Source organism: Vibrio sp. 10N.261.45.E2 (genome assembly GCF_002875705.1).
GTDB lineage: Bacteria > Pseudomonadota > Gammaproteobacteria > Enterobacterales > Vibrionaceae > Vibrio.
In genome coordinates, this window is sequence record NZ_MCZZ01000048.1 from 1 (window position 1) to 57,671 (window position 57,671).

At 43.0% G+C, this 57,671-nt stretch carries 49 protein-coding genes, 3 pseudogenes and 1 riboswitch (1 of these 53 running past the window's edge); of the genes and pseudogenes, 17 read left to right on the forward strand and 35 right to left on the reverse strand.

Annotated elements, in window-relative coordinates:
* Positions 1-120 precede the first annotated feature (120 nt).
* Positions 121-1,296 carry an MFS transporter gene (locus BCT34_RS02635; RefSeq protein ID WP_076655281.1) on the reverse strand — a complete coding sequence of 392 codons (1,176 nt, stop codon included), beginning with the start codon at positions 1,294-1,296 and terminating at the stop codon, positions 121-123.
* Positions 1,297-1,525: 229 nt separating this feature from the next.
* On the opposite strand from BCT34_RS02635, the gene BCT34_RS02640 reads away from it, so the two are divergent.
* Positions 1,526-2,416: a LysR family transcriptional regulator gene (locus BCT34_RS02640; protein ID WP_076655284.1), complete on the forward strand. Its 891-nt coding sequence runs from the start codon at positions 1,526-1,528 to the stop codon at positions 2,414-2,416.
* Positions 2,417-2,563: 147 nt separating this feature from the next.
* Here BCT34_RS02640 and BCT34_RS02645 read toward each other — a convergent pair whose 3' ends face one another.
* The 6 genes from BCT34_RS02645 to BCT34_RS02670 all read right to left on the reverse strand — a co-directional run bounded on the left by BCT34_RS02645 (position 2,564) and on the right by BCT34_RS02670 (position 12,518).
* On the reverse strand, positions 2,564-7,510 hold the full coding sequence (locus BCT34_RS02645) for a transporter substrate-binding domain-containing protein (protein ID WP_076655287.1): 4,947 nt from the start codon (positions 7,508-7,510) through the stop codon (positions 2,564-2,566).
* The gene (locus BCT34_RS02650) at positions 7,503-8,528 is read right to left on the reverse strand and encodes a two-component system response regulator (protein WP_076655290.1); all 1,026 of its coding nucleotides are present in this window, start codon (positions 8,526-8,528) and stop codon (positions 7,503-7,505) included. The genes BCT34_RS02645 and BCT34_RS02650 overlap by 8 nt, the downstream gene beginning before the upstream one ends.
* 284 nt (positions 8,529-8,812) lie before the next feature.
* A complete protein-coding gene (locus BCT34_RS02655) occupies positions 8,813-9,577 on the reverse strand; it encodes an ATP-binding cassette domain-containing protein (protein WP_076655293.1) in 765 nt (254 codons plus the stop codon).
* A gap of 12 nt (positions 9,578-9,589) precedes the next feature.
* Positions 9,590-10,540: an iron chelate uptake ABC transporter family permease subunit gene (locus tag BCT34_RS02660; protein WP_076655296.1), complete on the reverse strand. Its 951-nt coding sequence runs from the start codon at positions 10,538-10,540 to the stop codon at positions 9,590-9,592.
* The gene (locus BCT34_RS02665; protein WP_076655299.1) at positions 10,533-11,486 is read right to left on the reverse strand and encodes an iron chelate uptake ABC transporter family permease subunit; all 954 of its coding nucleotides are present in this window, start codon (positions 11,484-11,486) and stop codon (positions 10,533-10,535) included. Before BCT34_RS02665 ends, BCT34_RS02660 begins: the two co-directional genes overlap by 8 nt.
* 99 nt (positions 11,487-11,585) lie before the next feature.
* Positions 11,586-12,518, reverse strand: coding sequence for an ABC transporter substrate-binding protein (locus BCT34_RS02670; RefSeq protein WP_076655301.1), 933 nt, complete (start codon positions 12,516-12,518; stop codon positions 11,586-11,588).
* A gap of 946 nt (positions 12,519-13,464) precedes the next feature.
* Between BCT34_RS02670 and BCT34_RS02675 the strand changes: the two genes are divergently transcribed.
* The gene (locus tag BCT34_RS02675) at positions 13,465-13,674 is read left to right on the forward strand and encodes a hypothetical protein (RefSeq protein WP_004731601.1); all 210 of its coding nucleotides are present in this window, start codon (positions 13,465-13,467) and stop codon (positions 13,672-13,674) included.
* Between the two features lie 231 nt (positions 13,675-13,905).
* Here BCT34_RS02675 and BCT34_RS02680 read toward each other — a convergent pair whose 3' ends face one another.
* Positions 13,906-14,499, reverse strand: coding sequence for a hypothetical protein (locus BCT34_RS02680; protein ID WP_076655304.1), 594 nt, complete (start codon positions 14,497-14,499; stop codon positions 13,906-13,908).
* 641 nt (positions 14,500-15,140) lie between these two features.
* On the opposite strand from BCT34_RS02680, the gene BCT34_RS02685 reads away from it, so the two are divergent.
* Positions 15,141-15,680, forward strand: a complete 540-nt coding sequence (locus BCT34_RS02685) for a DUF3332 domain-containing protein (protein ID WP_076655307.1) — start codon at positions 15,141-15,143, stop codon at positions 15,678-15,680.
* 112 nt (positions 15,681-15,792) lie between these two features.
* Here the strand turns inward: BCT34_RS02685 and BCT34_RS02690 are convergent, their stop codons facing one another.
* From BCT34_RS02690 to BCT34_RS02705, 4 genes are read right to left on the reverse strand one after another with little or no spacing between them, the layout of a single operon-like run.
* Complete coding sequence (locus BCT34_RS02690; RefSeq protein WP_076655310.1) at positions 15,793-16,452, reverse strand: potassium channel family protein; 660 nt, start codon at positions 16,450-16,452, stop codon at positions 15,793-15,795.
* Positions 16,453-17,553 (reverse strand): AI-2E family transporter, encoded by a 1,101-nt coding sequence (locus tag BCT34_RS02695; protein ID WP_076655313.1) that lies wholly within the window; start codon positions 17,551-17,553, stop codon positions 16,453-16,455.
* Between the two features lie 22 nt (positions 17,554-17,575).
* Positions 17,576-18,595 (reverse strand): DUF2955 domain-containing protein, encoded by a 1,020-nt coding sequence (locus BCT34_RS02700; RefSeq protein ID WP_076655316.1) that lies wholly within the window; start codon positions 18,593-18,595, stop codon positions 17,576-17,578.
* Positions 18,585-19,706 (reverse strand): HlyD family secretion protein, encoded by a 1,122-nt coding sequence (locus BCT34_RS02705; RefSeq protein ID WP_076655319.1) that lies wholly within the window; start codon positions 19,704-19,706, stop codon positions 18,585-18,587. Before BCT34_RS02705 ends, BCT34_RS02700 begins: the two co-directional genes overlap by 11 nt.
* Before the next feature lie 158 nt (positions 19,707-19,864).
* On the opposite strand from BCT34_RS02705, the gene BCT34_RS02710 reads away from it, so the two are divergent.
* Positions 19,865-20,860, forward strand: a complete 996-nt coding sequence (locus tag BCT34_RS02710; RefSeq protein WP_076655322.1) for a helix-turn-helix domain-containing protein — start codon at positions 19,865-19,867, stop codon at positions 20,858-20,860.
* Positions 20,861-20,909: 49 nt separating this feature from the next.
* Here the strand turns inward: BCT34_RS02710 and BCT34_RS02715 are convergent, their stop codons facing one another.
* The 5 genes and pseudogenes from BCT34_RS02715 to BCT34_RS02735 form a co-directional block, all read right to left on the reverse strand.
* On the reverse strand, positions 20,910-21,995 hold the full coding sequence (locus tag BCT34_RS02715) for a sensor domain-containing diguanylate cyclase (RefSeq protein ID WP_076655408.1): 1,086 nt from the start codon (positions 21,993-21,995) through the stop codon (positions 20,910-20,912).
* 106 nt (positions 21,996-22,101) lie between these two features.
* Positions 22,102-23,106, reverse strand: coding sequence for a Solitary outer membrane autotransporter beta-barrel domain (locus tag BCT34_RS02720; protein ID WP_076655325.1), 1,005 nt, complete (start codon positions 23,104-23,106; stop codon positions 22,102-22,104).
* Between the two features lie 428 nt (positions 23,107-23,534).
* Positions 23,535-23,720, reverse strand: a pseudogene (locus BCT34_RS02725) (carbohydrate porin); the annotation flags it as partial.
* A gap of 70 nt (positions 23,721-23,790) precedes the next feature.
* Positions 23,791-24,771 (reverse strand): annotated as a pseudogene (locus BCT34_RS02730) (helix-turn-helix transcriptional regulator).
* A 185-nt stretch (positions 24,772-24,956) separates the two neighbouring features.
* Entirely contained in the window at positions 24,957-25,385 is a 429-nt protein-coding gene (locus BCT34_RS02735; RefSeq protein ID WP_076655328.1) for a PACE efflux transporter, read from the reverse strand.
* A 136-nt stretch (positions 25,386-25,521) separates the two neighbouring features.
* Between BCT34_RS02735 and BCT34_RS02740 the strand changes: the two genes are divergently transcribed.
* From BCT34_RS02740 to BCT34_RS02745, 3 genes are all read left to right on the forward strand, one after another.
* Positions 25,522-26,424 (forward strand): LysR family transcriptional regulator, encoded by a 903-nt coding sequence (locus BCT34_RS02740; protein ID WP_076655331.1) that lies wholly within the window; start codon positions 25,522-25,524, stop codon positions 26,422-26,424.
* Entirely contained in the window at positions 26,409-26,585 is a 177-nt protein-coding gene (locus BCT34_RS24545; protein ID WP_157934842.1) for a hypothetical protein, read from the forward strand. Before BCT34_RS02740 ends, BCT34_RS24545 begins: the two co-directional genes overlap by 16 nt.
* Before the next feature lie 281 nt (positions 26,586-26,866).
* Positions 26,867-27,211 carry a thiamine-phosphate diphosphorylase gene (locus BCT34_RS02745; protein ID WP_076655334.1) on the forward strand — a complete coding sequence of 115 codons (345 nt, stop codon included), beginning with the start codon at positions 26,867-26,869 and terminating at the stop codon, positions 27,209-27,211.
* Positions 27,212-27,340: 129 nt separating this feature from the next.
* Here BCT34_RS02745 and thiE read toward each other — a convergent pair whose 3' ends face one another.
* Positions 27,341-27,958, reverse strand: a complete 618-nt coding sequence (gene thiE, locus BCT34_RS02750) for a thiamine phosphate synthase (RefSeq protein ID WP_076655337.1) — start codon at positions 27,956-27,958, stop codon at positions 27,341-27,343.
* Between the two features lie 261 nt (positions 27,959-28,219).
* Here thiE and BCT34_RS02755 point away from each other — a divergent pair, with 261 nt between their 5' ends.
* Complete coding sequence (locus BCT34_RS02755; protein WP_076655339.1) at positions 28,220-30,163, forward strand: methyl-accepting chemotaxis protein; 1,944 nt, start codon at positions 28,220-28,222, stop codon at positions 30,161-30,163.
* A gap of 137 nt (positions 30,164-30,300) precedes the next feature.
* Here BCT34_RS02755 and thiM read toward each other — a convergent pair whose 3' ends face one another.
* The 10 genes from thiM to BCT34_RS02805 all read right to left on the reverse strand — a co-directional run bounded on the left by thiM (position 30,301) and on the right by BCT34_RS02805 (position 39,048).
* Positions 30,301-31,086 carry a hydroxyethylthiazole kinase gene (gene thiM, locus BCT34_RS02760; protein ID WP_076655342.1) on the reverse strand — a complete coding sequence of 262 codons (786 nt, stop codon included), beginning with the start codon at positions 31,084-31,086 and terminating at the stop codon, positions 30,301-30,303.
* Positions 31,087-31,114: 28 nt separating this feature from the next.
* Positions 31,115-31,795 carry a thiaminase II gene (gene tenA / locus BCT34_RS02765; protein WP_076655344.1) on the reverse strand — a complete coding sequence of 227 codons (681 nt, stop codon included), beginning with the start codon at positions 31,793-31,795 and terminating at the stop codon, positions 31,115-31,117.
* Positions 31,796-31,803: 8 nt separating this feature from the next.
* Positions 31,804-32,760 (reverse strand): ABC transporter substrate-binding protein, encoded by a 957-nt coding sequence (locus tag BCT34_RS02770; RefSeq protein WP_076655347.1) that lies wholly within the window; start codon positions 32,758-32,760, stop codon positions 31,804-31,806.
* Between the two features lie 119 nt (positions 32,761-32,879).
* Entirely contained in the window at positions 32,880-33,695 is an 816-nt protein-coding gene (locus BCT34_RS02775) for an ABC transporter permease (RefSeq protein WP_076655349.1), read from the reverse strand.
* Positions 33,688-34,446 (reverse strand): ABC transporter ATP-binding protein, encoded by a 759-nt coding sequence (locus BCT34_RS02780; RefSeq protein ID WP_076655352.1) that lies wholly within the window; start codon positions 34,444-34,446, stop codon positions 33,688-33,690. Before BCT34_RS02780 ends, BCT34_RS02775 begins: the two co-directional genes overlap by 8 nt.
* Positions 34,436-35,329 (reverse strand): bifunctional hydroxymethylpyrimidine kinase/phosphomethylpyrimidine kinase, encoded by an 894-nt coding sequence (gene thiD, locus BCT34_RS02785; RefSeq protein ID WP_076655355.1) that lies wholly within the window; start codon positions 35,327-35,329, stop codon positions 34,436-34,438. Before thiD ends, BCT34_RS02780 begins: the two co-directional genes overlap by 11 nt.
* Positions 35,330-35,426: 97 nt before the next feature.
* Positions 35,427-35,538: riboswitch (TPP riboswitch) on the reverse strand.
* 98 nt (positions 35,539-35,636) lie between these two features.
* A complete protein-coding gene (locus tag BCT34_RS02790; protein WP_076655357.1) occupies positions 35,637-36,554 on the reverse strand; it encodes an EamA family transporter in 918 nt (305 codons plus the stop codon).
* 85 nt (positions 36,555-36,639) lie between these two features.
* Entirely contained in the window at positions 36,640-37,368 is a 729-nt protein-coding gene (locus BCT34_RS02795; protein ID WP_076655360.1) for an AraC family transcriptional regulator, read from the reverse strand.
* Between the two features lie 244 nt (positions 37,369-37,612).
* Positions 37,613-37,864 (reverse strand): DUF2999 family protein, encoded by a 252-nt coding sequence (locus BCT34_RS02800; RefSeq protein WP_076655362.1) that lies wholly within the window; start codon positions 37,862-37,864, stop codon positions 37,613-37,615.
* 86 nt (positions 37,865-37,950) lie between these two features.
* Positions 37,951-39,048 (reverse strand): YdcF family protein, encoded by a 1,098-nt coding sequence (locus BCT34_RS02805; protein WP_076655365.1) that lies wholly within the window; start codon positions 39,046-39,048, stop codon positions 37,951-37,953.
* Between the two features lie 475 nt (positions 39,049-39,523).
* Between BCT34_RS02805 and BCT34_RS02810 the strand changes: the two genes are divergently transcribed.
* Positions 39,524-40,198: a glutathione S-transferase family protein gene (locus BCT34_RS02810; RefSeq protein ID WP_076655367.1), complete on the forward strand. Its 675-nt coding sequence runs from the start codon at positions 39,524-39,526 to the stop codon at positions 40,196-40,198.
* Between the two features lie 639 nt (positions 40,199-40,837).
* On the opposite strand, the pseudogene BCT34_RS02815 reads toward BCT34_RS02810, so the two are convergent.
* Positions 40,838-41,056, reverse strand: a pseudogene (locus BCT34_RS02815) (integrase); the annotation flags it as partial.
* Positions 41,057-41,632: 576 nt separating this feature from the next.
* Between BCT34_RS02815 and BCT34_RS02820 the strand changes: the two are divergent.
* The 7 genes from BCT34_RS02820 (at position 41,633) to BCT34_RS02850 (ending at position 49,165) form a co-directional block, all read left to right on the forward strand.
* Positions 41,633-42,325 carry a YafY family protein gene (locus BCT34_RS02820; RefSeq protein ID WP_076655370.1) on the forward strand — a complete coding sequence of 231 codons (693 nt, stop codon included), beginning with the start codon at positions 41,633-41,635 and terminating at the stop codon, positions 42,323-42,325.
* Between the two features lie 282 nt (positions 42,326-42,607).
* The gene (locus BCT34_RS02825; protein WP_076655372.1) at positions 42,608-43,114 is read left to right on the forward strand and encodes a dihydrofolate reductase; all 507 of its coding nucleotides are present in this window, start codon (positions 42,608-42,610) and stop codon (positions 43,112-43,114) included.
* 696 nt (positions 43,115-43,810) lie between these two features.
* Complete coding sequence (locus tag BCT34_RS02830) at positions 43,811-44,740, forward strand: LysR family transcriptional regulator (protein ID WP_076655375.1); 930 nt, start codon at positions 43,811-43,813, stop codon at positions 44,738-44,740.
* Between the two features lie 506 nt (positions 44,741-45,246).
* Positions 45,247-46,338: a calcium:proton antiporter gene (locus BCT34_RS02835; protein ID WP_076655411.1), complete on the forward strand. Its 1,092-nt coding sequence runs from the start codon at positions 45,247-45,249 to the stop codon at positions 46,336-46,338.
* Between the two features lie 67 nt (positions 46,339-46,405).
* Positions 46,406-47,056 carry a DedA family protein gene (locus tag BCT34_RS02840; protein ID WP_076655378.1) on the forward strand — a complete coding sequence of 217 codons (651 nt, stop codon included), beginning with the start codon at positions 46,406-46,408 and terminating at the stop codon, positions 47,054-47,056.
* A 9-nt stretch (positions 47,057-47,065) separates the two neighbouring features.
* Positions 47,066-48,457: a magnesium transporter gene (locus tag BCT34_RS02845; protein ID WP_076655380.1), complete on the forward strand. Its 1,392-nt coding sequence runs from the start codon at positions 47,066-47,068 to the stop codon at positions 48,455-48,457.
* A 57-nt stretch (positions 48,458-48,514) separates the two neighbouring features.
* A complete protein-coding gene (locus BCT34_RS02850; RefSeq protein WP_076655382.1) occupies positions 48,515-49,165 on the forward strand; it encodes a MarC family NAAT transporter in 651 nt (216 codons plus the stop codon).
* A 289-nt stretch (positions 49,166-49,454) separates the two neighbouring features.
* Here BCT34_RS02850 and BCT34_RS02855 read toward each other — a convergent pair whose 3' ends face one another.
* The 6 genes from BCT34_RS02855 to BCT34_RS02880 all read right to left on the reverse strand — a co-directional run bounded on the left by BCT34_RS02855 (position 49,455) and on the right by BCT34_RS02880 (position 57,067).
* Complete coding sequence (locus BCT34_RS02855) at positions 49,455-50,375, reverse strand: IS5 family transposase (protein WP_076655385.1); 921 nt, start codon at positions 50,373-50,375, stop codon at positions 49,455-49,457.
* Positions 50,376-50,458: 83 nt separating this feature from the next.
* Positions 50,459-52,258, reverse strand: a complete 1,800-nt coding sequence (locus tag BCT34_RS02860) for a mechanosensitive ion channel domain-containing protein (protein WP_076655387.1) — start codon at positions 52,256-52,258, stop codon at positions 50,459-50,461.
* Between the two features lie 691 nt (positions 52,259-52,949).
* Positions 52,950-53,633, reverse strand: a complete 684-nt coding sequence (locus BCT34_RS02865) for a hypothetical protein (protein WP_076655389.1) — start codon at positions 53,631-53,633, stop codon at positions 52,950-52,952.
* 297 nt (positions 53,634-53,930) lie between these two features.
* The gene (gene secF / locus BCT34_RS02870; protein ID WP_076655391.1) at positions 53,931-54,872 is read right to left on the reverse strand and encodes a protein translocase subunit SecF; all 942 of its coding nucleotides are present in this window, start codon (positions 54,870-54,872) and stop codon (positions 53,931-53,933) included.
* Positions 54,859-56,619 carry a protein translocase subunit SecD gene (secD, locus tag BCT34_RS02875; protein WP_076655394.1) on the reverse strand — a complete coding sequence of 587 codons (1,761 nt, stop codon included), beginning with the start codon at positions 56,617-56,619 and terminating at the stop codon, positions 54,859-54,861. The genes secF and secD overlap by 14 nt, the downstream gene beginning before the upstream one ends.
* 10 nt (positions 56,620-56,629) lie before the next feature.
* A complete protein-coding gene (locus BCT34_RS02880) occupies positions 56,630-57,067 on the reverse strand; it encodes a DUF1214 domain-containing protein (protein ID WP_076655396.1) in 438 nt (145 codons plus the stop codon).
* Positions 57,068-57,375: 308 nt separating this feature from the next.
* Here BCT34_RS02880 and BCT34_RS02885 point away from each other — a divergent pair, with 308 nt between their 5' ends.
* Positions 57,376-57,671, forward strand: the 5' portion of a protein-coding gene (locus tag BCT34_RS02885; protein ID WP_076655399.1) for a hypothetical protein. Its footprint extends 67 nt past the window's final position; only the first 296 of its 363 coding nucleotides appear in the window; its start codon is at positions 57,376-57,378; the stop codon falls past the right edge of the window.

The window sequence follows — 57,671 nt, forward strand, 5'->3', positions numbered from 1 at the left end:
TTCTTAAACGATCGGCATTATACCTTATTGGTAGGGCTTTTTATTTGTCTGTACTTGTATAGCATCGTTAGCACTATAAACTGGTTAGCGTAGCATTATGTTCAACCGTTTAACTTGTCTTTATATCGGCTGTTTTTGAATACGCGATTTACGAGCACTGAATGCGAACAACAAGATAACGGCTAACACGAATGGTAATACGTAGACATTGAGGTTCTGCCACCCAGCTGTTGATTCTAGCCAACCAGAGAGCATGGCGGTAATAGTCACACACCCAAAGACAACAAATTCATTAAACGCTTGTGCCTTGGCCTTGTTCTGTGACTGATAAGACTGACTAAACAAGCCCGTTGCCGCGATAAACATGAAGTTCCAACCCACTCCCAACAAAACCAAAGCCGCTCTAAAGTGCCAAATAGATTCACCATGAATGTTAATCGCAATACAGGCAACGAATAGTAGCCCACCCGCCAAGATCATCATTCTTGATCCAAACTTTTCAATAAGTGATCCAGTAAAGAACGCAGGAACAAACATCCCCAACACGTGCCATTCGATCACACCCGCCGCTTTAGTAAAGTCAAAGCCGCAGCCAATCATTGCCAATGGTGTTGCTGTCATCAGGATATTCATCACGGCATAAGCGACCATGGCAGCAAACACAGCGCCAATAAAGTTGGGCGCTTTTACTATCACGCTAAGAGGATCGGCTTTAGGAGCCTGACTATTAAAAGAGACTTTTGGAAATTGAATGGTTTGTAAAATGAGTAACGCAAGAATGTTCAAGCCAATCAAAGAAGCAAAAGCACCAATGTACAAGCCATCTTGCGACCACTGTTGCGACATAATTGCTAAGTTAGGCCCTAATACGGCTGCTAAAACGCCACCAGCCATAGAGATAGAAATCGCTCGATGCCTAGCGTTTTCATCACACACTTCAATTGCAGCAAAGCGATAAAGCGTGCCAAAACCAATACCGATCCCAAGCAAAAATGTGGCGAAGCAAAACAAGTAGAAATGTTGCTGAGATAGCGCGTAGGTAGCAAGGCTAGCCCCTGTAATGCCAACCACATTACCAATGCTAAACCCTCGCTTTCGCCCTAACTTCCCTGAAATCAAAGACGCAGGAATAGTGGCAGCCATCAAGCCCAAAAATTGCAGTGCAACCGGCAAAGTGATCATGCTGACATTCGGTGCAATCTGCTTACCGATCAATCCAATCACAGAGATCAGCAATATGTTTCCCGTCATCAACAAGGCCTGACACAGTGAGAGCAGCCAAACATTTCTATTCATCTTCGTTCCTAAATATGAGCACAGTTGGTCAATAGACCAAAAATTCAACAAAGTCGCAACACTTTGTTACTCATAACAACTCTACAAAGCGGCTGATAGTCCATCACGTTAAGTTTGATTAGCCTTACTTTAGGCACTAGAGTTGAAATTATCATTACTTAAGATAATAATAATTTTCTGTTATTCATTGGCTTTATTACTCAATAAGCCAACGCATTTGAAGGTGAGTATGATTAATCCACTTTGGCTCAATACGTTTAAGACTCTGGTTGAAGTTGGCCATTTCACCCAAACGGCTGAAAAGTTGTATATGACACAACCAGGGGTCAGTCAGCACATCAAGAAGCTTGAACAAGCTTGTAACTGTGATCTGCTCTCTCGTGAAAATAAGAGTTTCGAGTTGACCGAACAGGGTCGGATTATGTATCGCTATGCGCTCAAACTAGAGAAAGACCAAGAAGATCTTTTTGAGTCTCTGAGTTTTGATAACCCTTATGCTGGGCAATGTCACCTTTCCTGCTCTGGTTCACTCTCTTTGCGCCTCTACCCAAAACTTCTTGAATTACAGCAACAATACCAAGAACTCAGTATTAACTTAGAAGCGGCGCCAAACAAAAAGATATTGAACGACCTAATCGAAGGCACCACCGATATCGGCATTGTTAGGCACTCACCGAACGACAGCTACTACCAAAGCCAAGTCATCGGTAAAGAAGCGCTTTGCCTTATCGTCCATCACAGCCTTGCTGATCTAGAGATAACACCGCAAATATTGAACGACATTGGGTTGATTGCACATCCAGACTCTGCACACTACCTGTCTTTGTACTTTGACCTGTGTGGAGATAAAGATTTAGCGAACATCAACGTAAATGAAATACCAAGGTCTGGCTACATCAACCAGCTTCATCAGATATTGTTACCAGTATCTAAAGGGTTAGGCTTTACAGTGTTACCGGCTGGTGCAGTTGAACACTTCCCTGATAGAGATAAGTTGCACGTTGTGCCACCAAAGGTAGAAGTTGAGGAGACGCTGTATTTGGTTCAAAAGAGAAACCGAAAATTGCCGCACCGATACGATACAGTTGTTGAACTCATCAAACAGAACGTGAGTGGTTAGAAACATTAATGAATTGATGAAAGCCTTTAACTACAGAGGTTAAAGGCTTTCATACTGAAGTGCTTATTGTTAAGACAGCGATAACAATAAAGAGAGCAATTATTACATGTCAACGAAGCAAAATGGCTTAGTTGTAGTCTAAGGTGCTTATTCCAACGAGCTTAGAACCTCACCAGCTCGCTCGAAATCGTAGCTATCTAATGCACTTTTAATATCTTTAAGCACAACAGCGTGTGGATACTGCACGAGTAACTCAGCCACGTATTGCGTCGCATCGTTATCGTAAGCCTCGAGTAGAGACAACAACTTTGTCTTTTGCTCAAGTGCAATCCTAGGAGGCTCCGTCACATTCGCTAGACTCACCTCAACTTCAGCTGCACATGGCTTACCCAAAACGCGCCCAACCTCTTCAATCAACTCATTTAATCCAAGTTCACTCTGCTTAAGATCCGTCTTAGTACACGTTTTGTTGTGAGCGTTGTGTTCAATTACACCAAGTAACTCAGCCAATCGAACTCCCCCAATCGATGCCGCCATGCTTTTTAATGTATGCAAGTTCCGCTCTAACGTACCCCAATCGTCTTGTAGCAGGTTATCAAAGGTTTGCGACATAATGCTTGGCGCGCCCTGACAGAACCTATCAAGCACCTTAGCTTGCAACTCTGCATCATGATAAGTCAGCTGCTCAAATCTCGATTGCGAGAAAATAGGCAGTTCATTTGGAATATCAGAATTTAGTGTTGCACGCTCATCATAGCCGTCGGTCTGCATTGTACTTTTAGACTCTTCTGATGACACTTTTCCTTCAACCAACACCTCTGGGACCATGTACCTAGTAACCAAAGACATCGCTTTATCGATAACAATGGGCTTATCCAAGAAGTCCGTGACACCTGCTTCTCTCGCTCGTTGTTTCGCGTCAGCAAACACATTGGCCGACATTGCAATAATAGGTACGTCTTTATCGAATTCACGAATCAAACGCGTCGCTTCAAAGCCATCCATAATTGGCATTTGAAGATCCATAAAGATTATCTCGTAATCATTATTTTTAGCTAACTCCAACGCTTCCTTACCGTTTTCAGCCAGATCGGCATTCAATTTAGAGCGACTGAAAAATGCCAAGGCTAAATCTTGGTTCAACTCATTGTCTTCAACCAATAATACTCTTTGGCCTTTGAATTCTATCTGATAATCCAACTGCAACTCTTGAGCTTTAAACTCTATTAATTCATCAGCACTTGATCTTGGTAATGTCAGAACAAATGAGAACTCGCTTCCTTTTCCGTAAACACTCTCAACTGTGATCTGACCGCCCATCGCATGAACTAATTTTTGACTAATATTGAGCCCAAGCCCGGTTCCGCCAAATCTGCGTGTCGTGGTGGAATCCGCTTGGCTAAATGCTTCAAACAACTTATGTAAATTCTCATCAGAGATGCCTATTCCGGTATCTGTCACACTGACCTTCATTGTTAAGCTGTTGTCATTCGACTCGATCAGAGCAACGTTTAACGCCACACTGCCTTTTTCCGTAAATTTAATCGCATTACCAACAAGATTGAGTATGACTTGGAACAACCTCAATGGATCACCTTGCAAGGGCGTATGTAATTCCGAGTCAACTGACATCGTCAAATTCAGTTGCTTCTCAGCCGCTTTCGATTCCATCAGCTCAATGACATCTTGAAACGTCGTCATCGGGTCAAATGGAATGCTATCAATAACAAGCTGCCCTGCTTCTATCTTTGAGAAATCCAAAATATCGTTGATGATAGCTAATAATGAATGACCCGAACGATGCACTTTCTCAATATAATTTCGAGCAACCGGATTAGATATTTCTCCAATCGCTAGATAAGACAAGCCAATAATCGCATTCATTGGCGTTCTTATTTCATGGCTCATATTGGCTAAGAATTCAGATTTGGCTTGGCTTGCCAAATCTGCTCTCTTTTTCTCTTCTTCTAGTTGTTCATTTAGGCGTTTCATTTCAGAAATATCAAAAGCCCAAAATAGAGTCGCAACTTCCCCATCAAGTTCAAATAGGTAGTAACTAACAAGGGCGACAAAACGGCTGCCATCAAATTTCCTAAGCACTAACTCCCTATTCACAACCTTACCGTAAAGGTTCAGTTCTTTATACAATCCATCACGGTCCGATAAAGAGTTATAAACGACTTCAACATCAATAGAGGAAAGTTCTCTCCGTTCTACTCCAAAGAGACGTTTTGCCGTATCGTTCGCATAACGAACTTGTTCGTCGACAATAACACTCGCAGCTATAGGGGACGTATTCAAAATGTTGTAAAGCTGACTTTGTGCTTTACGAAGTGCTTCAGTAGCGTTATTAGCAATAGTGATTTGCTTGGATAGTTTTCTATTCCAAAATACAATCAACAACACTATCACGACGGAAAATACCGAGATGGTATAAACAAGTTGGTAATCAACTTTTTCAATCGCTTTAGGTGCAGCCCATTTCGCGGATATTTTTTGGTGGTCTTCCGCAGAGATACTTCCTATTGCTTTGTTAACAATAGACAGTAACAACGGCTCTGATTTGATGACATGTAAGGTCGGCGACAAAAAGAAATCCAATCGGCCAATAATTCCGATACCTCGATAACCAAATGAATTGATCAAATAATTTAGGACATCAACAGTATCAATCATCGCATCAAGCTCACCTGAGTCGACACGTTCTAATCCGTCATTAGTCGAAGACACCATCGACCAATTAATATCAGGATAACTATCTACTATAGCTTCTGTGTTGGCTCCCGCCTCTAATATACCGATTTTCCAACCGGCAGCTTCTTCTAAAACAAGGCTATTCACATCCCGCCTTGAAGCAATGGCTAAGCGACTAGAAAATAACTTCTTACCCGCCTTCACGTTTTCACGAAGTGAACGGTTTTCTACAGCAGCCGAGACAAGGTGCACTTTCCTATGGTCAACGAGTCGTCGAGTCTCTTTCCAACTGCCGACATCAACATGTTCCAAGCGTAAACCTGTTTTCTGTTCGATCAGCTTTAGGTAATCATCGATCATACCGATGTATTCCCCTTTGCTCGATACGGCCTCATAAGGCAAAGAGTTAGGGTCAATACCGATTTTTAATACTGGATGAGACTTTATCCACTGACGTTCATTTTGGCTGAGATTAAGAAGTTCGCCAGCTAAGCTGTTTGATTGATAAATATCAGAAATATAACGTTTTGCGCCATCTCCGAATGATTCAAATTGCTCAATGGCAGGAAAATAAACATGACTCCCTTCCACGGAACCCACATCGAAATAGAACGTCATAAACCCAGCATTGGTACTGCCCGTCTGTGTTTTATAGCCAGCGCCTTTCGTCACGGATGACAGTTTAGAGGTATTTTTCTTGTCCAATAATGACGTTGATACATCTCCTAGGAACCAAGATTCTAGCGGTCGCTTATTATTGTCAGCCAGTGCAGAAATAACCATGAAGGTATTATCTGCATCAAATATGTCAAAAATCTTAGGCAGTTCATCAAAGCGATCATTGACGATAAAATACGCTGAAATTTGAGCAATAATATCAGCCTTCTTCAGAACCGGAGTCAGGTCGTTCTTAATTTGTCTTCTAAGGATTGGCTCAAACTCTCCGTCTTCCCTTTTCAGGTTTGCCAATGCGACATTGAAGCGGTCTCTTAGCTCAGCCCCCCTGAAATCGACGTAGATGGGATAGCTGACTTTATAATCTTCATGGATCTGAATCTCGCGCATTTCAATAAAACGAGTATTGGTGACAAACCAGGTTAACACCCGCCTTTCTACCATGAGGAAATCAACATTTTGAGCTCTCAGCTGGGAAAACGCCGACTCTAAGCTGTCGAGATCTTCTATCCGATCAATGCTCAATTGGCTATCCAACACTTCTACGGAGTTTTTAATCGGCGATGTTTCATCGAACAGCAAAGCACCCAATGACAAGTTTTTTGCCGATTTCAAATCCAGCTTACGCCTCTTTAATGACACTGGTACGAAATCAACATCCATCACCTTATCACTGACAAAGTGCAATGAGGAATCATCAAGTTGAACGCCAGAAACAAATGATATTGAGCTATTGTTATCGATAGCTTGACGAGCTGCACTACGAGGCAAAGTGACAACGTCACCCAGTCGATATCCCATATCATTCAAAGCCCTTTGCATAATGTCATGCTCTAAGCCGACAGAAGTACTGTCTGGATACATGTAAGGCGGGTTACCGAAACCAAATACGCCTTTAATGGGAGAGCGATAAGGCGAGCTATCTAACCATTTAGACAAAATGCGGTTCTTTTTACTGATATCAAACGTTTCAATTTGTTTATTCAATAAGTTAAGTAACTCATTGTCATTGGAACGAATGACCATGGCTGCCTTGATGTTTTTCCAGCGTTCAAGCACATAGTTTACCGCTAAATTGTCAACTCCACTTTTATGGGCAAGATCCATGGTGGTCACAGGTTCAGCCAGTAAGCCATCAACCGACCCGTCTTCTAATGCGCGAATAGCATCAATGGCCGTATCGAACTCAACTAGCTCAATCGAACTAAGCTGCACGCCAGATCGCTCTAGGTCGATGCCTTCTCGAACCATGCCAATTCGCCTCTTGCCCTCTTGCTCAATTTTATTGTTGAGGTGATCATCGGTAGGAAGAATGACGGCAATTTGGTACGAGATATAAGGATCAGTTTGAAGGAAACGACCTCCTTCGCTGGGATCAAACTGTTGAAACGGAAACACATCGCCTTTCCCGTCTAACAAAGCTTGCTTTGCTTCAGCGTGAGAATCTACGCTGATGAAGTTGGTTTTTACGTTGAAACGCTCTTCAAGATCGTAAGCCCAATCTCGAATAATCCCGTCGACTTGTCCGTCATCACCAATAAATGAGTAAGGATAGTGACTGGATAGCGTAACAAACGTGATTTCACGATCAGGATCTTGCCATAGGTTTGGTTGTTGCTCTGGAGCCGCCTCAGCGTTAACGCTAGCGGCACGAACAGCGAAGACAACAAACAAAATTATGGCGATGAAATAACACTTACCCGACATCTTCCAGAGGTCACTCATCTTTGAACTTCTCTTTAATCTCTAGAATCTCAGGCAATTTAGTGAAAAACAGATCAACGATAGTCGGGTCAAAATGCTTACCTTTCTGCTCAGTGATTAAGGCCAAAGCATCTTCGACACTCCAAGCTTTTTTATAAGGACGCTCTACCGTCAGAGCATCAAACACATCAGCCACAGCAGCGATTCTGCCAACCAATGGGATGTCTTCCCCTGCCACTTGACTCGGATACCCGGAACCATCCCATTTCTCATGGTGATACTGCGCCACTTGAATCGCCATGCGCATCAGTTTGGAATCGCTCTGCCTACCAAGGATCTCAACACCGTACTCGACGTGTTTTTGCATGGTAGTCCACTCATCGGCATCCAACTTACCCGGCTTCAGTAACACGCTATCAGGAATGCCAATCTTACCAATATCGTGCATTGGCGCCGCGTCACGGAGCGTTTCGGCATCTTCATCAGTCATGCCCAACGCCTTGCCCAACACCTCACAGTAGTGACTCATGCGCTTAACGTGCATGCCAGTTTCATTGTCCTTAAATTCAGCTGCCCTACCCAATATGTTCAGCGTCTCTAGCTTACCCAGATTGATCTCTTGAGTTTTCTCTTTCACTTGATGGAACAGCGCTCGTTGTTGGTCATACAAAGCGATGTGGGTTTTGACACGCTGGAGCGCGATTTCAGGCGTGATAGGTTTGGTTAGGTAATCAACAGCACCTAGAGATAACCCTTTCACTTCGGCTTCGGGACCAATTTTGGCGGTCACGAAAATGATAGGAATGTGAGCCGTATTCGGCTGATCTTTAAGTTGGCGGCACACCTCGTAACCATCGATGTCAGGCATCATGATATCGAGGAGGATAAGGTCTGGTTGCGGCACCATCTTCGCAATCTTGATACCAATTGTACCGTTAATCGCTACTTTCACTTGATAGGTATCTTTGAGTATTGCCGTTAACACATCCAAGTTACTTGGGGTGTCATCCACGACTAACACTATTGGTTTACGAATCATTGATACCTCGTATAAAAATCAAACAGTTATAGCCCTAGTGTAGATCGTTTTTGGAAGGCGGGGCACAAAAAATAGCAAATGATTTTAAAAAATGGATAGTAAATCTATGAGTGACATCAAACTATCATTTTAGTTAAAGCTACCTGTCAAGATTACGTCGATTACACCCTTATGATTGAACAATAAACCATCAGCAACATGTTAAATCTCAGGCTGTTTATTAACAAAAAAAGAGCTCCTGGTTAGGGAGCTCTTAAGTATTGTTCATTGGAGAGTGGAATAGACTAGCGACCTGAGTAATACATACAGATTCGAACACCATCGAACTCGCGAATCTCAAATGGGATCTCGTAGATTGATTCCATCACTGATTGTTCCACCACTTCACAGACCTTGCCCGATTTAACCACTTTGCCTTTCTTCATCGCGACAATATTATCTGAATAGCAAGAAGCGAAGTTGATGTCGTGAATCACGATCACCACAGCTTTGTTGAACTCATGCGCTAAACGACGCAGTGTCTGCATGATTTCAACTGAGTGTTTAATATCAAGGTTATTCAGAGGTTCATCTAAGAACACATAATCCGTATCTTGCGCCACAACCATCGCGATAAACGCCATTTGACGCTGACCACCACTTAACTCATCAAGGTATTTGTTTTGAATATCTGTGATACCAAGGTGCTCTAGCGCGGTGTCGACGATCTTATGATCTTCGTCTTTCAAGCGGCCTTGAGAGTGTGGGAAACGACCAAAGCAGACCAACTCACGAATCGTAAATCGCATATTGATGTTGTTCGATTGTCTTAACACAGCAAGGTGCTTCGCGAGTTCTTTGGTATCCCATTCAGCCAGTAGTTTATCGCCAATGACCACTTCACCCGCGTCACTGTCTGTTAAGCGGCTCGCCATTGAAAGCAGTGTACTTTTACCCGCACCATTTGGGCCAATGATAGAAGTCACTTCTCCTTTTGGGAACATAGCACTGGCATCGTCAACCACGAGTGCTTTGCCATACTTCTTACTTAAACCTGTTAATTTAATCACTACTTACTACCTTTACTGAATTCTGGTGCGTAACAACAAGAACATAAAATACAAACCGCCGACCAAGTTAATGATCACACTCACTGTGGTTTCAAACGCCATCACTTTTTCGATAAACCATTGGCCAGAAACCAATAGCACGATCGCTAACAAGCTGCTTGCGATGATAAGCACACGATGCTGATAAGATCGGAATATCTGACGAGCTAAGCTCACTGTGATTAAACCAAAGAACAGCACAGGGCCGACCAAAGCCGTAGACACCGCAACCATCACTGACACAATCACCAAGGTAATCTGAGTCAGTCGCTTAGTGTTCACGCCCAAACTTGTCGCGTTATCAACTCCAAGCCAGAGTACATCAAGCTTAGGCGCCAACAACCACAGGCCAAGCAAGCTCAAGCCCAATGGAATCAGGCTGAGGTAAACCAGTTCGCCTTTCACGTTATTGAAGCTTGCGAACATCACATTCTGCAGCACTGCAAATTCGTTTGGATCAATCAACATCGCAAGGAAATTAGCGAGGCTTGAGAATACGCTGCCGCATACGATACCTATCAAAAGCAGTGTGAATACGTTGTTTCGTTTGCTCTTAAAGTAGAAATGGAACAGAGCAAATGAGAACAAGATCATCACAGCTACGGACATCGAAAAGTTTGCGATTGAATCGGTCACCCAGAAGCTAGCACTGCCGAACACAAACAGAAGTACCGTTTGAACCAACATATATAGGCTATCAAAGCCCAAAATTGATGGAGTTAGAATTCGATTATTGGTGATGGTTTGAAAAACCAGTGACGATGCAGAAATCGCCACCGCAGCCAGCACTATCGACAACAGTTTCGGTAGTCGTAGAGACAAGAAGAACTCGTAGTTATCCCACGTAAGTCCCTGCCCGATAAACACTGCTGTCATACCCAAAGACGCGATAGCCAGAATCGCAATTTTTACTGAATCACGCATTCGACTTGTCTCTCATAATTAGGTAGATAAAAATCAAGCCACCAAAGATGCTGATTACCATCGAGATTGGAATCTCGTAAGGGAAGATGACGATTCGAGCAAGCAGGTCACAAGCCAATACCAAGATCACGCCCCAGTAAGCAGTCCAAGGCAAAATCTTCTTCATGTTATCGCCCATCATCAGTGACACGATATTCGGCACGATAAGGCCAAGGAATGGGATGACACCAACGATCATCACCACTGAAGAGGCGCAGATAGCGACCAATGCAACACCAATGAAGACGATCTTCTGGTAATTCAAACCGATGTTTTTCGCGAAACTCTCACCGATACTCGCTGCGCTGAACTGGCTCGCGAAGTAGTAAGCCAACACACAAGCAGGTACTGCGAGGTAAAGGATCTCATAACTACCCTGCAAGACACTTGCAAAGTTCGCCATTGTCCATGCTGACATGGTTTGTACTAAGTCGTGTTTGTAGGCGATAAACGTCGTTAACGCGGAAACCACATTACCATACATGATGCCAATCAAAGGTACCAATACCGCGTTCTTGAACTTAAGGTGCTGTAGAAAGCGAACCAATAACATGGTGCCAAACACGGCAAACGCGAAGATAAAGCCTAAGTAACTCCACTGCGCAGCATTACCTAACACTAGAATGCCGACGATGTAGCCCAACATCGCACAGTCAATGGTGCCCATCGTCGAAGGCGCAGCAAACTTGTTCTGTACGATTTGCTGCATGATCAAACCAGAGATACTCAATCCCGCTCCGGCAAGCACGATAGCGAGTAGCCGAGGTATCCGACTAACAATATAAATAGAGTTGGCGTGTTGGTTGCCATTGAAGAAGTCACTAAAACTGATTTCAGCGACTCCGGTCATCAATGACGCAACGCATAACACAACAAGAAAGACAGCAGCTGCAATGGGTTTCAACATAGAAATAATACTAAAGGTAGGTCTCGGATAGCCCGTATGAAAAAGTGAAAAGGGCTTATAAGAACACTCTTATAAGCCCGAAAATCTGTTTGTTAGAAACTATTGAATCGTGCGTTCAATGTCACCAAGCATTCTGTGAATCGCTGTCACACCGCCACCAGCCAGGTACCAAGCACTTGAATCAAGATAAACGATATTACCTTGCTGCGCTGCAGGTGTTACCGCGACTAATGGGTTATCAAACAGTTGTTGTGCGCGCCCTTCTGACTTACCAATCGCTTTTTCACGGTCAAGAACATAAAGCACTTCAGGCTTTGCGTCAGCAATGTATTCAAAAGAGATTAGGTTGCCGTGTGTCCCTTTAATTGGAGCCACTGTTGCACTCTTTGATTCCACGAAACCAAAGTCATCAAAAATGATAGAGAAACGGCTGCCTTTGTTGAACATAGCAATGTTGTTGCCATTGTTCATTAGCATCATCGCTGTCGTTTCGCCTGCAGTTACTTTATCGTTTACAGCTGTAATTGAACCTTGAGTCTCTTTGATGATAGCTTCAACTTCAGCCTGTTTATCAAATAGCTCACCAAGTGAACGCCAGTTTTGTTGAGCGTCGGCCCAGTACTTATCGCCTTCAATAGAGAACATGATCGTTGGAGCGATTTGTGCCAGCTTGTCGTAAACCTTAAGCATACGGTTTTCCGCAATGATCACATCTGGCTTCAACATGTAGATAGCTTCAAAATCAGGTTCACTTAACGAACCAGTATTTGCTGTCGTTTCTTTGTAAGATTCTAGGTAATCAGGCATAAGGCTGTGAGGCGCACCTACTGGCTTCACACCAATTTTGTCCAGCACATCCAAGCTACCAAAACCAAGAACAACCACTCGTTGTGGCACTTCAGTGAACTGCGCTGTGCCCTTTACATGTTCAATTGTGACGGTTTCCGCTTGTGCGGTCATCATCAATGATGATGCAAGAACGATGGCAAGCCCGCTCACTAACTGGCGAACTGATTTGATTGTTTTCTTCATGTTTCTTCCTTTGCCATTGAGACAAACCACCACTCATGACAATGAAAGTCAGATTACTCATCGATGAGTATGGGGCCTACACAACTGCTAAATAACGATAATTTAAAGTTTGTCATTGATTTGACAACAAATTTGTAACGCAAGTGAGAATTATTATCAATTATATTTGCAGTTATTTAGGTGTACAACAACTTTGTTATTCATAAACGTAAAAGTGATTATTCATATTCTGCTAGGCGGGTATCTAAAACGCGCATAGCTAAACAATAAATGGAGGCAGGAAGGACAAGTAACGTTCAAATGAGCGGAAAATTAAGGGAGGATGAGTAAGGCTGCAAATTCTTACGACTGATATAGCCATAAATACACAGCATACAAACCGACATCACGACTTGTAATTTACAATGTAAAATCACTATATTACAGGGGTTTAATTGTAGCTATCGACATGAAACATCGAAAAGTGTTGAGGGGATTTTTTCAGATACATCGCCAACGAAACCATTTAAGAAATAGCGAATTCCTTATCAACGCCTTCTTTCAACGCTATGTAATGGTGATATTTCAATCGAAAATATTTTTAAATTTAATTAGTCATAGGGTTGTAATTCTAAAAACTAGGCGTATAGTTCGCCACCTGGCTCTAATCTACAGAGCTGTTAATGCTAAAGTAAGTCCAAGTTCCACATAGACAGTTCTCGATTCCCTCGTTACACCATCTCTGCGTCAGCTTTCACCTAGATAGTCATTCAATAGCTTTTTAAATTCGATCCTTACTACCGATCAATCGTCATTCGCTCTCTTGTTAGCGAAGTCAGAATAGATCGAACACTTAAATACAAATGTAATAAACACAAGGCACAGTTATGTCACGCAGAACAACACGACAAACCCATTGGTACCAACTATCACGCGAAAAAAACGTTAATAAACTAAAAGGTAATAAATGCTCAAGATCAAAATAGATTTACACAAAGAAGAAATTTCATGGGTCACCGAGATTCGACAGCTCAATAGCGATATACTCCACCGCCACATATTGCCCAAGCTACAACATCACAGTTATCTCATCGACTTTGAATTTAATGAACGAGAAAGCATCGGAACTATCGTTTCAGGTAACGGAAACACCCTAGGACATTTCACACTCCTATAGCATTTCCCAAAGGCGACAAAAAGAAACATCGCCTAGCTCCAAAGATATAAAAGATGTCACCCTCAATTCGCTCTAGCAGAACAAAATAGAGTAGAAGTAAAACAGATCAGAAACCTAGCCCTTTTTGCATTTCACACGCGGCTAACGCTAGCTAGGTTATCGTGCTTCTATTGAAACCAACTTATATCGAACTCTGAATCACCAATGAGTCATTATCAGTGCATTCATGTGCTAATAAGTTAACGGCATCGACCTTAACTTCTGATCAAGAGTATATAAGTGTTCTGCAGCTTGCATGTGTTGAGGGTAATCACTGAATTTCTCACGATTCTCTTCATTCATCTTACATGTCTCATCCACCAGCATTAACTTCCAATACAGCTTTGTTGTATGCAGCATCGCCAGTAAAGGTTTGAATACCTCTTTCTCATAAGCTTGAATCAACTCTTCAATCAACTCGTCACGTTCGTCTTCACTTGCGATTGAACCTTCGATTGCCGACAACACTTTTTGATACTTCAGGTTTTGTTGCAGCTTATCCATGACCGTTTGGTTTTCTTCCGCTAAGTCAACAAGCTTCGACTTGATGATGTTTACCCAATTCACTTGGCTCAGTGCTGTGTCATCAACGCTGGTAAAGTCTTCTCGTATTTGTCGTTCCACATCTTTTTGAGCTTTCTTTAAAACCGCACGCACCTTTTGGAAAGGCAGCTGATACTCCTTACTTAGCTCGATAATCAGTTTATGAAAACCACCATTTGGAAGGTGTAAGTTTTCCTTAAACGTCGCCATTGCAGCTTCTTGCTGTTCGGTAAGGTGCGTCATTCTATTTCCTATTCTTTAATCGCTTATGGTGCGGAACCAGCGATCATACCATTATTAACTACGATTTTTCGGTAACTTGATGAGTTACACCTTGGTATGTCCCTAATTTATCCCAACACGTCATCTCTTGGTTGTTTTTCATACTACTTGGCACTAAATGGTAAGTTTGTAACGATGAATATTCGTACATTAGTCGCTCAGGGGATATCGCCAGACAGGAGTCAGCACATACATATGACAGACAATAACGAGAAATGAGAAACCACATGACCTATTCAGAATACAAAGAATCCGATTTGCATAAGTGCGTGAGCATTGGTGCGGAAGCAATGGTATCAATTGCTAAATTTGCTTTTAAAGCCACGACCCTTATATTTCGATTTTTCCGCTGGCTTGTCGTATCAGCTTATTCTTATGTGATGAAGTGATTTTGTATTGGAGTCATTGTTTTCATTACAACTTATCCAAATCCCCAAAAGCGCGGCCTATTAGGTCGCGCTTTTTTTTGCTTAAATTTCCTGCAGCAAGTTCAAGGTCATTTTCTATCGTCATTGGCGCTAAATGGTAAAACTGACAATCGAATAAAAACCATACTACACCTGTTCCAACGAAACAGACTTCTAACTTATACAGGTACTAAAATGAAAAAGATTGCACTTAAAATTGTAGGACTAACGGTTTTGGCTTCTGCGCTAACTGGTTGTATCGGCAGCAACGCCGTAACAGGGAAGGTTATGAAATTTAACGTTGAAGTTGTCGATAACCGCTATGCTCGTGCAGGTGTAAACTTCTTATTAGCGCCTGTATACGGTATTACAACCGCAGCGGACTATGTGGTATTCAACTCGCTTGAGTTCTGGACTGGTAAGAACCCAATCAGCGGCGCACCACACGTATTTGATACAAAAACAGATACACACTTCAAAGTGAACGATGAGCTTGACCCAAGCCTTAAAGAAGCCCCTGTTGGACCAATCTCAAACAATCGCACCATCGAAACCGGTGAGATGATTAAGATCGACGAAAACACGATTCAAATGGACATCGTCTATACCTCGGGCGAAACAGCAACTCTAACAGGTATAAAAGATGGTCAAAACGTTACCTATTACATGGATGGTCAGCTTGTATCTCAAACGACTATCGCTGAATTAGAAAAGATTCAAGGCACTGAAGCTTAAGGTTCATCGCCCACACAGCGTTCAAACTTAAAGAAGCTTTGAAGCTCATAAAATAGAACAAGCCCGGCAATTGCTGGGCTTGTTCGTATGTGCTCTATTATGTATATACGCTCTATTGGGATTGAGACTGCGCAAGCCGAATACTCACTAAGCTCGCCACCATTATGGCTAAGTAAAAGCTGCCGATAATAGATTCCATAAACACAAAAAATTGAGCTATTGGCAAGGCCGGTGAAATGTCACCATAACCCACTGTGGTCAACGTGATAAAGCTAAAATACATCGCATTGAACAGGTTCGTCAGCCAAATTTGCTCTTCTAATCCATTGAAGGCATTAGGGAAGATTTCTAGAATCAACAAGTAGATGGTCGACCAAGCAAACCCTAACAACAAATAAATACAGATTGACCCAATTATATGATTAGGCGTCACCGTTTTTGCTTTCATTACCTGTTTTAGCGCTGAGTAAATGTGCGAGAACAAGAACACAGCCAATGCTGATAGCGTCACTATCGATAGGTTATAGCCTTCCAAAAACGAAAACACACCAGACACTAACGCCGTAATCAATAACATCCCATACCAAGAACGATACAAAGCTCGTTCTTTGTGAATACCGACAATTGAACTCGCCAAAGTAATGATGATGAGAAATAGGATTGTTTTCTGGCCTTGCGGATAAAACTGCTGCATCACCGCGCAACCAAAAAACAACACCATCAGTGCATAGAATAAGAAGTAGAAGTTGTCGTCTTCAGAGACTGGCTTCATCTATTTTTCCTCTGCCTCTGTTGGCTTTTGCTCAGTTTCTTTTTGGTCTTTCTCTTCTAGTCCAAGCCACGCCATCATCAACTCATAGCTTAAACTCAGTATTACAGCACCAACAAACAGACCAACGATTCCTGACATCGCCATTCCGCCTAGTGCACCCAAAAGAATAACCAACATTGGAATGTGAGAGCCACGGCTCAGCAGTACTGGCTTCAAGATAGCGTCACTGCCGCTCACCAAAATACACCACACTAGGAATAAACTCGCAGCCAGTGTCGATTCAACGCTAAACATGTAGATGATTGCAGGTAATAGAGCAAGAATCGGTGGAAGTTGGATTATTGCAATTAACAGCACAGCTAATGCCCAAAACGCAGCAGCAGGAACGCCTGCAATCACCAAACCAATTGCCGACATCATGGATTGAATCACAGCAACACCAATGACACCTTGCACAACACTGCGCACCGTCGATTTAGAGAGCTGAACTAACTCTTCACCTTTACCGCCTGTTAAACGCGCCACTAAATGAGTCACACCGGTTTGGCATTTATCGGCATTACTCATGAACGCACCAGCAATAATGGTAGAAATGATGAACTGAATAAAGCCACCGCCTAACGAGCCAAGAACCGAAGCCGCTTTCGTCGCAAACTGTTTAAGTTCGTCAGCATACTTTATGAACGTGCCTTCAATGTTGTTGGAGGCAGCAACCAAAGTTGAATAAACCTTCTCTCCTATGAATGGAATATCTTGTAAGGACTCTTTCGGCTTAGGCAACGACAATGTGCCATCTTGTAGCCCTGTCATCAGATCAGAAGCGCTGGTATAGATACCAGAAGAGAGCGCTGCCAGAGGAATAAATAAAATGATCACACCAATAAAGCTCAGCAGTGCACTGGCTTTACCTTTCGACATTCCCGTTTTATTTGAAATTGCAACCGCCACTGGGTACAACGCAGTCGCAATGATCGCGCCCCACACCACCAAAAGAACGAATGGGCGCAAAATTGAGAAACACCAATACACGAGCATGGCAATTGCTGCGATTTTAATGGCAGCGTCTATCGCCTGTTTAGAAAAATCATCGGTTAACTTCATGAGACGTCCTTGTTAAACAAAATTAAGGCTGATTTTGTAAGAACTTCCAATTCCGAGTTTCTAGGAATAGAGAAGCCAAAATCATGTATATGCCAATTAACACCAATTGGAATATGCGTATAAGCGTGTTGCTATCGATATCGCCGGAGCTCATCAATGTGCTGCCGACTAGTACTAGCAATGTACTAAATGCTGTGGCGTAAATCGGTGCTTTTTCCGGAACCGTGTAGATCTTCTTAGCAATCATAATGGCGACCAAGCCTATGAATAAAGAGTAGAAGATAATATTAGGAACAATCGAAAGAATTGAAAAAGCCGCTATCGCGAGCAAGCCACCAATACCATTACTGATGACCAAAAATGCGCTTAATTTGACTGATTTTTCTGAAGTAATCATTAACGATAACAACGCAATAAACATCATGGTTAACAATGCTTCAGATATCTGAAAAATAAAGAAAAAGCACACAACAGGGTAAGAGATAATCATAGCGCGGAAAGCCGCATACCAGCGTTCTCTTTTATTGAAAGGTACTGACGCAAAGCCGGAAAAATCCGACTTGGGTTCAGGAAAAAAGACATGAACCAGTGCGAAAATAGTCACCGACACCACACCAGAAGAGGCTAAGCCAGAGGCCAGCATTACTGACACGCCGGGGTTATCAATCGCCATGAATGGCAACATCAAGACCGCAATCAACAGTATGGTGGCGAACAGGTTCCATTTTGGGTCGACAAACAAGTAGTAGCCCCAAAGCATCATTAGCCCCACTAAAATCAGCAATGGGATTGGATAATGGGTAATTCCTCGCGATAGCAATAAACCTAACCCCATGGTCACCACAACGGCCAAGAGCAATTCGTAGACCGTTTCCTTATGGAGGTTTGGTTTATCAATTAAGAACTTAGCAGTGAACACTGGCGCCACGAACGCAAGTGGCCAGTTTATCCACGCCGCCAAGAAAACAGCTAACGTGACCCCGACCGTAAATCGCAGGATACGTTGCTGTGTTTGTTGGTCAGGAATCGGCTTATCGGACATAAGACAATACGCTAATCAAACGAATCCATACCTTGCCTATCGCGTTGAACACAAAGTTATCGCCACTATAAACAATCACATCCGCTTGGCCACCGACTCGGAGCATGCCTTGCATCTCATCTCGTTCAAATTCTATGGTGATAGGAAGCATCTGTGTTTGACGCAACCAACCCGTTTGTTGGCTAGCTTGAGCAAGTTTACCTGCTTGATCATTTTGCCCCCAATCAACACCCCAATCGATACTACTTACGCGCCCTTTTACCAATTTGCCCGGTGCAAAATCTAACGCCACTTCAACTTCATCACCGACCGTTACATTACCTAGGCTGTTCTCTCGATAATAAGCTTCAATCCAAATATCTTCGGTTGAAACAAAAGTCATAATCGGTTGGCCTGCTGATGCGTAAAAACCCTCAGACAAGCTGAAGTTAGAAACTCCACCTTGTGTTGGTGCCGTAATTACGGTGCGTTCTAGGTTCAATTGAGCTTGTTCAAGTGCCAGCAACGCCGCTTTCACTTGGCTATTTTCTTGGCCTTCTTTACCCATTTGTTTCTTAGCACGGTCAAGATCAGCTTCTGCATTCACAACAGCTGCTCGAGAAGTCGCTAATGCTGCACGCGCTTTATCAGCGTCGGATTTAGAAACAACACCTTTGTCGGCCATCTCTAAAACACGCTTGGCTTGTAGCTTAGTATTTTGTCTTTCAACAATTGCTGAAGTCAGTTTTGCTTGAGCAGATGCAATGCTAGCGGTTTGAGCACCGACATTTTGACCAGCGATCTCTAAATTTTGCTCAGCTTGTTGCACAGCAATTTGATAATCGGATTCGTCTAGAATCGCTAGCTTGTCGCCTTGATTCACCAGCTGATTAGGTTGAACAAGAATATCGAGAACTTTACCCGATACCTCTGGCTTAATTGGAACGATATAACCTTTGACACGAGCATTATCAGTAATAGGGATGATGCGGTCTGAAATGATACTGAAGATCAACATGAACGCCACGAACAACAATAAGTAGTTGGTGACCTTTCTTACTTTGTCTTTTCCATTTTCTTGCTGGCCAACTTCTTCCTTGGCTTCTTGCGCATTCCCGTTGACTTCTGACATGGGACTCCCTTCTAGATAACTAACATCAACAAAATTAATACTTTAAAAATAAACCCGGCGATGGAAAACTCAAGTAAATAGGGTTAGATTTAGTAAACAAAACGTTGCAAATGATATGCACGTCTAATAATGCAACTATATACAAGGATTGTATGCTCATGACCTCCAGTCACTACCAAGTCCCGGTAATTCAAACGAACTACGCCAAGATTCTGGTTCAGGTATTTTCTGACTATGGTCTCGATTTACACCTGTTGCTCAAAGATTCAGGTTTACCGCCCGATCTCATTGAATCAGAAAGCGATTTTGTGCCATCGGAATCGATTAAACGTCTGATTTATCTGACATCCGCCCAACTTGGTGTTTCTCGGTTCACCGATATTCTCGGACTCGCATTTCGACGTCGAATCATCCCAAATGTCTTGCATCAATTTACCGAATTCGAAACCATTGGTGATGCACTAAAACAGATCAATTCAATCTTTGCCTATGATTCACCAGGCAGTAGAGTCGAGTTTATTCAAGAACACGGTCAGAACTGGTTTTGCCGCACAGCCCCAGAAGACAACTCCCCTATGTTTCAATGGGGCGAAGCTTTTGCGATTACATATATCATTGAATTAATAACCATTTTATCCCAATCGCCATGGTTACCTAATAAGGTGCGTCTGCAAGGACATGATATCGATGTCGTTAAAACACTGGTGCCAAGTAGCTGCCAATTGTTTGTTGATCAGTCGTCGACGGCTGTGCTTATTCCTGAAGAAATCTTACAACTCCCAATTCGCCTAACCTCTAAAGAACTCAGTGCCAAACCGACGCTTATTGAGTGGCACACCAGCTTTACCGATAGCGTTTATGAGCTTCTAAAGCCGTACATGAAAGAACAAGATCTCTCTCTTGAAGAAGCAGCTGAGCTACTCAACTTTTCAGTGCGAACGTTCCAACGCAAACTCAAGAATGAAAACACCACTTATCGAAAGATCAAAGAGAACCTGATGTTTTCGGTAGCTTGTGAACTGATGGAAGAAGGACATACCCTGACCTACATCTCTAGCCAACTCGGCTACACCAACATCTCGCACTTTTCTCGTGCGTTTAAGCGCGTCTCAGGGTTAACCCCCAAAATCTATCAACGCTCGATTTCGGCTTAGGTTTAGGTTTAGGCTCCGCTCTCACCGATTAGTTAATTGCAACACACGCCTAACCAAGGACAATGGCCGCTGCACTGCCCGAGCCTGAACTAGAGCTAGAGCTAGAGCTAGAGCTACACACTCTATTTCGCCCATTACCTTTAGCGCGGTAAAGCGCCTTATCCGCACTGCGATAGGTCGCTTCGGCTTGTGCCTGTATTTCAGACACACCACTGCTCACAGTCAGGTTCAGTGTTGTTCCTTTGGCTATCACTTCTTTCAATCGATACATCGCCTCAAACGCTTCTGCCAAGTTAGTTTCGGGCATTAATATAGCGAACTCCTCACCGCCTACTCGCGCTACGATATCAGTATCTCGACTGTTATTTCTCAGCAGTTCAGCGACCTCTTTTAATGCGGAATCACCTTGGTCATGGCCATGGTTATCATTGATTGCCTTGAAGTGATCCAAGTCGATCAGCGCCAAACAAGAATGTGTATAGCCATAACGCTCCGCTAAGTTTGAATAATGGTTGAGATCTTTATCAAAACGGCGACGGTTCCAACACCCTGTTAGGGAATCGGTGTCCACCAGCATTCTTAATCGATGCTCTAATACTTTGCGTCGGCTAATGTCCGTAAAGGTCACAACGTATTTATTATTGTGCGGCAGGATTTCGGTTAGCTTTTCCACTACAACGTTGACAGTAAACTGCTCGCCAAGTCGACTGACCCCACTCAACTCACCTTTCCACCTATGATTTTCCTTAAGTGAATGAGTGATAGTCGATATCAAACTGCTGTTATTCATGAAGCAGAGATCAGAAATCGGGCGAGACTCGACTTGATTAAAGGCATAACCTGAAACTCTAGAGAACTGTTGATTAACTTGTATGACCCTCAACTGACTATCGAGAACGATAAAACCAGCGACGCCATCAATGATCGCTTCAGACAAGTTATTCTTGCTTTGAGCCATTTCATGTCGATATAGGCGTGCAGTGATGAGCGTGCTGATTAAAAACAACATGCACACCGAAAAAACCATGGACGTCGTAGAGGCTATACTCAGCAACCACAAGCTAAATGCGATATTGAGGACAAGTGCTGATACCACGTATAACGGCATTTTTCGGTCATAACTTAACTTGTTCATAGTTTGCTCTGGTGATGGGCGAATCACTATGATGGCTAAGTTTTAAGTGAAATGTTTACCATTTTGCGACACATACAAATTCAACTTATATAACTACTCTGGAGGTCTAGTTATTAAGCAAGAAGAGCAAACTGCCACCACTGAGAGAGCTGCCATAGTTGAAGTTAATCCCAATACCAAAGTTATCAAAGAAGTAAGAATCATAAGGGGCATCGAACACTAACCCAGCGCCGAATTCATAGTAATAGTGCGTGTCTAAGGGGTCCGTCAAATCGCCCGCAACATCAATTCGTCTAAAGTTATAGTGAACCTGAGGATTCTTTAACGACCAAGCATCAAGCGAAACATTTTGCCTAAACTCCAGCTCATTAATGAATCGCATCCCTTCAGGGTTTCCGATATCACCATCGTTCGCTTCACCCCAGCCAGCCCCATAGAAATAACGTGCTCTAGAAGAGACATTCCAACTGCCCCACTCTTGTTTCTTTAAATACTTGAGTTTGACTGAAGGCTCGCCAATCAATGCCCACGCAGAAGTATTTAACGCGTAACCGTCCAACTGAGATTGAAATGCTTGAGAGTAGCTGTTGTTGTATTCGTACTTATTGCGGTAATAGAACAAGTGAGTGCCCAAGCCATAAGCGATAGACCAACGCTGGGTTAAATGATTTTGAACTCCGAAGAAACCATACAGGCCTAATACTGAGTCTTTATTCGGGTTCACACGACGATCAGAAGTAACGTCTGATGAGATTTCAACATCTTGTTCAGAGAGCGCATAAGACCCTCGTACAGACCAAATTAGATCAAAATCAGGGTTGTCGGTTTTCATCACCGAAGAATAAGGGATAGAGCCCACACTCACTTTGCTTCGAGTATCGATGGTTTTATCAGAACCAAAACCATTGTCGTTCAAGTTGATAAATGAATTAGGGTCAAAATCAACAAAGCCAATTGAAACGGCATCACTGTCTGTCAGCGCAATAGAAGCCGCGAAGATTTTCTCTAAACGATGTTGAATCGCTTCATTGGAGGCATAGGCCGAGGATGAGATTAGGCCAGTTAAGATCAGAGTAATAGAAGAGAAATACAGCTGTTGGTGGAAAAGCATTAAGTTGACTCCATTCAAACTTATGCTTCAAGTGTAATTGGTAACTTAACTATTTCAATCAGAGAGTTAACGGTGTGGTTGATACTGCTCTCAGTTCCAACTGCAGGAGCGTGGCCAAATCGATGGATCCCCAAAGTTCTTCTACGTCTTGGATTCTAAAATGAATAATCATAAGCACCTCTGTCTAAATTGGAGTCTTATCTTGGATCATTCTGAAACCGGATACTTACCATAATACGCCACACCCAGATTAATGAATGTTTACGAATCTGTTGGGTGAAGTGGTCGTTCATAAGAACTAATTAACGCAGGATGACAAGTGGGAAAACAAAAACCTAACTGCTCGATTAACTTTGTCGGACTGAAAACAAAAAGTAAGCCACCATAGGCTCACTTTTTGGGTCTAAACAAGATAATGAGTAGCAGAATTAGATAAAGACTCTCGCTCTAATACCGAATACCCAAGCGCTGCTTTCATTTGAGAACGCAGGATCCTTTATGTACTGGATATCAGGCGTGACTTGAAAGTGCTCTCCAAACTGCATGTTATAGTAGATTTCAGCTGTCCATTGGTCTGTATTACCACTTATCGCTTTCGCATCAGCTTCAAAGGAATGTAGTTTTTCTCTGGTTCTCTTATCGTCTACTCTCTTAAAAATAGGTTGGAACTGATGCTATCCAACTTTAGCAGTGTTCTTTCCGGTACTGTCTTGGCGTCATGTTCATTTGTCGCTTAAAGGCTCGCGTAAAGTGAGAGGAGTCGGAATAGCCCATCTTTGCGCCAACTTGAGTAATCGATAAATCTGGTTGCTTGAGCAATTCCAAAACCTGCTCCAAAACCAACTCTTCGATCAACGTTTTGTACACCACCCCTTCATTTTCCAGACGACGCTGAATCGTTCTGACATGGATATTTAAAATTTCAGAGGCCAAGCTAATTGGAAGTTTCCCCATCGTGAGATAAGGCTTGATCACGAGCTTAAAGGCACTAAGAAATGAGCTAGGCAACATAGGAGATGGTTCAAGTGTTTGGGCGACCTTTGGTAGAACAATCGGCGCAAGCATGATCTCTTCTGGAATCTCAAAAGCCGTGACCGGTCTGTGTGTGTAAAACTGAGCACTGCCCATTTGTGGTAAAGGCTGAAAACAATCAAGGTCTTCGCTCTGAATACCGACTTCCGATGGCTTCCAACGGCCCTGTGTTAATACAGAAATCAGCTCGTTGATAAAGATAACCGAGAACAATTCAGCAAACTTAAACCAAGGTGCGTTAGTAAATGGCTTCTCGCGAACAAACCACCACTTGCCTCCGGATTGCTTGGTATAGATATTGGTACCATTGGATATGAGCTTCAACTGCTCTCCAAATTGGTCGAGCGCACTTTTTAGCGAATCTTGCTGACTCAATTTGGCCACGAATCAAGGCACATAGGTTTGCTTGCAAAAGCTCCACATAAATAGCGAGAACTCTTCTCTCGATGTTGATTCACCCATAATCTTGACCACATTTTTAACCGTAGTCTCAGGAAGATAGTCGTAGTGATCATTACTCGTGAGAATGTCATTGGGGATTTTTGCACTGCGTATTAGGGTGTAGATGTCACCATCGATATGTTTAAACATTTCGGCAAACAGCTCGACTTCTTTCTTATCTACAACCGTCATTTGAGGGATATTGGGCATCCTTTCCTCTACACTTATTCCATTGGATAATTCTGGTTTTTCACCTTGATAAATATAGCAGAATAAACGGTTCAACACATGGGCTTACTGAGCGTAACGTACTAATTAAAATAACGAATAAACAATTAGTTAATGGCCATGCTTAATGTTAAACCCCTGCTGAAATTTTACTGAACTGCCAGCTCAGATCTGCGTACCCAGAATGCTCGAACGTGGTCGTAAATCATATTGAATACAAACGCGTAAATGGTAATAAAAATGGTCACACCGATGTCCATCAAAAATGCCTGCCATATGCCCACCTGAAGCAAGTAAGCCATCACAGGGATCGTCGCTATCAGTAAACCAGCTTCAAACAGCACAACATGAAAAACGCGTAATTTCAGCGAGCGTTTTGACTTTTCACCCGTGAAGTAGCGATCAAAAATACGGTTAAAACAGTAATTCCAAACCATTGCGATGGTAGCCACAACTATCATGGTTCCTGATAAGGTATTCACATCATGATCGGTAAATATCACTAAGCCTATGATTGAAAGCGTTACCGCCAAAACTTCAAATAACACAGAGTGAAACACTCTTTCTAACGTACTCATACATTCCTCTAATAATCTAATACGTGTTGGATGAGCGAGGATTATGTCATCGGAAATAATAAGAGAAAGTTAACAGCCATCACGATTAGTGATAGCCTGAGCGTGAATACCCATTTTGTATTGAATGAGAAATAACATGTACAGTTTTGAGCAACTAAAAGTCTTCGTCACGGTGTGTGAGAGTGGCTCTTTCTCTGCCGCAGCACGCAAGCTGAAACGTGCTCAGTCCGGGGTCAGTCAGTCGATCGCCAACCTAGAGATCGCCATCGACCAAGAGCTGTTTAGCCGAGAAAAAAACATCCCCGTTTTAACCAACACAGGTAAAGCCTTATTACCCGTTGCTAAGTCCATTCTTGACCAGCAAAAGTACTTCGATCAAAAAGTTGAATCACTGACCCAAGAAGATGAGCATGAGCTGATCATTGCTATTGATGAAAGCATCATAGATAAGAACTTCATTAAGATAATCAGTTCATTAGCTGATCAATTCCCCATCACACACTTTGATATCATTACGACCTCAACCTTCGATGTGGAAGACCTAGTAAGACGTGGAAAAGCGCACCTAGGCATCATCTACGCAGACGGCGAACTTAAGGTCGACATGGACTCCTTCTTACTCGGTCAGGCACGTTTCCTAACGGTAAGCTCAGCCACTCATGAACTGAGTAAAATGCCCGTAGTACAAGATTCCGATCTCAAGCGTTATCGCCAATGTGTGCATCGCAGCTCAAAGCAGCGCGAACTGTGGTTCACCTACGGCATTAGTTCAATGCTTTGGTATGCGAACAACCACAAAACCATTGTTGATCTCGTCGAACAGAATGTAGGTTGGGCAAATGTGCCCGAAATGATGGTGATGGAAGGTATTCAAAAAGGCGATCTTGTCGCGCTACCGGTCTCGCACGAGCATGGTGGCTGGATTACCCCTGTGGGGTGTTTAGTGTCTCGCAGCCATATCAACGGCCCAGTTCTCACCAGCCTTATCGAGAAGCTTAAGGAACATTCACTGCAATACAATCAATGGCAAGCCAACTAACCAGCCCGATTCTTCAAAGCTCCTTTATTTTTGAAAGCTCCTCAATTTTTGAAAAAGCCGTCAATTCAGAGATTCAATATCGACGTGGAACTGATGACCGTTACCTCATTTCTGCTTATCTTGCCGATAAATATCTTTATCGTCTGGATAAAACACCCTAGTTGATGTCCCAAAGTGACATAACTACTATGCGATCCCAACGGGTTTGTCTTTTCAAACGAATAAGATAGACCCAAGTTGCTCTTTAACACCACTGACCAAACTTCAATTCTCCTAGATAAGCGCCCTGCCTCGCAGTTGCTTATACCGGCTTCAAATAGATCACTTTTTGAATATTAATTCGCACCCAGTTTATGAGCGCTCTTCGAGTGCTTTTTTATATCTAAATGAACCTTTTGGAAAATTTGTCGTGAACGTTTTAAGAAATATTTGCCCTGAGAAAATGGGTAAAGAGCGTAACAAACGAGAGTATGATTTACGCGTACTTAATTGTGTCAGTGAAAGCGAATATGAATCGCGTATGGCGGTTTGGAACAGCCTAGCGTTAGCTGCTACTCCATCTGCTTCGGAAACAAAAGGCTTCATCGATGAGTCTTTCAACAAGCTTCAACAAGACCTGAAAGAAGCGAGCCGTGAGTTGTCGATTAACTACACGGACTTCATTGCAATGGCGCATGAAGAGATCAACTACATTAAAGTGTTTGTTGCTGATAAAACTGCACAATACGGTTGGTACGCTGCGATCGCTCTTATGATCATCGGCACGGTCGCTCTGTGCATTCAGTAAACCAAACGGTATGTTAAGTAGAGCAACTTAAATGCCCAGTAAATAAGTACATCTAGCACAACTCTATGCTTGTGCTTTAGCTAGAAAACAAATGATTAGTTTCATTTGTTTTCTAGTATCTACTCCCCTTCACTCTCCCATTAGAGATAGCAAATCCTGCGTCGCTTGTTTTGGGCTTTCTGCGTGACATATCGTTGAAACCAAGGCTAATCCATGAATGCCGGTCTTAACCAACTGCGGAATGTTCGACTCGTTAATTCCACCAATGCCAACAATCGGCAACCTTGTGGTATCTAATGCCATTTGAATCCCTTCATAACCCCAATGTTTCTTTAGATTCGTCTTGGTCGGTGTAGCAAAAAGTGCACTAAGGCCAATGTAATCAATCGGCAAACTATCCGCTTCTTGAAGCTGTCGTTCAGTTTCAATCGATAACCCAAGAATCTTGTCCGGGCCAATCAATTGACGCGCTAACTCCGCTGGCATATCTGATTGCCCCAGATGCAAACCATCGGCGTCGACAGCCAATGCTACGTCGACTCGGTCATTGATGATCAGCGGTACACCCGAACCAGCCAAAATCGACTTTACGGCTTGTGCTCGTTCAATGAAGGCTCTTACGTCTCCGTGTTTCTCTCTCACTTGAACCATAGTAACGCCACCAGCGAGCGCTTGTTCAACCACGAACTTGAGCGTTTCTAAATCTTGTTGGTCATCCGTTACTAAGTAGAGCTTATAAGGGTTCATATCGTACCTTTGGAGTCGATGTCTAAAATTGGCGTTGCACCATTTTACCGACAAATCGAATGATGTGTATGGATGTTAATACTAAATTAGCTCAATTTCACACATGCCATCAAATACGCAACTCGTTGAAAGCATATCGAAAAACCTGAATTTTTTAACAAAAGCGTTACTTATTACACAAACTATTCGCTTTAGCATGCCCAGAATGCTGTTTTATGAAATACTCCCCTATGAAGGAATCAGGTAAATATAGGGATAGTTATGCGCCACCTTTCTATAGCGCTCAAGATCAAGCTGGGTTATGCCATCTGCTTGCTCTTTTTCGTCATTTCAGGCTTTGTGAGTTACAAAGGTATCCAAACCTTGTCGAACGGCTTTAGCCAGTACAGTGAACTCAGCCACAAAGCAACACTCTCTGGCAACATTCAAGTGCACTTTCTTCAGATGCGTTTAGCTTCTGAACGTTACTTAGAGTCATTGGATGAACAGTACGAAACGAATTATCAATCGAGCAAAGTGGCGATTGATGAACTGCTCAACAACTTAATCCAATCCACCACCAAAACCGATAGCCTAGCTAGCCTACAGTTAGTGCAAGACAGCGTTGCGGCCTTTGATGTGGCTTATGGATCCATGAAACAGAGCCAACTCCTCATTGACCAGCTCGTTAACGTTGAGATGGTTAAACGAGAAACCAACGCACTGAAAGCAGCTCAGAGCTTGTTGTATGAGTCATACAATAACAATGATCCAAACGCGAGCTTGTACGCGGGCATGTTGATGGAGAATTTCCTCGCCGCCAAGATAACTGTGCTGAGTTACTCAAACAACAACGACCTCAAAACCTATGAAGCGGGTAAAGACATATTTGAATATGCTCTGCCAGGTATCGAGGGTGATATTGAATCTCTTAAATCATCACCTTATCAAAGTGAACTGATTGAAGACTTCTCGAACCAACGTGAAGCGTATGCGAAAGGCTTTGAGCAAGTTCATCAACAGATGATTGAGAACACGCAAAGAACCGCTACCCTCGCCTCTATTGGTGACAGCTTAGCGATTGCAGTCGCGGATGCTCAAAGCATTCTTGAACAACAGAAACAAGCGCTTACGCCAGTGCTGCAAGCCAGTGAAAAGCGCTCGATTCAAATCATCATATTGCTGACGGGTGTGGCTTTAGTTATTGGCATGACGAGCGCCGTGCTGGTGACTCGCTCTATCACCAAAGGCATCGCGCAGGTTAAACAGATCACCAACGAGCTTTCTCAAGGTAACTTGAATGTGGAAGTGAACATTGAGAGCAAAAATGAGATTGGCGAACTGCTGACTAATATGGAGATCACCATTGAGTCTCTGCGTGATATTGTTGGTCAAGTGAACCGCTCTAGTGTGCGCATTGGTGAGATGTCGGAGTCACTCAATCAAGTGACCAATAACAGCTCGACCAACGCAACACAATTGAACAGTGAAATGATCAATATCTCTTCTGCCGTTGATCAATTAGCTTCCAGCACATCAGAAATTGCGGCAAGTGCTAACCACGCCTCTCAAGTTGCCAACCAAGCAACCGAGAATGTGGCGATGGGACTCAAAGAAGTAGACAAAACACTGCATGAGATTGGCAGCGCCGATGAAAGCATGCAGGTCAGCAGCCAGAAAGTGACCGACCTACACAAAGAGTCGATGAACATTGGTGCCATTCTTGAAGTAATTAAAGGCGTATCAGAACAGACTAATCTATTGGCGTTGAATGCGGCTATTGAAGCAGCGCGTGCAGGTGAGCAAGGTCGAGGATTTGCTGTCGTAGCCGATGAGGTAAGAACACTCGCGAAGCGCACCCAAGACTCTGCAAGCCAGATTGATGAACTTATCACATCACTGCAGCGCGGTGCTAAAGATGCCTTAGAGTCGATTAAAGAGAGCCACAGCACTGTTTCAGATGCTTCAACTCAGGCACAGCAAGCTTCTCAGAACTTACACGTGATTAACCAACACATTCAAGATTTGAATCAGGCTAATAGCCAAATCGCGGTATCGGTTGATGAGCAGGATCGTCTAACCAAGTCGCTGGGTGAAAATGCGCAAGGTGCCAATACCATCGCGCAAAGCAATCAAGAATCTGTCAGCAGCATTTCAGGTGCAGCGAGCGACTTAACAGAAGTTGCTCACCATCTAGAAAGCCAAGTGAATCGATTTAGAACCTAACGAAGCCAATTGCTCATATAACGAGATAGCTAACACGACGACGAGTTAATACGGTTTTGAAGCAATAATAGAAAAGCCCTCAACACATATGTGCTGAGGGCTTTTTAATAAGCTACGAATACAGATCTAGATTGAATCTACTGAACCTTCAAACGTTGAATCAGAGTCTCTTCGTCTAACTGGTACAACTCATCCAACAAGTTCATTTGCAAGCTACCTGGGCCGCGTGAGTTCTCAGCTGCGATTTCACCAACCACACCTAATACCGCCGCAGCAGCCAAACCACTTTCATCACCAACAGCAGCGAAAGCGCCCGTTAATGCAGTAAGAGTACAACCCATGCCCGTCACATAAGGCATCATTGGATGACCGTTATTTAACGTCACCACGCTGTCTTTAGTGACAACGTAATCTGTCTCACCAGAAATCACCACATTCGCACCGTATTCAGCCACTAAGCATTGCGCTGCGCCTAATGCTGCATCACTGCTATCTAGCGCATCAACGCCTTTACTCTGCGCTTGTTCACCCGCTAGTGCGATAATCTCAGACGCGTTACCACGAATGATTAACTTATCTGCTAAACGTGCAATTTCACGTGAAGTTTCGGTACGCAGCGTACTTGCGCCACAACCCACAGGATCAAGAACCACCACCTTGTTGTTCGCATTCGCTTGTTCAACCGCAAAGCGCATTCTTGGCGTCCACACACTATCTAGCGTGCCGATATTGATCACCAAAGCGCCGGAGAATGACATCATCTCTGCCAGCTCTTGTTGTGAATGCGCCATAATAGGCGAAGCGCCAATCGCCAATAACGCATTAGCAGTATTGTTCATCACTACGTAGTTGGTGATGTTCACAACCAATGGTTTTTGCTCTCGTAATGCGCGCAGCGATTGGATGATTTGTTCAGTCAGCATGGATTAATCCTTATTCGTAAAAGTCGCTTTAAGCCGTTGTTGAGTCATTCAGTGCATTCAGGCCTTGCTGCCAGAAAGCCACTTCCATACGTGTTGCGGTTTTGAAGATATGAACGATGTTCTGACCACGCTCGCTGTTGATATCAATTTCAGCAAGCAGCTGATCGAAATACTCAGCGCCCGTTGCCACACCCGACTGAAACTCTTCTCCACCGTAAAGCTGCAGCCAACTTGCGTATGGGTTGCCTTCCAAAACAGTGTCACTGCTTTCTAGAAGCGCTTTACCAATCACAGCGTAACCAATTGAACATGGAGCCAGTGCCGCATAAAGATCGACAAGATCACCCGTCATACCTGCATCTAGAACGTAGCGCGTGTAAGCGACTGTACCGAAATCTTCAGGTTCGTTTTCTAAATCCGATTCAGTCAAACCCCATTGACCACAGTAAATCACGTGGTGAGAAATTTCAGAATCTAACAGAGCATGGACACTTGGCAGAGCACGGCGCATATCAGCCAAGGTTTTCGCCTTGTAAATTGCCAACGCATAAGCGCGGGCATACTGCTTCAAAAACAAAAAATCTTGCTTTAGGTAATGCAGAAAACATGGCTGAGCGAGTGTGCCGTTCGCCAGCGTTTTAACAAAATCATGCTCGGTGTAGTCTTGCCAATCTTGCTGACAGGCTTGGATTAAGTCTTGGTATTTCATGAGATTCCTTAGTCAAAAGTCGGTACGTAATCAGCGGCTTTTGGTAGTGATTTGATAATGCCTTTGTCGAACATGAACTGCGCGTAATCGTCGTAACGCTTCATATCTACAGCAGAAGGGCGAAGTGCAAAACGAGTCAGTGTGTCGTTCCATGCGCGTTGGTTAAGCTCGTTATTCAACGTATCTGGTGAATACGCCACAAACTCACTCCATGACTCTTGTGGGTGGTTCACAATGTAAGTCGTTGCTTGTTCCAATGCTTTGTTGAATGCTTTGATTGCTTCGTCGTCGTGCTGCTTTGCGTTCGCCACAAAGATCAGCTCGTCGTAAGCGGGCACACCGTGCTCTTCTGGGAAGAATGCTTTCGCTTTAAAGCCTTCAAGTGCTAACTGGTTGGTTTCGAAGTTACGTAAGCCACCCCAGATTGCGTCTACCTTGCCTGATGCCAATGAAGATGAAAGTGCCCAACCGACATTGATGGTTTGCACGTCTGTAAACGCAACATTTTCTTGAGCTAGCATGGTGCCGATGGTTGCTTCTTCGTTACCCGCAATCGCAATACCGATCTTTTTGCCTTTCAGATCCGCTAGTGAATCGTTCTTGCCATTATCTAAAACCATCAACGTATTCAATGGTGTTGCGATAAGAGTAGATGCACGAACGAGAGGCAAACCTGCCGCTACATCCATGGTTAAACTTGGTTGGTAAGTTACCGCTAAATCGACCTTACCGGCAGCAACCAATTTTGCTGGCGTGCTTGGGTCGGCTGGCTCTTGGATTTCAACCTCTAAGCCTTGGTCAGCAAAGTAGCCACGCTCTTGGGCAATCACAATTGGGCCGTGGTTCGGGTTCACAAACCAATCCAACATCAATGTCAGTTTCTTTTGTTCAGAATCCGCAAATGCATGGCCTGAAACTAGCGAAGCAAGCAGTGCCACTGCACCTACCAATTTGGTATTTTTCATAGTTAACCTTTCCTTTTGAATATTATTATTGTGTGTATCGAGCTAATTTTTAACGAAGTTTGGTTTAGATAAATAGCGTGAGCGAAGCTTTATTAAACAAAGTGTTATAGAGCGAACCATCACTGGTTCTCCCAAGGGATAGCTTTTTTGAGTAATTTGTCTGTGATGAAGTAGAGCGAGATAGACAGCACCGCCAAGATGAATAAGGCAGCAAACATCTCATCAATGATCATGCGCGCGTTGGCCTGCAGCATTAGGTAACCCAGCCCTTCACTCGAACCCACCCACTCGCCAACAACCGCGCCAATTGGAGCAATAACCACAGCGACACGAATGCCGGACGCCAGTGTTGGCAATGCAGCAGGCAGTTGGATATAACGCAACAATTGCCATTTCGATGCACCCATCGTCTTAGCGAGATCAAGATACCCTGTCGGTGTATTACGTAGGCCGTCATAACAACAAGTGGTTACAGGGAAGAAGATAATGATCGCCGCCATGACGACCTTTGACGCGATGCCATAACCCAGCCACAGCATCAACACTGGCGCAATCGCAAACACAGGGATTGCTTGGCTAGCAATTAAGATAGGCAACAACCAACGTTTCAGTGGTTCGAACATCAGCATCTGTAGGGCAAAAAATAGCCCCATCGACAAACCGAGTAGCAAGCCAAGTAATATCTCTTGTGCAGTCACCCAAGTGTGTTTGAGTAACACGTCGTAACGTTCAATCAGCTTTAAAAAGACTTCTGCGGGAGCGGGAAGAATAAAGCTCGGCATCTCGAAGATAAACACCACCAGCTGCCATAAACCGAGAATCACGGCGCTGCTGATAAGCAAACGCATCGCGGGATTCATCTGACGAGGAGGTGTAGTGGCAGTCTGTACGTTAGCTGAACGATCCACAGCTTCGCTTCGTGTTAGGTCATTCATAATCACGCTCCAACTGATCTAAAATCACTTGTTGTAACTCAGCGCACTCACCATCTAGCACTCTTGGCGTTGACGTGTGAGGCACAGATAAAGAGTGAGCACTCGCAGGCGTGCCTTGCAACACATACAAGTTATCCGCCAAACGCACCGCTTCTTGTGGATCATGAGTGATCAACACTACGGTTTTATCCCTCAACAGTTCACACGCTAAGCTTTGCAGTTTGTGTCTTGTTACCGCATCCAGCGCAGAGAAAGGCTCATCCATCAGCACCACTGGCTTGTCTTGCATTAAAGTGCGAGCCAAAGCAACACGCTGACGCATGCCACCAGACAATTGCTCCGGCATCGCATTCGCATAATCAGCCAAACCAACCGAAGCTAACAACTCGAGTGCTTGATTGATTTGCAGAGCTTTGTCAGAAGCCTGGTTTTGAAAGCGATGGCTCAGACATACGTTGTCGATTACCGATAACCACGGCAGTAACAAATCCTGCTGCGCCATGTAAGCGATGCGATCCGTTAAAGGCAATTCATCGGACGTTGCCAATGTGCCCTGCCACTCCACCTTATCGTCCAACAAGCCTGCCAAATAACGTAATACGGTGGTTTTTCCGCAACCGCTTCGACCCAGCAATACCGTCCACTTACCTGCGTTTAAGCTAAGCGACAACCCAGACAAGGTCGCGTGCTCGCTGTCGTTGTAACGTAAGGAGGCATTGCTGAGTTGAACACCAACCGTATTAACGGACATTACCGTGCCCAGCGAAGAAGTGATTTACTGGGCCATGACCTTGGCCGACTTGCAGTTCATCAGCATGAGCAATCGCCTGAGAAATGTATTGTTTGCCAAGGTCGACAGCCTCTGGAAGCGTGTTGCCTTGAGCTAAGAAAGAAGCGATAGCCGATGAAAGCGTACAGCCCGTGCCATGGGTGTTTTTGGTAGGAAAACGCTTGGCGCTAATCAAATCAGATGTGGTTGGCAGAATCAGTAAGTCGTTACTGTTCTCATCCTTCTCTAAGTGACCGCCTTTCAAGAGAACGGCTTTAGCACCTAGTGCGCGTAAGTCTTCAATCATGCCCTGCATTTCGGCTTCGCTTTCAGGTACCGCTTTGCCTGTAAGTGCAGCGCCTTCTGGCAAGTTAGGAGTAATGATGTCTGCCAGCGGAATCAACTCTTGTTTTAGCGTCGTAATTGCCGAGTTTTCTAACAGCAGATCACCACTTGTCGCGACCATCACAGGGTCAATCACTAAGTGTTTAGGTTGGTATTGTTTGATTTTATCAGCAACGACTTTGATGATTTGCGAATCGGCCAACATGCCGACTTTCACTGCCACGATATTGAGATCAGTAAAAACCGCATCTAACTGGCTAGCGACATGGGCGAGTGGAATAGGAAAAATGGCGGAAACGCCTTGAGTGTTCTGGGAAGTGATAGCGGTAATGACCGAACAAGCGAAACTACCGGTCGCAGACATGGCTTTAATATCCGCTTGGATACCTGCACCGCCGCCACTATCAGAACCTGCAATGGTTAAAACAATCGGAGTGTTCGTTCGAAGCGAACCATCAGCAGAGTGCTGTGAAACTGAGGCTTTTGGCGTTAAATCTTTTGAAATAGAACTGTGTGTCATTGTCGCTCCTACTATCTTACAAGACGCAGGAGAACGAACACTGATCGAAGGAGAAGTCGCATTAGGCTCATGAAGGGGCTTCATGGGTGCAGACGTAGATCGAGTGCTTATAGTTCCCTACGCCAGTGTTAACTGAATCAGGTTCAACGGGTCTCGATTAACGATCTCAGCAAACACCAAATAAGGTATGTGCCCCCCGACTATTGATAGCGATAGTAACAGCACTCTCACAACTGAGATACTGATTTTATTCAATTATAAGAATTACACATGAAAAAATTTCAACTAAGCTCAATAAAACAAATACTTATAACGTTCCTTTAGATGGCTTCGACTGTATAAACAAGCATAGCACAATCAGAGACATACCTAACCAGCCTGTAAAAGGAATCAGCTCACCGACAACACAGACGGCAAGCACCGCTGCAACTACCGGTTCAAACAAGGTTAGCAGATTGGCACTGCTCGCAGTCACGTGGCGTAAACCAAAACTGAACGCGATATAACCCAAGCATTGTGGAATCAACGTAAGATAACTGATGACTAATACGTTAGCTTGTGAGGAAAACAGGTTATTACCAGTAAACCAGAGCGTTGGCAGCAACAGCATCGCACCAAGGCCAAAAATACTGCCCATCGCTGCTTGTGACTTAATCCCTTTATCTATCAATGCTTTTGTCGCCCAAGAATAAATGGCGTAACACAACCCAGCGACCAGACCTAAGCCAATACCTAACAGCTTGAGATCATCACCGGATTCATTCGCCGATGAAGACTCTGAAAACACCAACAACCCAATACCCACCACACCAATCGCAAAGCTAGTAAGCCAACGTCGGTTGATATTATTCTTTTTGCTAATAAGACACTCTAACAGTACAGAAAAGAAAGGTGCGGTAGCAATCGAAACCACGGTACCAATCGCCACACCTGATAATTTCATTGAGGAATAGAAAGCTAAAGGATAGACCGCCAAAGCCAAAGCGCTCACTGCCAACAGCTTCTTGTTCTGCAAAATTTTGTCGCAAGCGAATAGGATTTTTCGATACGCCAAGCCCGCTTGCATTAGGCCACCGACCCCCATAGAGAAAGCACCAATCGCTAAGGGACTTAGATCAGGCGCAAAACTTGCGGCGGTGCCTGTTGTGCCCCATAAAATAGAAGCAAACAAGATGGCTAAAGTGCCCGTTTGGAATTCGTTAACGCGATTGATGGCAAGATTCATTTCTATTACCCAATTTTCAGTTCTGAAATAGATAATAGTGAAGATTGATAAGGTTTAGTTTGCCGAAAGGACGCTCTTGTTGTTTCTAAAGACTCTCTTTCATTGAGCCTAAAAACGCCCTTGGAGACATCCCAAAGTGCTGAGAGAAGCGACGACTGAAAGCAGAAACATCACTATACCCCACATTTTCAGCGATCAATTGAACCGGTAAATCGGTGTGGGTTAACAAGGCTTGGGCTTTCTCCATGCGATATCGAGTGATGTATTTAAGCGCACTGATACCCAGGCACTCCTTGAAGCGTTTTTTGAATTGAGTGGGACTCAAACAGGCCGTTTCTGCAAGCTGTGGAATGGATAACGGCTGCGTGTAATTATCCGCGATCAGCCTTTGTACGGCGCGGATTCTTGGGTCGATGCTTTTACTCACTTGTTGTTGCTCTAACAGCAGTGAAAACACATCCAAGATTGATAATTCAATGCCACTATCAACCTGATATTCCAACTGCTTTTCAACAAACAACAAGAAACTCATTAAAGGTGGCGTTATCGGGAAAACCGAAAGTTCATGCTCCAACAAGTGTTGAGGCAGATCCACCATATCCGCGACAATAAACCGCGCTGCTTCGTCCGCCTTAAACGCATGCGCTCTGGTTATCGGAATCACCACACATTCGCCCACGGCTACTTTGCCTGCATACCCCACCATCTCGATATTGATACTGCCTTGGATCGGCAGTACCAATTGATGATGGTCATCATGAGCATGGGTATTAAATTGCTTGGTGTAAGATCGAATGCTTAAGCTAGATTTCATGAGCAATTCCGGAATTAATCGGTTTAGAACGAGTTAAAACAAGAAAGTACATGATTTGAGCAAATGAGTCACATCGGGCTGGTATTAGTTTGTGCCCTAACCCATTCTAATGGCGATCAAAAAAGCCGCTTAAGTATCAATTACAATGCTCAAACGGCTTTTCATAAGAGTCTAATTAGCGTTGCTAAGAACCGTTAACCGAATCGGCTATCGCTCATTAACTCAATCGCTAGGTCACACTCGATTATTTTTGAAGTTGCTCTTTAGCCGCTTCAACCTTAGAGAAATCTAGGCCAAGCTCTTCAACGGCTTCTTTGATTAGTGCAGGTTTTTGCATTACCTGACCCATCAGCATTTGAAGCTTGTCTTGAGGTAAACCAAGTTGGCTGATCGTCGCCATTGCTGCAAGAGGGTTCTCTGTCAGCGTTTTAAATAGCTCACTGATCTGCTCGTCGCTAATATTATTCTCTTTCAACATTGCTAAAATCGGGTTCATTTTTTTGCCTTTGAAACACTAAATTAAATAGGAGCACAGCATACCATCTAGCTGTGCTCGATTGTACTAACAAGTGAAGCTTTGGCTTAACGAGATTCCAGTGGGTAAGAGCGGTAGCTCCACATACCATACGTTCTCAGTGCATCACGGTAGATGCCTAGTAGCTCACCACTGCTCGCTTTCTTAAGTTCTTCTAGCGGCTTATCTGGGTAGGAAACGGTGTCAAAGGTGATACCCTGAGGACCAGTTTGCCAGCTCGCAATTTCAAACAGAGTTTGGCCGCGACGCACGTGGCTCGCCGAACTAATAATGGTCGCGTGTTTAATATCATGACGGGCAAGCGCGTAGCTACTGAACAAGGCATTACCTACCGTGCTGGTCGCGTAGTTCTCTTCGATAATGCGATCTTTGCTTACCCCTTTCTCGATAAGCCAGTCCGCCATCAACTTACCTTCAGTCTTATGGTTCTTCGGCACACCACCTGTAAGCACGATCATCGCATCTGGGTTCGCTTTAGCCATCGCCAATGTTGTCTCAAGACGTTCAATCAAGATCTGATGCATTGAACCGTCTGGATTAAGCGCGTAACCCAGTGTGACGATAGCGCCGTGATCATCAAGCAAGCCTTTATCCGCAGACTCTTTCAACGGTGTTTCTAACACGCGATCGACCGTTGCAAAAATACGTTTGATGTCTTCTGCTTTACCTTTATTCAGGCTCTCCAGTTTCTCCATGTGCTTATTGGATTCACTTTCATTGCCTTCAAATCGCTGCCAAACCGCTAGATACGCATGCAAGTCGACATCGTCTGGCGCAACCGTCAGCGCTTGCTCAAACAGTTCAATAGCGCGCTCTGCATTCTTGTTGTAGATCTGAGCGTTCGCTGCCGAGATAAGCAAGTCAGTACGGTAAGGTTCTAGCTGGTAAGCTTCTAACAGTCGGTTAGTCACAATTTCCATGTTGCTTGGCATTTTAGCCGTGAAGCCCGCGTGAGAAATTCTTGCCGGAGACTTAAACGCCTGCAACGCATCAAGAAGTAATTGGTCGACAACTTGTCGCTTAGTCACCAACTGCGCGTAATCCGCAGAAGCCTGTACTGCGCCATCGTTAGCTGCAAAAGAAAATGGAGTTGCGCCAAAAGCCAGCATGCCACCAAGAGCGAGGGCGATAATGTTCTTTTTCATGGAAAGATCCTGTGTCGTTAATTGTTCACATCAGATTTGCTCACCAATGTAAGCCCCCAAGATTAAAAAACCGTGAACCAAACCTTACTCTCCAAGGTTAATATTCATTTGTTGCATAAGATGTGGCTGCAGATCACGATTTTATGCGCCATAGTAGGCTCAATAGCTTCGAGCTATAGGAAGTTTCTTGATTTGATTTGGAATGTTTAACTTCAAATCCCTACGTAACTATCCCATCTAAATCCATAAGCTTCTAAGTTCAGCATCAAATCTAAACGTGTATTTTATGTTCAATATTTCAGCAACTTAGAACATAAACAGCGTTACATGCCCACACGGATTCACTTTCAGATAACCAAATTCCTGAGCAAACGAGTTTGATATCAATTCGATCAATTCCCAGAAATTCAAAACCAATTATTGAACGATCGTTCAAGTGGTGTTTTAATAAAGGACCAATACAAGGAGTTACCCCATGCTTAAGTTCTATTTTCACCAAACACCCAACCCAATGAAGATCGCTCTGTTTCTAGAAGAGACAGGCCTAGATTTTGAACTCGTTCCTGTTGATACCTTAAAGGGCGAGCAACACACACCGGAATATCGTTTGATTAACCCGAATGGTAAAACACCAGCCATTGAAGACGATGGACAGCGCGTGTTCGATTCTAACGCTATCCTTCTGTACCTATCAGAGAAGACTGGCGAGCTTGGGGGACAACCAGAAGACAGAGCTGAACTGCTCTCTTGGATGATGTTTATCGCGAGCGGCCTTGGCCCTTATTCAGGTCAATCGGTACACTTCCGTCATGCTGCTCCAGCAGGGTTAGATTACGCTGTGAACCGTTACCTACGTGAAGCGCAACGTCACTACGAAGTGTTAGAGAAGCATATGGAAGGTCGTGAGTTTTTCGTCGGAAATGAGTACACCATTGTCGATGTCGCTGCATGGGGTTGGATTGATAAAGCACCTTTCGTGCTTGGTGAAGAAGGCCTAGAACCTTACCCGAATTTGAAGCGCTGGTTTAACGCAATCAACACTCGCCCTGCTGCACTGCGCGCTCGCGAGATTGGTAACGGCATTGAATTTAAAACCGAACGTGATGAAGAAGCGAAACGAGCACTGTTTCCTTCGAATTACGCGAAGTAGAAAGATTGAAGGTTAACGCTCTACTGAGTGATAGCTAAAACTCAAACATAAAGAGCCGCTAAAAGCGGCTCTTTATGTTGAATAATCACAAGTTGATAGTCTTTTTGGGATTGATACCAAGGTTCAACATTCGTTATTACCCACTTCTATCAAACACATTTCTGGACAAAAGTTTGTCAGTGACTTCCCTAAATTAGCAATTCATGGATAACTAAAGGTATGGTAAAGCTAGTTGTGGAGAGCTAGTACGATGAGTAAAATCGTACTAGCAAAATGATTGGTTCCTGTTTAGGTGCGTATTATTCTTATTATGTAAAATCCGTCAATTTGCGCTCAGAAACAGCCCTTATAGCAAGTCAAACGCTCTTAGCGAAGGTTTTAGACGGTTAATCAAGGCTATAGATTCTATGCCGCCTTAAAAGTTTGTAACGATTTCAGTGCGATTTACAGAGCAAAAACCAGCGAGTTCATTTGAGTCAAAAACTGCACTCTGACACCCATTTTTGTACTTTATGAGTTTTGGGTGTCGGATTATATATATTTGGTCAAAATTAACCCAACTGAGTGCGTAGGCTTTTTGATGAAACCAACAATGGGGCACAAACTTTTCAGCACATAGAAAAGCCTGAATTGCCATCTCTAGCAGTCGGTTTGTTCTGAAAGCCTCAGAGCGTCTTCCAACTCAACGCCAATGTAACGAACAGTGTTATCTAACTTAGAATGACCCAACAAGAGTTGCACTGCCCTAATGTTCTTTGTCCGAGCGTATATTAATTTGGCTTTAGTGCGACGCATGGAATGCGTTCCATAATAATCTGCATTCAACCCCAGTTTGCTCGCCCAACTTCCGATTCGCCAGATTTATTCAAGCTTGAATGGCCTTTTTTATGCCGCTACATGCCCTTGATGATTGCTTCCTCATGTTGACCTCCTTCGAATGTTATTGGCCAACTAGGATATTAGGAAAGCTAGCGGGACACTCTAGCTAGGAAAGTCATGGACAAAATGAGTTAACACTAACTCTATAAAATAGCTCACCGACTTTGAGGCAACTTTCCTTGAAGAATATCGATAGAATTTTTGCAAAACAAACCGCCCCATCAAAACCGCACAAAATCAACACCTTAAGTGCAACTAACGTTTAAAAATAGAATATTTGTCCACACTACTGACAGAAACTGACACTCCTGTAAGATACTATTATTTCAACGTCAACGACATGGTCAGAGAGAAGACGCCTCTTGAGTAGAGCTATAAACATTCATTAAAAATAACTGACAGTAGTTGTAAAAAAATATCCGCGTTCGACTGAACAATTGATTTGCACGAACGACTGGCGAGCAAAGTCACTTATCGGTTTTGAATCGTTAGCTATTAATCACCAAGTAATTAAAATAAATGGAATTCCCTAAGTTCGGGTGGATAGAAATTGATATGAGTAAATCAGAACGACTTTTTGACCTGCTGACAGTGCTACGCTCAAAGCGCTATGCCGTTACCGCAACTGAGCTTGCGAAAGTAATGAATGTGAGTGAACGGACTATCTACCGCGATATTCAGTCCCTGCAAAATTCCGGTGTTCCCATTCAGGGAGAAACCGGAGTAGGTTATATGCTACAAGCTGGTTCGCACCTGCCTCCTTTGATGCTGACAGAGCAAGAGATGGTAGCGTTTGAACTGGGTATGCGCATGGTTCGAGCTTGGTCAGACGAAGAACTTGCAAAAGCCGCTCAAAGTGCGTCAACCAAAATACAGTCAGTGCTGCCGGACAGAGTAAAGAAGCAAATCGAGTCCTTCCCGATGGCTGTTGCTGACAATCATATTCCGTCTGATATCGCCAAGCGGGGGCAGTTACTAAGGCATGCAATTGATAAGCAACATAAAGTTTCAGTTCATTACATAACTGAAGATGGCCTTGTGACTGAGCGCGTACTGCAGCCATTAGGGCAGATATTCTGGGGAAACAACTGGACATTAGTGGCATGGTGCGAACAAAGTGATGATTATCGCCACTTTCATCTCGATCGAATCGAACAATTGTCGGTTCTTGAAGAAGCATTCAGCCTGACAGAGTCTAAATCTTTGCCGCATTGTCTTTCACTGTGCGTCAATAGCCATTTAGTTTAAACGTATTTACCCCTGTGTACTTACAGCGTACGCCATTGTGATGGGCATTGCACTTAGAGCAGTCATGTGGTGATGCAGGCAGGTACTTAAGGCAGATGAGAGTCCAGTATCGCCAGTTATTTCATAGTATCAGGGCTTGAAGAATTTTACTTAAAGAGAATATCTCAATCTGAATATTGAGTGCCTTCTTAAAATACACAGTGTTCTTAATTTCATAATGCAATAGCAGACGCACTTTGCGTTTATAAAACATTTTACAAACAACAAATATAGGAGCGTTTCATGATCCGACTAGTATTTATGACCGATGACAGCAATATGATTGGCTGCAAAGATCCTCAGGATATGCAAAACAGGGTAGCAAAATGGCCACAAGGTAAAGACTTTGAAGCTGAACTAGGCCGATTTTTCTACGGTGAACATATTGCTAGTGGAGGTGTTACCTACCCTGCATTTTATGCCAATGCTGTAGAAGGTATGAACATCAATGTTTTATCTCTGGATGAAGATTTTGATCTCATGGGAAACAACAATGCGAAGGTTGTGACTGATTTTAAACAACTGGTCGAGAAATTCAGTGGCAGTGACGAAACGCTGCTTGTTACAGGCGGAAAAACCACATGGGAATTATTCCTGCCATATGCTGATGAAATGGTTGTTGTCTACACAGACAACGTATTGACTCCCGGCGATATTCTGTTTGACTCATGGAGAAATATCGCTAAAACAGAAGTAGATCGTGTATTCTGGGAAGGCGGATCCACCATTACTTATAAAGTTGATAAATAATTCATCTGCTTTTATTTATCAACAAGTTTATGGAGGTTAATGGATTAAACTATGTCTGATTCATTAGCCTGTTGATGGGTATTATGAAGCCAGAAATTCCAATCGCTGACTTTAAAAAAACAGAAAGTCATTAAGGCTCAGCATTGTAATGGTTAGTATTACATTTGGCCCCCCATTACTAATGTTATAGTAAGGATGCGAACTAATTCTGGGGTTGCTTTTTGCCTCTTGATGATCACGTCACTGACATGAGAGAAAGTAAGTCAAATAACGCTTAGATGAAGTTAACCGTCAGCAAGCTGAAACAAGGAAAGGGGCAGAAATGTGTTGGTAAGTCCCAAACAAAAAGAGCCGCTAAAAAGCGGCTCTTGATTTTCAAACTATTTGTTGAAACAACCATAAAGTGATAATCACTAATCATTTAAAATCAGACACTTAACCGATAAACAACCATATCTTGATTTCAGCCAAAACAACCATAAGTTGATATATTCGTGAATCAACAAAGTTAGCCAAGAACTGACGGTAAGAAAGTTACTTTCAGTATTCTAACGCAAACACCTCGTCACTCCTCATTCGCGGAGCTTCATCCTTTGTCTAAACGCCATCAGCGCTAGCAAGGTTTTCGACAAAAAGAGTTTGCATCATCCTCGTTCAACACTAAAATGGAATTCTCTCAATAGTTAAGGACTGACGATGAAAGAACTTCGCGATTTAGATTTAAACCTACTGAAACTATTGCAAGTGGTTGTAGAAACACGAAACACACATCATGCTGCAAACAAACTAGGAATATCACAAACTAGCGTCAGTCGTGGTCTAGCTAAGCTGAGAGAAACGTTTGGCGATCAAATATTTATACGTAAGGCACATGGAGTAGAACCTTCTGAACTAGCTGAAAAACTGGCAGAAGCGGCTGATGAAATGTTCACGCCATTGATTAAAGTCGTTGAGTCTTATCAAAACTTTGACCCTCAACAATTCACCGGTGAAGTATCGATAGCAATGAACATTTTCCTGCTAGAGCAATACGGCGATGGTATTTTTAGTGAGCTGAGAAGCGTATTACCTAATGCCAACTTCAAACTGGTTTACTGGCAAGAACAAAGCTTGAGTGACATGCTTAATGGCCAAGTTGACTATATGCTCCATTTCGCCCAATTCCCATTACCACAAGAAATTTATCAACATAAGTTGAAAGAAATCAAGCTAAGCCTTATTGCACGTAAAAACCACCCTGTGCTTAGTAACGGCAGTGCTTGGGAAGATATTCACCACCTTCCTATAACTCGGATACTTGTAGATGGAATTAACTCGAAGCGTGCGCCAGTTGAAGAGTTGTACTTAGCAAAAGGCTACAAAGCCAATATTGTGTTATCCACTCATAGCCTTCGAGTTCTACTCAGCAAGTTAAAAAATTCTGATGCCTTCTCTTTCGGCAGTACATTCATGACAGAGAATGAACCAGAACTGAGTTACTATCCACTTCCTGTTATTCCCAAAGGGATGAGAACAATTCAAATAAACGGTGGATACCTGCAATCTAAACGTGGTTTCCCTCTGAACCAACTGTTACATCAAACGATGCAAAGATACTTTGATCAAGTCGTTCAACCAGACAAGTAACCTACAATATGCAAATACTTAACATTTGTATATCATTTGAAGTTCCTCGGCCATATAACAATCTAATTGTTGTGCTGACTGCATATTCATAGCCTCAAAAAATCCATTCATATAGCCTCTATAAGATAGCAAGTCAGCGGGTTGTCCAACAGTTGTCCCCATCGTATAAGTCAAGCATCCTACTACAGATATAGCGAATTCAATGTCGAACACAAGGGCTTACTCAAACACAGCCACATGAACGATGGGATTAATTTTATCTAAATGATTTTACTGAATGCATTCATAGTGACTTCAAAGATAACTTAAGACCTCCAGACTGATTCAAGAAATTGAGATTTGGGCCAGATATTAACGCATTTATGAATTTCTCTAATTCATACTATAACTCTCCGAACAGCCATAAACTACGTATGAATCACTACCTTATGGAGGACGTAGTGAACATTCGCGAACCAACAAAGTTATTAGGATATTACGACGTTGGTCTCAACAAGAAGTTCAAGATGTATAAAATCCTAAAACAAGAAAAAACACTGCTTCTCGGTATTTTGACCGTTATGTTTTTTAAGACTTTTGGCGAAAACATGCTGACCTCAAGTCCCTCAATCTTCTCTTATGTCATCACTACCGCCGTACTGTTTTATGTTGCCATGACCGCCATTTTCGCAGTGGTTCGCCACTCAGACTCCTTAGCAATTAAGTTGGGAGACCCGTTTGGAACACTCATTCTGACATTGGCGGTCATTTCATTAGAAGTGATTATGATCTCTTCTGTCATGCTAACTGGCGATCCAAACCCAGTCCTTGCCCGAGATACGATGTTCGCTGTGATCATGGCGGTATTGAATGGTTTTGTCGGTATTACCTTATTAGTTGGTGGGATGAAGTACCACACCCAGTCCTACAATTTGGACGGCATTAAAGCGTATTTGGTTGCCATTATTCCTCTTGCGATGCTTTGCTTGATCTTGCCAAACTTTACCAGCAGTAGTGACAATGGAAACATGTCATTGAGCTTGATGGGCACATTGGTTCTGGCATCAATTGCGTTATATGGCGTATTCCTATTCGTCCAAACACGCAGCCATACTCACTTCTTCATTGATGCTGACAATAAAAGTGAACACGACCACCACGGCCCTGTAAGTAGCAATCTATTTCACACTGTCATGTTAATTAGTTACTTACTCATCGTGATACTTCTGGCAAAAGGTTTAGCCATTCCAATCAACGACAGCATTAGCGTTATGGGCGCTCCGGCAGCCCTTGGTGGCCTTATCGTTGCACTTATTATTCTCGCTCCAGAAGCCGTTGGTGCCGTCAAAGCAGCCCTCACAAATCAACTACAGCGAGCCATCAATCTGTTTTTCGGCTCGGTATTAGCAACGATAGCATTGACCGTACCCGCTGTTTTATTGATCTCTGGTGTAATGGACCAGCCCTTGAGATTAGGCTTAGAACCCGCAGAAATGGTATTACTGGCTGCGACGCTTCTTATGACCAGCGTTAGCTTTAGCAGCGGCAGAACCAACTCACTCAATGGTGCGACCCACCTTGTTCTCTTCTTTGCTTATTTGATTTTAATGTTCGACTAACACCACGCACGACAGCCAGCCCCTTCAATCTGGCTGTTACGTCGTTTTATACCATTAAGGAAAGAGTATGAATGAAATATTATCCGCCATTTGGGTACAAGATTTTGACACGCTACTTGAGATCAATTCACTCCATATCTTACTGCTACTGCTTGCGGTTGTGTTATTTCTAGAGTCGAGTTTTGTGTTTTTGCCTCTCCCCGGGGACGGACTGGTCTTGTTTGTGGGGGGGCTGGTTGGATTAGGTGCTGTAGATTTTTATACCGCCCTGACTGCTCTAAGCTTATCGGCTTGTTTAGGTACGATTATCGGCTATCTACAAGGGCGCTGGTTAGAAGGTTCACGCTTTATGAACAAAATTGAAGTTGTACTGCCTGACGATTCATTACCTAGAGCAAGGAGACTTCTGCATAGATTTGGGTTCCTATCATTATTTGTGTCCCGTTTTGTCCCTTTCGTTCGTGTACTAACCCCAATGTTGATGGGCGTTGCACGCCTAAGCTTTATCCGCACTGTTATGATCAGCATGACCAGTTCCATCGTGTGGGTGTTAACACTGCTTTATGCCGGAAAGTCCATTATGCGCCACCCGTTTCTGCATCAACATCAAGAGCTCATCACTAAGTGGTTTCTCTTCACCAGCTTAATGCTGATGACAATCGCTTTTATCACCCTTTTTATCCGAATAATCCGTAAACGTAATCACATTACAGCGTAGCCCATTATTATGACCTTAATAACCGTTCCATTACCTAACACTGACGCCGAGCTTCTGTACGCCGAGCTAATTTCAGCAATGCAGTCCGGTAATAGTGATCGTATTATCGAAAAAATAGAAAGTGCAAACCTAACTGACCTACCGTTCGTAATTAGAAAATTCACCAACGTTCAGTGTGAACAGTTTTGGGTGCTGCTTTGTACTCAAAAACCTAATCTGGCAGCTGACTTTCTGGATTACCTAACAGAGCCAGAGCGCGCAGTCTTATTTTCAAACCTTCCAATCGACAGCGCAAAAGATATTCTGTTGCATATGCGTTCAGACATTCGCCGCTCGCTATTACGTAGCTTACCTAAACCTCTTCACAGAGCCCTTGAATCCTCACTGCCTGAAACCTGGGAACACGAAGAAAAAGCCTCGATGTCATTTCCTAATGGTTCAGTGGGGAGAATTTGCAAGAATGAGGTCATCAAACTAGAAAGCTGGGCAACCATTTCAGACTTAGAAACCATCTTGCGTGAAGGCGAGCAAAGCTCTGAACGAATTGAATGGCGCTACATTTATTTACACGACAAACACGGTAACTATTTAGGATCGGTCAAAACCCGAGAGCTGTTTCTCGCTCAATCTTGGGAGAGATTGCTCGATCATATTGATACAAGTGTCCCTACCGTACCTGCAGATTTTGATCTCCAATCATTAAAAAGTGTGCTCGACTCTACTTCACACTCTACTGTTCCTGTTATCAACGAACATGGTTTTCAAATTGGTATTGTTGGTCACACCCAACTAAACCAGGCGTTATATGAGAAATCCGAACAACAACAACGTGAAGCCAGCGGTATATTTGGCGGTGACGAGTTTCGTACTATGCCGCTATTGCAACGTAATATCCGACGCCTCACATTTTTGCTGCCATCGGTAATCTTGAGCTATGCCGCTGTATCTATCATCGCTTCCTTTGAACATATTATCGAACAAATTGCCGTGCTAGCTGCCGTTTTACCATTAGTGGCTAATTTATCCGGTGCTGCGGGAAACCAATCCGTTGCGGTTTCTATTCGAGAATTATCGACTAAGCACATTTCCGCTAAAGACTGGTTGTTTGTCATCGCCAAAGAGTTGCCTATTGGCGCTATCAATGGACTTGCTATTGGCTTGGTTATTGCCCTGCTTATGCTAGTCACCTATGGTCAGCAAAGTCACATATTGCCAATACTTGTCGCGGTTGCCTACACGATATCATCCACTTTCGCAGTCATGATCGGTGGCGCTCTGCCCCTAGCCCTCAAACGCGCAAACCTAGACCCAGCCATGTTATCTAGCCCACTACTCACCACATTAACCGATGCAATTTCATTCTTTAGTGTTCTGTATCTTGCTCAGTTAATGCTTCTTTAGCTTAGTTGGCCATTATCTTGATTCAATCTAAAACTACCAAAATTTTAAGGGAACCTTATGCATTTAGAAACGTTATTCACCTATTTGACTCTCACTGTCCTCGGCTTATTGCCGATGATGAACCCGCCAGCCGCTGCCACCGTTCTTCTTGGTTTAAGTAAGGGCCGAGACAAGAGTTACATCGTTTCACAAGCGAAAACTGTTGGACTCTACTTATTCATTGCCATGTGCATCACCTTCTTCATTGGTGCTTCCGTTTTAGAGTTGTTTAGTATTTCAATTCCGAGTTTACGCTTAGGTGGTGGGATTATCATTTGTGCGATTGGCTTTAACATGCTGTTTCCAAAACCAGAAAGTATGGATGGCAGTGTCGGCCAAGATTCGATTGCTTTAGTACCCCTTACGATTCCATCACTTTGCGGCCCCGGTACAATGGCCCTGATCATTAGCCTTGCCGCCGAAATCGCATCTAGTGAAGAAGATTTAGAAAAGATAAGTATTTATACAGGAGTCATTGGCGGATTTGGTGTAGTGAGCTTAGTCGCCGCTTTTATTCTGAGTATGGCTTACCCGTTACTTAAAGCTTTGGGACAAAATGGTATCAATGCATTCACCCGAATAATGGGCTTTCTTCTTATCTGTATGGGTGTGCAGTTCTTTACTATCGGTATTACAGAAATCGTACAAGACATCAGCGCATTACTGTAGCTTTACGAATCAAAACCCCACACTGTAGATTGCTTATTGTGTGGGGTTTTCTTGTTTGTAAGGACATTCAATCGATACAACACGGAATAGATCACAGGCAGTACGATTAATGTTAATAACGTTCCAAATCCAAATATGATGGCAACTCCCATCGACTGGACGGAAGCATTAAATTCAAGATAATCACCTACCAGTAAAAATTATTCTTTTAACCGGCTTTGTTGCCGAATTCAACGGCTTTGTTGCTTAATTCGATGAGAAGACATGGTAGCCCCATGTTGTTCAGTTCTTAAACAACATACTGAGTTTCAAGCATACCTAGCCCTGTAAGCTTGTTCAGCGCTTTGATCATAGCGTAAGTCTCACCAACTTGAGCGTCGTAGTTCCTCAGGCTTAATTTCCCACCTAACAACTGTTTAACTCGATACATTGCGGTCTCTGATAGCGAGCGCTTATGATAACCATAGCGCTTTTTCCACTTTTTGTTGGAGCCGTAGAGCTTCTGACAACCTACTGCTAAATTGCGAGGGTGTCCTTGCTCCCAGAAGGCTGCCCCTTCTCGTGGTGGGATAAGTGGAACTGCTCGCTTGACCCGTATGGCATCATGACAATTCCTTGTGTCATAAGCGCCATCGCCCGATATCTCAATGATTTGGCGACGTGTCTGCTTAAGCAAGTAGGGAAGCACTTCAGCATCGGTTACGTTAGATAAGCTCAGCTCTGCTGCGACTATTTCGTGGGTGCTTGTATCGACTGCGATATGCAGCTTACGCCAAACCCTACGCTTCCCGTCAGTACCATGCTTCTTAACCTTCCATTCACCTTCGCCATAAACCTTGAGGCCAGTGGCATCAATAGCTAGGTGTTGGATGGTGCCGCGTGTTGAGGCTTTGAAATTAACCTCTACATCCTTGGCTCGGCGGCTTATACAGGTATAGTGAGGACAAACCAATGCCACGTTAGCCAATTTAAAAACTGAGTCGATAAAGCCTTGTAGCACCCGCAAAGGTAAAGAAAAAATGCGCTTTACCATGAGAGCCGTCGTGATAGCGAGATCACTAAATAGTCTTGGTCTACCACGTCTGTCCTGTTTCGGTTGCTTCCACTCAGTTATGGCCTCCTCGTCAATCCAGAACGTGAGTGAACCCCTGTTGATCAAGGAGTTATTGTAATTGCGCCAGTTGGTGATTTTGTAACGAGGCTTCGGCATGAAATCAAAGTCAGTGAATGAATGTCCCTGATCTGATCGTGAGATTCTGATTTAGTTCACTCGAATTGTACAACAAAGCCCTTTTAACCATTCCCATTTGCTCGAACCGCTGAACTCTTTGCTGGATACATAATGCTGTCTTTGATCCCATCTTTAAATTCATAGCTAAAGTCAGGGAATGGATAGTTATTATTGTCTTGCCACTGCTTTACTGTTTCGGTCGCTTTCTCTTTAAGTTCATCATCAATTGGATGAAGTGCCTGAGCAAGTTGATATTGATTTGAGAACGCCAACTGAGCACCTACCGCTTCAACTTGCTGCATCACCGAAAACATCACATCCTCCTGAACAGCAAGGAACTCTTCATGGTCTTTGCATATAATATAAGCAAGTATATCGATGTGTATCGCAAACTCTCCGACGCCCACAAATCTCGCTCTCACTGGATCTTCATCAAGTTTAGGATGTTGTAATAGCAGTCGTCTGATACCAACCACAAGCAACTTTAATTGATCTTGAGTCAGCTCGGAACGTAATTTTAAACGATGATCCATCCGACGCTTATCACGGCGCTCTAAGTTATCAATTTCCATGTTGGCAAACTCGGAATTAGGAATTGTAATTAGCGAACGTTCTAGTGTTCTGATTCGTGTCGATCGTAGCCCTATGCTCTCAATAGTTCCTAAATTATTGCCATAACGACACAGCTCACCAATCTTAATTCCACCATCAGCATACAAGGTTAGCCCATTAATTACGTTTTCCAGTACCGGACGAATGGCGAGTGCCACCGCCAAGCCACCAACCCCTAAGCCTGTTACAATTGGGGAGATTGAAAAGCCCATAAAATCGACCACATAGATGCCTAAAATAGCAATCGTGAGGCCGCCAAAAATACGTGCGAGTACCGTAATTAAAGACGAGTCGACATACTTACCTTCGTGTTTATTAAATACATACAACTCAGCAAAGTAATTGAATATGGTCATGATCAACCAAGCAACGAAGAAAAACTGACCTATCAAGAAGGAAGTAGACAGAAACTGATAGATCCCTCCGGTGATCCATATCCCATCATCAATCACTTTTCGGGTAATAAACAGGATACAGACGACCCCAACCAAAGATAACTGGCGGCCAACTTGCCATTTCAGTCCATTTCGATACCAATGTAAGTTCCAACGTTCGCCAAGCGAGAAGCTTAACTTAATCATAAATCGACATAACAAAAAGACGCTCACTAAAGCGAACCACTGCCAAAGAGGAATCGATGCGTATAAGGTATTAAAGCTTTCTGGTAAAGATTGAATTAATGGCGTTGAAAATAGTGGACCAGGGAGAATCAAAAACTCACGATACAAATCAACGTCATCTGCCTTTTTTTGAGTAGACGTTGATATCAAACGATACCATTTTGATAAACTGTTAACGGTAGAGGACGTAAATAGATACTGGCCGACTTTCTCACCACTCATCTGCCTAGCAATCAAAATGTCTGTATTGGCAAGGCGCCATTGGTTAAGAGTGTCACCCGTTAATAATGCAATATCTGAAGGGTGCAATTGGACGTCTTGCCCAAACCTGTTCAGGATTTCATGCAACAAAATGATTCTTTCCATCACGACCACGGTTCGACTGCGGTTCGGAAGGTTTGACAGATCCATGGTACGAATTACTTGGGTATAAGCATGTTGAGCTTCGGGTAAATGAAGTTGTTCAAGCTGCCAATACTGGATAACAAGCTCAGAATACGTAATAAACCCAGACAAAGTGCTATTGGGCGTTGAGGTATCCACAAAATCAAGCTTATCTTGACTGTGAGTCAATGAACTAAACAAAACAATTTGAATTGAAAGGAAAAGTGTTAAAAGTCGAGAGACCATAATTGACCTTTGATTTAGTCGAAACACCCTCTCAGAGAGCATACAATTCTTACTATCAATATGACTAGTAAGAATAAAAAGTTAAATGAATCAAGAATGGCTCGCTATCAATGTTGGCGATAATGAATTTCTCTAATTCATGTAGTTCGTGAAGTAATCATGCGATAAATAATCATCAAATTTGATGGAGATAAACCATGAAGTACTTTCCGCTTATTACCATTATTATTGGTTATTTGATTTTCATGTCATTTCTAACGTTACGAATATCATCATAAGCACATTTTCTCCCTGACTGTCGCATAGCGAATCACTTCACTATGCGATTACACTTCCCCTTGCGAATAAACTTCTCTATGAAAATAATTTTCTTTAACTCATCCCTCCTATCAAAGACAAAAAACCACACATAACAATTACATAAGAAGATAAACCAAAGTAAATGTATTTGAATGGAATTTTCCCGTAAAGAATTAATGGTTGAGCGGTTATATTTTTCATATAGAATCATACCTATTATTTAACATTTTCATTAAGCGTTTTTCTTAGATAATAATCAATCTAGCTATCAGTTGTTAGTTATTGGTTATTGGTTATTATCGAAAAACTAAACATATGACTAGTTAAGTAACTGCACACTCCACAAATAAGGAAAATACAGTCACCTAACAAGGGGGATTTTTGTGGGAGGTTAAAAGCTCATGTTGTAACTAATACCAGTATGGTGATCATTGTTTTCATCGTAACGATATGTTGCTTCAACAAACTGGTTTGGTGCTAATTTGAAGCCTAAATTTGTTTCAATAGATAAATCACGGTAACTCTCTTTACCGCCAACTTTCTGTTTTTGATCGTTAAAGCTATAAGTGTATTCTGGTGTAACATCAAGCCAAATGACACTAGTGAATGCGTAGGTCATGGTTAGTGCGGCATTAGCTAAATAACTTGTATTTGTCGATAAGTCATTATTATTTAAACCCACACCTATTTTTGGCGAAAGGCTGAAATTAGAGTCAATAGGGGTTGTTTTTATCGCATTGATAAACACCGCGTGTGAGTTTTTGCTTGTATCCTTGTAATCTGTGTCCCATAAGTAATCCAACTGAAGAGCGGCATCGCTATCACTATTCGCTAATGTCGCAATAAAATTATGTTGGTAGAAATCATTCGAACCAATGTATTCAAGCATGGTTGAACCATTGTTTAGATCCTGGCTTGCCGCAATACCAACTGTAAAACCATCACTATCATAACCTAGATTCGCATAAGAGTACGTCGACACTGGATTAGAAAAGTCGATATTCTGATTTGCATTTGCAACAGCTGGAAGGGTTAAAGGTAAAAGAGCTGAGATAGTTAATACGATTTTTTTCACAATGTATTCCTTAATATTTAATGTCGAGGTAATTGTACCTAACAGCTCCTTGTTTACGACGAATTACAGAAATTCAAAATAGAGGTCACTGTAAGTCATTATTAACTACAGCTTCGATAACACATATACCCTACTGTATTTAATCTCTCTCCTTCCTACCTAATTATCAAAAAAACCAAGGATGGATTTCTATTAATTTTGAACTTATTAATATTTCATTTTACACAAAAAAGGCTCCAATATAGGAGCCTTAAAACTTAAATAAGCTATTAACTATTAACTATTAACTATTAACTATTAACTATGGATAGGATTCCCACCCTCATCTAACAAAGGGGCTTTGGGCTTATAATGCTCAGAAGACAAGCCAACCCGTTCCGGTATTGCGGTACCAATCACTAATGAAGACCAAGTGCCCACAATAATTCCGGCAAACAATGCAAACGCAAATCCACTTAGCGTACCACCTGCGATAAGGCCAATACTGCTTACTGTCAATAACGTCGTTCCAGACGTTACTAAAGTTCTAAATAATGAGGCTCGTATCGCTTGATCCGTTGACTCGCTGGTACTTTGATTCGGTTTACGGGTCAGGTACTCTCGAATTCGGTCTCCAATAACAATGGAGTCATTCAGTGAGTAGCCGACTACCGCTAGCAAAGCCGCAAGTGCTGTAAGATTAAATTCAATCGAAAACACCACAAACAACGCTAAAACCACAAGCACGTCATGCAGTAGAGCAACAATAGCACCTAACGCTAATCGCCATTCAAAGCGCACAGTCAAGTAAAGCATAATCGCGATAGACGCAGCGATCAGGGCTAAACCACCTTGTTCAAACAGCTGTTCACCCACTTGAGCGCCAACAACCGAACTCGATACTAGATTAAGCGGATGGCCTAGCTCCAACTCTACAGCTCTTAACCACTGCAACAACTCCAATTCACCCGTTCCGCCAATAGGAAACTGTAACTGCCAAGTTTGGTAGGTAACATCAGGCACCAGATTTGGTAATTCGTCAAACACGGTACTCAGAGCCGACTGCATGGCTTCCAAGGTCACAGGAATATCAGTACTGACGACATGAGATATACCACCGGTAAATTCAAGCCCAAGTGTGAACCCTTTGGTGACTATCAGAACTATTGATATAAACATCAACCCGAGAGAAACTAATAAACCATTCCATCGTACTTTTGACCACTGAATATCAGTGATTAATTGATTAAGCTTTGTCATTGTCTTGCCCCCAAAGTTTTGTCATCCACATTTGGCTAAACAGCAAACCGGTAAACATACTGGTTAACAAACCGATAGCGAGGGTTATTGCAAAGCCTTTTACTGCACCATAGCCAATCACAAATAAAATAATTGCTGTGATCAACGACGTCAGGTTAGCGTCAATAATGGTACTTCTTGCTTCTTTGTAGCCTCTTGGTATCGCACTCGCGAGCGACCTTCCTGAACGCATTTCTTCTTTGATTCGCTCAAACACCAGTACATTAGTGTCGACCGCCATGCCCATTGTGAGTACAAGACCCGCAATACCCGGTAGGGTGAGCGTTGCTCCAGGTATCAACGATAACAAACCCACAATCATAACAATGTTAGTGATAAGCGCGGCACACGCAATAATGCCGAATTTACGGTACAAAATAAGCATCGATATAAAAGTTAGTACTAAGCCGACTATTACAGCTAACAAGCCCTTTTGAATGTTTTCTTCACCTAGGCTTGGACCAATCACCTGCTCATCAATAATGGTCACGGGGACGGTCAATGAACCAGAGCGCAGTATTAGAGCCAAGTCTTGTGCATCAGAAATTTGCCCGATACCCGTTATTCTAAAGCGACTTCCTAATTGGCTTTGGATCGTAGCAATGTTGATCACTTCATGTCGTTGAACAAGTTGATTGTTATGGTCTTGATGGTATTCACTATACAAGGTAGCCATAGGTTTACCGATACTACTACGTGAGAAGTCAGACATTTTGCTGCCTCCTGCACTGCTCAACACCAAATTAACTTCAGGTTGTCCAAACTCGCCAACCGATGCGGATGCACCAATAATGTACTCTCCCGTTAACACCGGTTGCCTAGACAAGCGTACAGATTCCCCATCACGCGTAGTATGAGTCTGTGCAGCTTGGCTTGAATCAACAACCGTATGAAAAGAGATCGTCGCCGTCGCACCAATAACACGCTTCGCAACTTGAGGATCTTGAACGCCCGGAAGCTCTATTAATATACGATCAGCCCCCTGACGCTGGGTGACGGCCTCAGTGATACCTAAACTTTCAATACGCTGGCGCATAATATTTAGGGTTTGCTGCATCGCGAGGCTTGCCTGCTCTTCTTTAATGCTTTCATCAAGCGTAAAACGTAATACGTTGTCGTTTACACTGATTTTCCATTCAGAAAACTGTGAACGCATGTGGTCGGTTACGCTTTGAATACTGTTTGAATCACGACTACTTAAATTAGTAATAATGACCGAGAATCCATTGTTATCTATGTCAGCAATTCGACTGCGTATCCCTTCTGCACGAGCCACGTGACGAGCATTCGTCGATGTCGCTTCTACCAAACTTTTCACGCTGTCATCTATTTCAACTTGCAGCATGAACTGCACGCCACCACGAAGATCTAATCCAAGATTAATGGGGGTTAGCCCTACCTGACTAAATAGCTGAGGTGCCGCACTAACAAATGAAAAATGAGAATGGGCTAATGGAAATGCCAATGACAATACCTGTTGCGCTTCTCGCTGTTCTTTTTTATTTTCAAAGATTAACGTTGTTTCGTCTTGTTGATTCTCAACACTTAGCGGAGTTATCTGATTTTTAATTAATGTGCTTAGCAAAGGCTCAATGGGTAATGAACTATCAGCGTGATTAAGAACCAATGCAGGCTTTTCGCCAAAAAAGCTCGGTATGGCGCTAATCAACAAGAGAATCAGCAGGAAATAGGCAAATATTTTTTTCATGTTCTCTACCCTATAAATACACGTACTTCACGAGATAAAAGCTACCTTCTGGGGCTTGTAACCAGTTAGTAGCGTTCACATCACCAGGTCGGCACTTCGAGATTTTGATAAGTAAGCTACCATCGAGTTCTCGATGAAAATTCATATTGTCGATATTAGTAATCAATTGCTGACCACCATCTGCTATCTCGTCACTTTGTCCGTCCATGATAACAATCGACCATAAATCACTTTCGGCTTCTTCCTTGGTAATTCGATACGTCAGAGATTGATTATTACTGATTTGTTTTATATCACTCGTCGCTTCAATTTGAGGTTCACTGTCATAAATGAGCTTGGCTATTGCAGACACGTCATCCAACATCGAGCTCGAAGACCATGCAAAACTTGAGAAAAAGCCGTTTACAAGAAGAGAGAATAACAAAAGATATTTATTGATTTTTTTCATAGGGTTAACAACTGTGGATTGATGCTACTTAGATTCTTTTTTGAACCTATCTCCTTTGCTGCATTAAGTTTCCTTTCCTAGAAAACCATGAATGCGGTGATCATAAATAACCAACAGTGTTCTGAATACGGTTTACAGAAATTCAAATATGACTTGATAAGTTCACATTTGAATTTCTCTAATTCTTTGAGTCCCTAAGCGAAGTAAAGCAGACTTGAATCAAACCACATTGCGTTGAAACTCAATGTCTAACCCCTAACAAGCATTTCTGTTTGGGCGGATTATTTCAATCTAGAGGAACCGATACCATGAAATTCAATACTATTTATCTTAATGATCGACGCTATAAGATCTACGATATCGGAGAGGGGCAAAGTGTGATGTTCATTTTCCACCGAGAGAATAGTGTTACCGATATAGAAGAAATTGTAAGACTGAAACTGAAGGAGCATCAACGAGTGATTATTGTCGACCTCAGTGATGATTTTCCTAGTAATATTTCAGAAGTGAATGACGAAAGTTGCCAAAATTTGATTGAAGACCTTCATCTACTTGCAGACGTATACTGGCTTGACAACGTGGCCGTGGAAAGTAACTACATAAA

Excerpts from the sequence above, each read along its gene's own strand:
- secF (WP_076655391.1), bottom strand. The coding sequence starts at position 54,872 with ATGACAAAGCTTAATCAATTAATCACTGATATTCAGTGGTCAAAAGTA.
- BCT34_RS02665 (WP_076655299.1), bottom strand. The coding sequence starts at position 11,486 with ATGTTGAAACCCATTGCAGCTGCTGTCTTTCTTGTTGTGTTATGCGTT.
- BCT34_RS02650 (WP_076655290.1), bottom strand. The coding sequence starts at position 8,528 with ATGATTCGTAAACCAATAGTGTTAGTCGTGGATGACACCCCAAGTAAC.
- BCT34_RS02710 (WP_076655322.1), top strand. The coding sequence starts at position 19,865 with ATGACCTCCAGTCACTACCAAGTCCCGGTAATTCAAACGAACTACGCC.
- BCT34_RS02810 (WP_076655367.1), top strand. The coding sequence starts at position 39,524 with ATGCTTAAGTTCTATTTTCACCAAACACCCAACCCAATGAAGATCGCT.
- BCT34_RS02740 (WP_076655331.1), top strand. The coding sequence starts at position 25,522 with ATGTACAGTTTTGAGCAACTAAAAGTCTTCGTCACGGTGTGTGAGAGT.
- BCT34_RS02805 (WP_076655365.1), bottom strand. The coding sequence starts at position 39,048 with ATGAAAAAGAACATTATCGCCCTCGCTCTTGGTGGCATGCTGGCTTTT.
- BCT34_RS02690 (WP_076655310.1), bottom strand. The coding sequence starts at position 16,452 with ATGAAGCCAGTCTCTGAAGACGACAACTTCTACTTCTTATTCTATGCA.
- BCT34_RS02645 (WP_076655287.1), bottom strand. The coding sequence starts at position 7,510 with ATGAGTGACCTCTGGAAGATGTCGGGTAAGTGTTATTTCATCGCCATA.
- thiM (WP_076655342.1), bottom strand. The coding sequence starts at position 31,086 with ATGCTGACTGAACAAATCATCCAATCGCTGCGCGCATTACGAGAGCAA.
- BCT34_RS02755 (WP_076655339.1), top strand. The coding sequence starts at position 28,220 with ATGCGCCACCTTTCTATAGCGCTCAAGATCAAGCTGGGTTATGCCATC.
- BCT34_RS02840 (WP_076655378.1), top strand. The coding sequence starts at position 46,406 with ATGAATGAAATATTATCCGCCATTTGGGTACAAGATTTTGACACGCTA.
- BCT34_RS02735 (WP_076655328.1), bottom strand. The coding sequence starts at position 25,385 with ATGAGTACGTTAGAAAGAGTGTTTCACTCTGTGTTATTTGAAGTTTTG.
- BCT34_RS02835 (WP_076655411.1), top strand. The coding sequence starts at position 45,247 with ATGTATAAAATCCTAAAACAAGAAAAAACACTGCTTCTCGGTATTTTG.
- BCT34_RS02855 (WP_076655385.1), bottom strand. The coding sequence starts at position 50,375 with ATGCCGAAGCCTCGTTACAAAATCACCAACTGGCGCAATTACAATAAC.
- BCT34_RS02685 (WP_076655307.1), top strand. The coding sequence starts at position 15,141 with ATGAAAAAGATTGCACTTAAAATTGTAGGACTAACGGTTTTGGCTTCT.
- BCT34_RS02800 (WP_076655362.1), bottom strand. The coding sequence starts at position 37,864 with ATGAACCCGATTTTAGCAATGTTGAAAGAGAATAATATTAGCGACGAG.
- BCT34_RS02780 (WP_076655352.1), bottom strand. The coding sequence starts at position 34,446 with ATGTCCGTTAATACGGTTGGTGTTCAACTCAGCAATGCCTCCTTACGT.
- BCT34_RS02680 (WP_076655304.1), bottom strand. The coding sequence starts at position 14,499 with ATGACGCACCTTACCGAACAGCAAGAAGCTGCAATGGCGACGTTTAAG.
- BCT34_RS02635 (WP_076655281.1), bottom strand. The coding sequence starts at position 1,296 with ATGAATAGAAATGTTTGGCTGCTCTCACTGTGTCAGGCCTTGTTGATG.
- BCT34_RS02745 (WP_076655334.1), top strand. The coding sequence starts at position 26,867 with ATGGGTAAAGAGCGTAACAAACGAGAGTATGATTTACGCGTACTTAAT.
- BCT34_RS02795 (WP_076655360.1), bottom strand. The coding sequence starts at position 37,368 with ATGAAATCTAGCTTAAGCATTCGATCTTACACCAAGCAATTTAATACC.
- BCT34_RS02775 (WP_076655349.1), bottom strand. The coding sequence starts at position 33,695 with ATGAATGACCTAACACGAAGCGAAGCTGTGGATCGTTCAGCTAACGTA.
- thiD (WP_076655355.1), bottom strand. The coding sequence starts at position 35,329 with ATGACACACAGTTCTATTTCAAAAGATTTAACGCCAAAAGCCTCAGTT.
- BCT34_RS02640 (WP_076655284.1), top strand. The coding sequence starts at position 1,526 with ATGATTAATCCACTTTGGCTCAATACGTTTAAGACTCTGGTTGAAGTT.
- BCT34_RS24545 (WP_157934842.1), top strand. The coding sequence starts at position 26,409 with ATGGCAAGCCAACTAACCAGCCCGATTCTTCAAAGCTCCTTTATTTTT.
- BCT34_RS02715 (WP_076655408.1), bottom strand. The coding sequence starts at position 21,995 with ATGAACAAGTTAAGTTATGACCGAAAAATGCCGTTATACGTGGTATCA.
- BCT34_RS02790 (WP_076655357.1), bottom strand. The coding sequence starts at position 36,554 with ATGAATCTTGCCATCAATCGCGTTAACGAATTCCAAACGGGCACTTTA.
- BCT34_RS02850 (WP_076655382.1), top strand. The coding sequence starts at position 48,515 with ATGCATTTAGAAACGTTATTCACCTATTTGACTCTCACTGTCCTCGGC.
- BCT34_RS02695 (WP_076655313.1), bottom strand. The coding sequence starts at position 17,553 with ATGAAGTTAACCGATGATTTTTCTAAACAGGCGATAGACGCTGCCATT.
- BCT34_RS02670 (WP_076655301.1), bottom strand. The coding sequence starts at position 12,518 with ATGAAGAAAACAATCAAATCAGTTCGCCAGTTAGTGAGCGGGCTTGCC.
- BCT34_RS02825 (WP_076655372.1), top strand. The coding sequence starts at position 42,608 with ATGATCCGACTAGTATTTATGACCGATGACAGCAATATGATTGGCTGC.
- BCT34_RS02675 (WP_004731601.1), top strand. The coding sequence starts at position 13,465 with ATGCTCAAGATCAAAATAGATTTACACAAAGAAGAAATTTCATGGGTC.
- BCT34_RS02880 (WP_076655396.1), bottom strand. The coding sequence starts at position 57,067 with ATGAAAAAAATCAATAAATATCTTTTGTTATTCTCTCTTCTTGTAAAC.
- thiE (WP_076655337.1), bottom strand. The coding sequence starts at position 27,958 with ATGAACCCTTATAAGCTCTACTTAGTAACGGATGACCAACAAGATTTA.
- BCT34_RS02830 (WP_076655375.1), top strand. The coding sequence starts at position 43,811 with ATGAAAGAACTTCGCGATTTAGATTTAAACCTACTGAAACTATTGCAA.
- tenA (WP_076655344.1), bottom strand. The coding sequence starts at position 31,795 with ATGAAATACCAAGACTTAATCCAAGCCTGTCAGCAAGATTGGCAAGAC.
- BCT34_RS02860 (WP_076655387.1), bottom strand. The coding sequence starts at position 52,258 with ATGGTCTCTCGACTTTTAACACTTTTCCTTTCAATTCAAATTGTTTTG.
- BCT34_RS02720 (WP_076655325.1), bottom strand. The coding sequence starts at position 23,106 with ATGCTTTTCCACCAACAGCTGTATTTCTCTTCTATTACTCTGATCTTA.
- BCT34_RS02770 (WP_076655347.1), bottom strand. The coding sequence starts at position 32,760 with ATGAAAAATACCAAATTGGTAGGTGCAGTGGCACTGCTTGCTTCGCTA.
- BCT34_RS02820 (WP_076655370.1), top strand. The coding sequence starts at position 41,633 with ATGAGTAAATCAGAACGACTTTTTGACCTGCTGACAGTGCTACGCTCA.
- secD (WP_076655394.1), bottom strand. The coding sequence starts at position 56,619 with ATGAAAAAAATATTTGCCTATTTCCTGCTGATTCTCTTGTTGATTAGC.
- BCT34_RS02660 (WP_076655296.1), bottom strand. The coding sequence starts at position 10,540 with ATGCGTGATTCAGTAAAAATTGCGATTCTGGCTATCGCGTCTTTGGGT.
- BCT34_RS02700 (WP_076655316.1), bottom strand. The coding sequence starts at position 18,595 with ATGTCCGATAAGCCGATTCCTGACCAACAAACACAGCAACGTATCCTG.
- BCT34_RS02845 (WP_076655380.1), top strand. The coding sequence starts at position 47,066 with ATGACCTTAATAACCGTTCCATTACCTAACACTGACGCCGAGCTTCTG.
- BCT34_RS02705 (WP_076655319.1), bottom strand. The coding sequence starts at position 19,706 with ATGTCAGAAGTCAACGGGAATGCGCAAGAAGCCAAGGAAGAAGTTGGC.